The following is a 57671-nucleotide window of genomic DNA, read 5'->3' as shown; positions in this document are numbered from 1 at the left end:
CAGGCGCGCAGCGGCCGCTGCGGAGGAGGGGATCTCAGCCGCCCCGGTCCCGGCCCGTTTGAGCACCGGCTCGGACAGCGCCAGAACGAGCAGCAGCTGGGAACGGGTCATCGGGGTCACCCCGATGGTGGTCTGTCCCGAGGACTGACGCACGCCGTCGATCCCGGAGAAACGGTCCTCCCCGGAGGTGATGAGGTTGATCTCGTAGGTGGTCGGGCCGGCGGAGAAGGTGAGGATGACCCTCGGGAAGACCAGCGGCATGCGGGCACCCGGGGCCAGCCGCGACTGGACCAGGCCCTCGCCGTCAGTCAGGGTGGCCGACAATCGCGACCCCTCGTTGGCGATCCACCAGAGGTTCTCGGAGTGGGCGAAGACCAGGAAGCGGCGGTGGAGGTAGGGGTTGTCGTCAATGTCGAGGTCTCCGCCTCGGCCGATGACGAAGGTGTCGGCCGGGGCGACCCGGTAGATCTCTCCGGAGAAGTCCAAGACGAGCTCATCGGGCTGCTCCGGGTTGACCTCTGGCATCTCCGTCCACGTCAGGTCGCTCATGAATTCTCCTTCCACAGGCCCGGTTCATGATCGGCGCCCGGGTCCAGTCTCGCTGAGAACCCGGATCCGCACCGGCGAAGCACTACCGCACGGACCGTGACCTCAGCCACTACGGAACCTCAGCCATGACGGCGGATCGATGCGGAGCGTCACCCCGTCACCGACATCCATCAGGTCCCCCATGAACACCGGCGTCGGCATTCCCGACCCCAGGAGGACCGGCGTCGCACCGGGGCGCGCCAGGACCGTGCCGTTGGAGGAGCCGAGGTCCTGGGCCAGGATGCTCCACCCCGAGGTCGTGAGCATGAGGTGGGAGCGCGACACCATGTGCTGCGGGCTGGGCACCGCGACCAGGGCCACGATGTGCGGATCACCCCCGGTCTGCACCTGAGGGGCGCGTCCGACGACGACGTCGCCGGCGACCTCGACGGCGGCACCGGTCGACAGGGTCAGTGTGGCCAGGGCCGGCCGACGCACGTAGGAGAACACTCCCGTCAGAGGCTGGGAGCAGATCAGGCACTCCCGGATCTCAGGAGGGTTGGCATGCCCCTGGGGGCAGACCGCGGCCCGCACGGGGGGCGCCGCGATGAGGGCCGCCTCGGAGGCGGAGACGACCTCCGTGTTGGGCAGTGCCTCCAGAGGCTGGGGCGCCTGCACGGGCTGGGGCTGCTTGCTCTTGGAGTTGTCCGGCGCGGTGGGGGTGTTGGCCGTCGGGCGGCCGCCCGAGCTCGCCGAGGGGGCCGTGGGGGCGCGGTGGGCGCCCCGGCGCCGACGCCCCGACCCGGGCTCAGGCTCGGGGTAGTCCGGGAACGTGCTCATGTCACCGGTGTCAGGGTCCTCCACGGCAGCCTCAGTGGCCTCCGAGTGCTGCTGCGGAGGCTCGAGGGAGTCGTCGGGATCCTCCCAGACACCCGTCTCCAGCAGCTCGGGAGCCGAGTCCGCGGAGCTGTCGGCCTGTGCAGGAGACGGCGTTCCCAGCGGGTCCGGGGCCGCCTCCTGGGGCGACTGGGTGACCAGGGTGACCGGCTTGAGCAGCGTGGTCTCGTCGCCGGGCTCCGCCGGGACGATGCCGGTGGAGCCCGACGCCACGGGCCTCAGGTCCGCCCGCCGTAGCGGTGCGACCTGCGAGGTGCCCACCGCCTGCGGGGATTCTGCGCTCGGGGCCGACGGCGCCGCCGGCCCCACCGTCGGCAGGTAGGTGCCGCCCAGGGCCTGAAGGACCCGGAGCCCCGTCTCCACGGAGACGGCACAGGAGTCGGAGCCGGAGGCCGGGTTGATGACCGCGACCCCGTCAACGCCGTCGGCCCGCAGCGCTCCGTCCGCCAGGCGCGTCAGTCCCTCGGGCAGTGGGACACGCTCGCCCGGCAGCGGGGTGGAGGGGATGGAGGGAATCGGAGAGACCGTCACTGCGCCCCCTGAGTGCCTGTACCGTCGGGGACGGCCACGGGAACCGCCGGCAGAGAGGTCGGGACCTGGAGGCAGTCGACGACGACGGCGGTGGTGTTGTCATGCCCTCCGCCTTCAAGGGAGGCGGCCACGAGGAGCTCGGCCGTGCGCTGCGCCGTTCGGCCGGCGGCCAGCACGGTGGCGAGGGCCTCGTCGTCGAGCTCGTCACTGAGGCCGTCGGAGCAGATGAGGAGCCGGTCCCCGGCGGCCACCGGAACGCTGTAGAGGTCCGGGACGGCGGAGTCGGCGATGCCTCCGCCCAGCGCCCGGGTGACGACATTGCGGCGGGAGTCGCGGCGCGCCTGCTCGGGGGTGAGCTCACCGGTCTCGATGAGGATCTGGACCCGGGAGTGGTCGCGGGTGACCTGGGAGAGCATGTCGTCGCGCAGCAGGTAGACCCGGGCGTCCCCGATGTTGAAGATGATCCAGGTCGGACGCGTCACGCCCTGCTCGTCCGCCATCCAGGCCAGGATGACGCCGGCGATCGTCGCGCCGGGCAGGTAGGCGGCGTGGGACGGGATGGCGACGATCGCCTCCTGCGCGGCCATCACCGCGCGGACCACCGTGTCGACGTCGGTGACGATCGTCCCGGCCAGTGCGTAGAGGGAGTCGAGGGCCACCTGCGTGGCCATCCGGCCGGCGGCGTGCCCGCCCATGCCGTCGACGACGACGAAGGCCGGAGCGACGGCGAGGTAGCCGTCCTCGTTGATCGTCCGCAGACGCCCCACATCAGTGGCCGCACCGACAACGACCTCCGAGGCCCTGACGCCGTCCTCACCGCGGATCACGATGGCATCGGCGTCAGCACGAACGTGCTCGGTCATCGTCTCCCTTTCCCCTGCGTCGCGTGCACGCCCCTAGTAAACCCCAGCACCCGGTCCGGAACCACCGCACCACCGCCCGGATTTCACCATGTGGGAGCCCACACCGAGCCGAAGGCGGACAGCGCCGGCTCTCGATCCGACGGCCGAGCGGGCCTCCACCGCTGCCGTCGTCTGCGACGAGCCGCCGTCGACCGACACTGACAAGATGCGGCCGTGACCCGTCAGGCAGTCGGAACGACGGTGTCCTCAGGTAGTCTTCCAGAGTGGCCGGCCGACCGACCCGTATGCCGCTGACGCGGTGCTGCGTTCCCTGACTCGGCACCACGGGCGGCCCGACACCCGATCCACGACGGCCCCAGGTGCCGGTCATAACCTGGACCGACGTCGTTTTCCCGACCCTCGAAGGACCCAGCATGTCTCAGGCCAAGGACGAGCTTGTCGCGCGAGCGCAGGATCCCAATGCAGAGTTGGAGACCCTCCACCAGCTGGCACAGAACTATCCCGGCCTGCGCCCCTACATCGCCGCCAACCCACGCACCTATCCCGCCCTCCTGGAGTGGCTGGGAACCTTGGGTGACCCCGCGGTCGACGCGGCCCTGGCCTCTCGCGGCAGCCAACCCCAGTCGGCCCTGTCAGCGCAGTCGTCGCAGTCCGCGCCGCACCTGGCAGTGGTCTCTCCTCCCGGCGCCCAGCCGAGCGCGCCGTCGGCCAGGTCCTCCGAGGCCCCCACTCAGGTGACCCTGCCCCGTTCACTCCAGTCCGGCAGTGCGGCCTCCGGGTCCTCGGCGCTCTCCGCCACCAGCTCGAGGAGCGCCGCGAGCGCACCGAGCGCCTTCAACGCAGCCGGTGCGAACACACAGGTCGACGGCTTCCTCGCCGCGGGTGACCCGACCGTCTCCGACTCCACGTTCCGTCCTGCCCAGGCGATTGCGCCCCAGTCGCCGGCCCGGCCGGTTCAGCCCGCCCTGCAGCAGACCTTCCAGCAGTCCGCGAACGCCTCCCAGACGCAGAACATGGTCACGCCCGTTCCCGTGCAGCAGTCCCCCGCGGTGACCGGCGACGACGGCGTCTTCGGCGTCGGCACCGAGGACGACGACTCCCAGCCCCCCTCCTCCTTCCTGACCTCCAACCGCATCCTGCTGATCCTGGCGCTCCTGGTGGCCACTGTCCTGGTCTTCCTGGCGACCTGGTACCTCTCCGGCGGCAGTGGTAAGAGCTCAGCCCCCGACTCGGGCAACGAGGCCCCGGCCGACGGCGGACAGGCCGCGGCTCAGGACAGTGCCCCCCAGTCCGCCAACTCCCAGGCCTCGGCCACCCCGAGCGCCTCGGCGACACCCACGCTCAAGGCGCCCGCACCCAAGGACGCTCAGGAGCTGCCCGCCTTCGACGCCCCCAGCGGCAACATCAGCTGCACCCTGGGCGATAAGGACGTCACCTGCGTCATCAACGAGCACGCAGCGACCGCTTCCTGTCCGTCCTCGAAGCCGCTGACGGTCACGATCGGCACCGACGGGAAGCCCAACCAGAGCTGCGGTTCGACCTTCACCCCCAAGGGTGTCAGCCTCAGCTACGGCTCCGCCGCCAAGAACCCCACCTTCGCCTGCAAGTCGACCGACTCCGGCATGCAGTGCTGGAACCAGGTCAACGGCCAGGGCTTCATTCTCAGCCGCCAGAAGGTCGTCTCCACCACCAACGGCGGCAACTGACCGGTCTCACCCGACGTCGGAGCCCCGCCCGGCGGGGCTCCGACGTGTTCTCTCACCTTCACCTTTTTTCACCTTATTCCAACAGCACACGGCTTCCGACATGGCCACCTCCTACCGAACGATTCTGACTCACCCCGGTGCCCGCTCCTTCACGACTGCCGGGCTCATCGCCCGTTTCCCCATGTCCATGGTGGGGATCGCCACGATCCTGGCGGTCGAGGAGCTCTACGGCTCCTACACGGCGGCGGGCCTGGTCAGTGCTGCGAACTTCGTGGCCATGGCCGTCGGGGCGCCGATCCTCGCCCGGTGCGTCGACCGCTACGGCCAGTCACGGGTCATGCTGCCCGCGGTCCTCGTGTCGTCCTTGAGCCTGGTGGGGCTGGCCGCCGCTGCCTCCATGCACGCGCACCTGGGACTCCTGGCCGCTCTGTCGGCCCTGGCCGGAGGACTGGCCGGTTCCATGGGCTCACTGGTGCGCGCTCGCTGGACGGCGATGCTCACCCGCCCCGAGGAGGTTCACGCGGCCTTCTCCCTGGAGGCCGCCCTGGACGAGGTGGCCTTCATTCTCGGCCCGGTGCTGGCCACGGCCCTGTGCACGACGCCGCTCCTGCCGGTGACCTCGGGCTGGGTGAGCTGCGTGGCGATGCAGCTGTTCGGGGGACTGTGGTTCCTCAGCCAGCGCGCCACCGAGCCCGCACCGCACCCGGCTCGGTCGCAGCGCACCGCTGAGGCTGAGGATGCCGAGCAGTCCAGGAAGGGCACGACGCACCCTCCGGTGATGCGCTACGGCGCCATGGTGGCCATCGCCATCGTCTTCCTCATCCTGGGGGCCATGTTCGGGGCCAACGACGTCGCCGCAGTCGCCTTCGCCACCGAGGCCGGGCACAAGTCCGCCTCGGGTCTCGTCCTGGCGGTCTGGGGCGTGGGGTCCTTCGCCGCGGCGCTTCTCTACGGCTCGCGCACGTGGGGGTGGCCGCTGTGGAAGCAGCTCATGGCCGGGCTGGTGGGGCTCGCGGTGGGTGCCTCGACCTTCGGTTTCGCACCGAGCCTGGTGGTGCTGTCCGTCCTGGCGCTCTTGACGGGTCTGGCCATCGCCCCCACCCTGACCAGCGGCAACAACATCGTGCAGGTGACGGTGGCTCCCTCCCAGCTGACCGAGGGCCTGGCCTGGGTGAGCACCGCGCTCAACACCGGGGTCTCGGTCGGCTCCCTGCTGGCGGGGCAGGCCACGGACGCCGGTGGCTCGCGCGCCGGGTACCTGGCGGTGGCAGGCTTCGCCTGGGGCGCCGTCGTGGTTGGTGCCCTGGGGCTACCCGCGCTCAGACGAGCACGAACCACCAGCTCTCTGGGCGGCCACTGAGGCACCTCGGCGGGCGCCTCAGTTCCCGGCATCCCCGGTGGCTCTTCTACACTCAGCACGATGCCCATCGCAGGAAACCCACAAAACACCCTCCTTCCCTCCCAGGCGGGCACCGGCTCCACGGACCGCCCGGACCGCGAGAGCGGGACGTCCGCCGCCCGTTCCCCACGCCTGCTCGCGGCGGCGCGCGCCGCCGCCTCAGCGCCCTCAGTCACCATTCTGGGGTGGCTGACTCTTCTGGTACCCGCCTACTGGTCCCTGGTGGACGACACCGGCCAGTGGCTCTTCAAGCTGGACTCCTTCGTCTACTACGAGGCCGTCCGTCAGTGGCTCGACGGTGGGGACCTCTACAGCTGGTACGCCAACCCGCCCCAGCACCTGTGGCCCTTCACCTACACGCCCCTGGCGGCCTGGATGATCGCGCCCCTGACCTGGATGTCGTACCAGTCGGCCACCGTGCTGCTCATGGTGGCCACGCCGCTGTGCGCCGCCGTGACCACCTACGCGGTTCTCAGGCGGCTGGGGATGAGGACCCGGGCGGCGCACGCCCTGGCGCCGTGGCTGGCGCTCGCCGGGGTGATCGCGCTGGAACCCTTCCCCAAGACCATGGAGTACGCGCAGGTCAACGCCATTCTCATGGCGCTGGTGGCCGTTGACCTGCTCCTGGTTCCCGCGCACTCGCGCTGGCGCGGGGCGCTCAGCGGCCTGGCCGCGGCGATCAAGCTGACGCCGGCGGTCGCGATCCTGGTGCTCCTGGCGCGCCGGGAGTGGCGGGCGGCGGCCACCATGGCGGGCAGCGCCGTCGGGCTGACGCTCCTGGCCGGCCTGGCGGCCCCCGCCGAGTCCTGGGAGTTCTTCACCTCGGCCATGTGGGATCCGGGACGCGCCGGTTTCGCCGACTACTCGGGCAATCAGAACCTTAAGGGCGCGATCGCCCGGGGGCTGCCGGAGTCCGCCTGGAACGTCGCCTGGGCGGTCTGCTCCCTGCTCGCCGTGGTGGCGGCCTGGCTCCTGTGCCGCCGGCTGGACCGGCTGCGGGGAGCCGATGACGCGGCCGGAGGAGCCGAGCAGGACGATGGCCTGGTCCTGGCCCTTCAGGTCAGCGTGGTCATGGTGCTCGGTCTGCTCGTCTCCCCCATCTCCTGGTCGCACCACTGGGTGTGGTGCCTGCCCGTGCTCATGTCGGTCGCGGCGGCGACCTGGCGCTGGCGCTCGACCGCGCTCGGCATCGCCGGCGCCGCCGGCGTGCTCGTCTTCATCCTGGCGATGCAGTGGTGGTTCCCCGAGCAGAACCATGTGGAGCAGAACTGGCCCACCTGGGCCAAGGCCGTCGGCTCGAGCTACACCTGGTGGGCGCTGGCCTGCGGGGCCGTCCTGTGGTGGGTGAGCGGCCGGCGTCTGAAAACCCTGCACCGCTGAGAGGCGGTTGCGGTCGTACCTCAGGTCGCGCGTTCGAGGGGTAGAGGGTACGAACGCGAGACCCACCCTACGAACGCACGATCTACCCTACGAACGCAACGATTGAAACCACTGAGTCGTCTAGGATCCAGGGGTGTCCCTCTCCGATATCGCCCGCGCCGTCGAGGACCAGTTCCATCGCGACTCCGTCCCCGTCCTCAAGCGCCAGGGCTGGCGTCCCCGCGTCATTCCCTACGACGGCTACGGCACCAGCGCGCCGGCTCAGCCGGACCCGACGGCGCAGCAGCACCAGGTCAAGGCAGGGCAGCACAGCAGGAGCAGCAGGAGCGGAGCCCACCGGCGTCCCACCTCAGCGTCCCGTGGGGCCTCCCCCAGCTCCTCCTCCCGGCCCGCCCCCATGGCCCGGGTCCTGGCCCGCATGGTGATGCGCCCCCAGGACGCCCCGGCCGAGGGGCCACTGTTCCGCTCCCTGCCCGATGCTCTTCCCATCACCGCTGCCCAGGCCCGCAGCTTCGCCATGACGGGGCTGCTCGACGCCCAGCGCGGCTGGCGCCTGTTCATCGAGGTGCCGGTGGCCTTTCTGCCCGTGACGGTCCGCGTGGGCCGCGCCAGTGTGCGCACCCGGGCCGACCGCAGCGGCTACATCGACGTCGTCGTGCGCGATCACGGCCTGGAGCCCGGCTGGCACGAGGCCAGGATCGAGGCGATGGGGGCGCAGGCGGTTGCCGCCAAGGTCCTCATCATCCCCGAGGGACCTCGGCTGGGCATCATCTCGGACATTGACGACACCGCCATGGTCACGCACGTCCCCCGCGTGCTCGTGGCCGCCTGGAACCAGCTCGTCAAGTACTCCTCGGCGCGCGAGCCCGTCCCCGGGATGGCCGAGCTCTACTCGCGCATCCAGGCGGCCCACCCGGGCACCCCGATGATGTACCTGTCCACCGGCGCCTGGAACGTGGTCCCCACCCTGCGCTCCTTCTTCGCCCGCCACGGCTTCCCCTCGGGCCCCGCGCTCATGACCGACTGGGGGCCGACCAACACCGGCTGGTTCCGCTCGGGCATCGAGCACAAGCGCACAGAGCTGCGCCGGCTCATGATCGACCTGCCCCAGATCACCTGGATCCTCTTCGGCGACGACGGCCAGCACGACCCGCACATCTACGGCGAGGCCGCCCGTCACCACGCCGACCGGATCGCCGCCGTCGCCATCCGCCGCCTGACCGCCACCCAGCAGATGCTCGCCGGGGGGCTGACCGCGCACCCGATGGGCATCGGGCCCGAGGCACGAGCCCTGGCCGAGGCCGACGTGCCCGTCGTCGTGGGCGCTGACGGCTACGAGCTGGCCCGGCTCCTGCCCCGCGAGCTGCTGGAGGCATCGCCGCGCCGTTGACGGCCTCACGGCGACCACCACTGAGGGCGGAGGCGATTCTCAGCTGAGCCCCCTCCATGCGGCATGTCTCACGCAGGCTCCTCCACCTGCGTCGATCCCCGGCAGCATGCGGCTGAGCCGGTAGTCCTGTCTCTTCACAGGGACCCCACAGGCCCGCCCTACGAGGCCGACAGGCCCCAGCAGTTACCTGGGTTCACCGGGGGCAGACGCCCCCGTTCCCGTCCCCGTCGAACAGGAGGAATCACATGTCCCCCTTCTCCACGAGCTCCTCAGACCCCACCGGCACCACCGGCCCCACAGAGTCCGCGGGCTCCACCGCCTCGACCGCGGCGTCGCTGCGACGCCACGCGATCCTGGCAGACCTCAACGTGCTGCAGGTGGCCACCCTCATGGGCACCGGGCTGCTGGTCACACTCGGTGTGATTCTGGGCGGACGCTCGTACATCACCACCGTCACACCTGACGGCCTGGTCGGCTCCCAGCCGAGCGCCCACGGCACCAGCACCCAGGCCCCCACCTCGGAGGGCTCAGCTCCGGCCATCGGCGACTCCCCGGAAACAACCGTGTGACTCCGGGGAGGATCCCCGTGAGTCCGCAGCGGCCGCGCGCGTGACGCTGTGGGCGATCACGCGGCCACCAACCACCCTTCACGCAGGTCGCCCCGGCCCACGGCCGGTATGGTGATGGCGCATCAAGCAGTGCTTCCCTCAAGCTCAGGAGACGATATGGCCGGCAAGATCCCCTTCATCCTCGGACTCAGCGCAGGATACGTGCTCGGGACCCGCGCGGGGCGCGCCCAGTACGAGCGCATCAAGACCGCAGCCTCCAAGGTCGCCGAGCAGCCCTTCGTGCGCACCCGGGTCGACGCCGCCTCCAGCCACGTCAAGCAGGCCGTGCGCACCCAGGGCGAGGCCGTCACCGAGAAGGTCGCCGACGCCGTCAAGGAGCGGCTCTTCGGGGCGCCGTCGAGTAAGGGCAACGGCCAGTCCCAGCCCGTCGACGCCGGTCAGGCCAGCGTGCGTCCGGTCGGCGAGAACGCCTGAGGCCGGCTGAGGCCCCCGACGGCCCCTAGCCCTGCTCGGGCCGCTCCAGGGAGGCGCTCTCCTCTGTCGTCGCCCCGCCACGGCCGCGCCAGGAGGGGGCCTTGAGCGGCCCCATCATGAGCGATCGGCGCCAGCCGACCAGCGCGCCGGTCGTCTCACGCCGCCCGGCCCGACGCCGCTCCCTGTCGGCGATGACCGGCAGCTGCCAGGAGCGCCAGTAGGCGAGTACGCACAGTCCCGCACCGACCACGGTGGACACGAGCATGGCGTGCGCGTCGGCCACCCCCGCCTTGACGGCCACGACCTGGGTGCCGGCGGCGATGAGCGCCGGGATCGCGTAGAGCTTGTTGCCGCCGAAGACGGCCGGGGTCTCCCCCACTGCGACGTCGCGGATCATGGAGCCACCGATCGCCGTGAGGCAGCCCAGCAGGAGCGCCGGCATGACTCCAAGCCCGTAGGTGAGGGCCTTCGAGGCCCCGGTGGCGGCCCAGCAGCCCAGGATGACGGCGTCGGCCACCACGAGCAGGCGCCGGGTGGGACGCGAGGTCAGCGGCACGAACCAGGCGACCGTCGCCCCCAGGCAGGCCGTGTAGAGGTAGTAGGGGTCGGTCAGGGCGAAGGGTGGACCGGCCTGGATCATGACGTCACGCAGGATGCCGCCGGCGGTGGCCGTGAGCATGGCCAGGACGACGAAGCCCACGAGATCGAAGTTCTTGCGCCGGGCGATGAGCCCGCCCAGGATCCCGTTGAGCAGGACCCCGCACAGGTCCAGCAGCCGGAAGGTGTCGGTGAGGGACGCCGGCATGTGAAGCGTGAGGGAAGAGACGTCCAGCACCCCGGTTGCCCGCCTTTCGCTTCTGCCATGATTGCGTCCCGCCGTCGACCCCGGTGCCGGCCCGGCAGCCCGCTGTTACCAGGCACCTTAGCCCACGGCGGAGCACACGCCTGGCATCCTGCCGTCGCGGATCGCGCGTTGCGGCAATACGAAACCTCAGGTGGTCAGGGCGCACCGGCCCACGCCATGATCGGGACGTGTCCTCCCGCTACTCGCCCCCCAAGGACCTGAGCCGCTACGCGTGGCTGTCCATCGGTGCCGCTCTCGTCACGATCGCGCTCAAGGGAGGCGCGGCCTGGCTGACCGGCTCAGTGGGTCTGCTCTCCGACGCCGCCGAGTCCGTGGTCAACCTCGTCGCCGCCGTCATCGCCCTCATCGTGCTGAGGATCGCGGCCAGACCCGCCGACGCCGACCACCAGTTCGGGCACTCCAAGGCCGAGTACTTCTCGGCCGTCGTCGAGGGCGTCATGATCTTCGTGGCCGCCGCCTTCATCATCATCTCCGCCGTCGGGCGCCTCATCGACCCGCAGATGCCCGAGCAGCTGGGAGCGGGCCTGGCGGTCTCGGTCATCGCCTCGCTCCTCAACGGCGCGGTGGCGTGGGTGCTTTACCGGGCCGGACGCCGCGAGCGCTCCATGACCCTGGTGGCCGATGCCAAGCACCTGGCCACCGACGTCGTCACCTCCGCCGCGGTCCTGGTCGGGGTGGCGCTGGTGGCCGTCTTCGACTCGGCCGTGCTCGACGCCGTCGTCGCCCTGGGGGCCGGGCTCAACATCATGTGGACCGGATTCACGCTCATCCGCGACTCGGTGGGCGGCCTCATGGACATCGCCCCGTCCTCCGAGGTGCTCCAGAGCGTGGAGGAGGTTCTGGCGCGCCACCGCCGAGTGGGCATGATCGACTTCCACGCGGTGCGGGTGCGCGAGGCCGGCAACCGGCGGTTCATGGAGCTGCACGTGCTGGTTCCCGCGGTCTGGAGCGTCAAGAAGGGGCACGACTTCACCGAGCAGGTCATCGACGAGCTCATCGAGGCCGACACCAGCCTGCGCATCTCGGCGCACCTGGAACCCATCGAGGACCCCAAGTCCTACGAGGACCTGGAGGACATCTAGGACAGAGGACATCTGAGGACATCTGACGTCAACTCGGTTTTCATCACCGTGAGGACATGTCAGACTCGGCCCCATGAATGCAATGAGGCTCACCGGCTCAGCACCGTCGCTGCGCCAGCACACGACCACCGCTCCCGCCCCCGCCTGGCGTCACCCCGACCACGTCGTTCTGGAGACCTGCGTCGAGGACGTCGAGGGCGTGAGGATCTCCGCGCGGGCCGGGGCCGACCGGGCCGAGCTGGGCGCGAACCTCACCGCCGCCGGCACCACTCCCTCGATCGGTACCGTCGAGGCCGCCATCTTCGCCGCCGCCGAGCAGGTCGAGCAGCGCCGTGCCCAGGCTGGCGCCCACTGGGCGGACAAGCCCGAGGCCGCCGCCCCCTTCGGCCTGCGGATCCTCATCCGCCCCCGGGGCGGGTCCTTCGTCTACGACGCCGATGAGGGCCGGGCCATGATCGCCGACGTGCGGCGCATCGCCACCCTGGCCCTGGAGATGGCCGAGTTCACCCGCCCCCAGGCCACGGGCGGGGGCCGCGCCACGCTGCCGCCGGCCGTCGACCTGGGCTTCGTCGTCGGCGCCCTGACCGAGGACGGCACCGTCGACCGCGGTCTCGTGCGCCTGCTGGCGGACATGGCCAACGGCGCCCCGATCACCTTCCACCGGGCCTTCGACCACTGCCGCGACACCGTCGAGGCCTACGGGGACCTGGAGGGACTCGGCGTGCGCTACGTCCTGACCAGCGGGGCGGCCCAGACCGCGGCCGACGGCGCCTCGGTGATCGCCGGGCTGGTTGCCAGTGGCGGGCCGACCGTGGTCGCGGCCGGGGCCGTGCGCCCCGACGGCCTGGTCGACCTGGTGGAGTCCACGGGTGTGCGCGAGGTCCACATGCGCTGCCCCCGCGAGGGACTGAGCCCCGACGAGCCCCAGCGCACCGATGAGGCCCTGGTGCGCCGCGCCGTTGAGACGGTTCGAGCGGTGCCGCTTCCCGAGTAGCTCGGCAGCAGCTCTCCCGTCCTCATCTTCCGTCCTCATCTTCCACCCACCCGACGGCAACGATGAGGCCGGGTGCGCACCCCCTTACGATGCGGGGCGCTCACCCGGTCTCGGTCGCCCCGCACCCGCCCTCATGCCCACCTGCGATCCGTTACTCCCGCTCCGGGTTCCGCTCGTCGCCGGAGAATCCTCACGGTTCGTAGATATCTACAGCCCTCACGACGAACGGCGGTCTCGACGCTTCCATCACGCTGGAAGCGCAATCGGGACAACTACCGACGCATCCCCCATGCCCACCCCTATTTTCTGTCTTAGGTTGACCCCATGAACGACGTCCGTATCGATACCCCGCGCGGAATCACCCTGGCCGGCACCCTCCAGCTGCCCGCCGGAGCCGCCCCCATCGATCTGGAGGTTTCCACGACGTCGGAGGATGCCACGCCCCCGCAGGCGCGACCGGAGGGCGTGGTTCTGCTGGCGCACGACTTCCTCACCGACCGTCACGGTCAGGGCGGGCGCCTGGACTGGATCGGTGCCCGCTACCGCGAGGCGGGCCTGGCCACGCTCAACCTGGACTTCTCCGGCCTGGGCGAGTCCGACGACGACGTCATCACGTTGGCGAGCGAGGCCGAGGACCTGCGGGCGGCCTCCAGCTGGTTGGCCGGTCTGGGCTTCACCCGGCAGATGATCCACGCCAACGGGTTCGGGGCGACGGCTGCGCTCCTGGCCCGGCCCGAGCAGGTGCGCACGGCGGTGCTCGTGGGTGCCATCGTGGGGCCGCAGTCGATCCTGTGGGAGGAGATCTTCTCCCCCGAGCAGCTCGATGAGCTCGCCCAGCACGGACTGACGCGCCTGGTGGATGACAACCCCAACTCGCGCGAGTGGAACGTCCTGTCCAAGGAGACACTGGCCGACTTCTCCATGCAGGATCCGGAGCGCACCCTGGCGGACCTGCCCTGGCCGGTGCTCATGGTGCACGGGGTGCTGTCCAACGAGCTGCCCGACACCGCTGAGGCCACCGCCGAGGGCTTCCCGCTGCTGCCCGACTCCAGCCAGATGGTCCACGTCCACGCCGAGACCCTGGACCAGGCCCAGGAGGAGGTCGCCCGTCTGAGCCTGGAGTGGGCCCAGCGCCGCCTGCGCTGAGGTCAGTGACCGGTGGGCCGCTGCGATTGGTCGGATAGCTGGACGACGACTGCCCTGTGGTCAGTACCGGGAATGGTGACGACCCTCCCCTTCTTTCCTTCCCAGACCGTGCCGTCGACCAGGACGTGGTCGATGGTGGCGCCGAGCAGAGTCGTGCCCGTACTGCTGGGCCAGGTGGCCAGCCCGCCGATGCCCGCTTGCTCCCCCGCACTGATGCAGCCACCCAGGTTCCGCAGCGGGGCATGATCGCGGGTGGCGTTGAAGTCCCCGGCCACAATCAGCCCGGCGGACGGACGGCGGCACAGGGAGGCGACGTCGGTCACCGAGCTCCTCCACCACGTCATCGCCCCCGGAAGCGGTGGGTAGGTGTGAGCACCGACGATGACGGGGCCGTCGCCGCTCTCCGGCTCCAGCCTGACCGTGCCGAAGCCGGACCCGGCGGTTTCCTCCACCTGCCTGTATCCGCCCAGCCGGGTGGCGACGAGGACGGTCGTGGAGTACGCCGGGTCGGAGTTCTGGTCGATCCCCTGCTCCGCCAGGTCGGAGGGCATGCTGGTGTCGGAGAAGACGGCGAAGCCCTGAGGCTGCGCACCGCTCTCCTTCTTCTGCTCGGTCAGGGCCTCGGCCAGGCGCCGTCCGTAGCGCTGAGTCGTCTCCGGCAGCACGAGGATGTCGGCCCCCACCGCATCCGCCAGCTCTGCAACCGCCTCGATGTCGGCGCCCTCCCGCTCAGTGTTGAGGCTCAAGACGCTCACGGCACCGGCGTCGACGGGTCGCTGTCGAAGCCCCCTGGTCACCAGAACACCGCCATGAGCCCCCGCCACCAGCAGAAGAACCAGTCCGACCACTGCGGTACGCACACCCGTCCGGCAGGTTCTCAGGCCAGTCCGAGGCAACCGCCCACGCCGACGACGCCGCAGGATCGCGACAGTGAGGAGCAGAAGGCCCAAGAACGCCGCGCCGGCCGCCAGCGGCGAGCGCAACGCAATGAGCTGGGCAAAGGGGAAGACCGTCGTCGGAGGCAGAACGCTCACCAACGCCAGGGCGACGACGGCCACGACAGGACCCCACCGAAGAAGCTGTTGACGTCGAGTCATGCCCGCACTCAACCAGATCCCGGTGGCCTTCTGCCAGTTTCCGCAACCGAGGAGCTCAGCACGGTCGGCGTCCCGGGCGAGCGGACCCGCGTCCGTGGGGGACAATGGGCCACCTATGGAACAGGGCGAGCACCTCAAGCGGAACCAGGGCGACGATCACGCCGGTGGGCACCACGACCAGCAGGACAGCGACCTCGGCGCACGCAGCACCGAGAGCGCTCAGGCCTCCCCCGACGGGCCGGACGCGAAGATCGCCGGACCCGCACAGGGCGGCGCACCTGACCAGCGGAGGGGGAAGTCCCCGCGCGGTGACGGCCGCAATGCTCGGGGCCGGCGCCCGGGCCGGGCCGGGGGCCGGCGTCCCAGCGCCTGGAAGGGCTACTCCCCCGAGCAGCTCGCCGCCCGCGCCGCCGCCGTTCCGGCGATCGTCTACCCCGAGGAGCTGCCGGTCAGCGCCCGCCGCGAGGAGATCGCCGCCGCCATCAGTGAGCACCAGGTCGTCATCGTCGCCGGTGAGACCGGCAGCGGCAAGACCACCCAGCTGCCCAAGATCTGCCTGGAGCTGGGCCGGGGCATCACCGGGATGATCGGCCACACCCAGCCGCGGCGCATCGCCGCGCGCAGCGTGGCCGAGCGCATCGCCTCCGAGCTGGGCACCCCGATCGGGCCGGGCGGCGTCGTCGGCTACCAGGTGCGCTTCACCGAGGAGGTCGGGGACAACACCCTGGTCAAGCTCATGACCGACGGCATCCTGCTGGCGGAGATCCAGTCCGACCCCCAGCTGCGCCGCTATGACACGATCATCGTGGACGAGGCCCACGAGCGCAGCCTCAACATCGACTTCATCCTGGGCTACCTGGCGCGCCTGCTGCCCCAGCGCCCCGACCTCAAGGTCATCATCACCTCGGCCACCATCGACTCCGAGCGCTTCGCCGAGCACTTCGGCCGCGAGCAGATCGGCGACCGGGGGCGGCCCCTCGGCGAGACGGCCACGGTGCCCGCCCCGGTCATCGAGGTCTCCGGGCGCACCTACCCCGTTGAGGTGCGCTACCGCCCCCTGGCTCCAGACGACGCACCGCCCGCCTCCGACGACGCCGGCAGCGAGCCGGCTGACAGCACCTCCGCCTCCCGGCCCGGTCCGGCGGGACCCGGCGAGCTGAGCGAGGCCGAGCTGGAGGCCCTGACCTCCCCCGACCCGGCGGTGCGCGCCGCGGCGCGGGCCCGCCGCGAGGCCATCCGCTCCGGCGGCTCCGCCGCGCTCACGCCCCGCAACCAGGGGACTCGTGGCAAGGGCCGAGGCCGGGCCGGCTCCGCGGCCGCCGAGTCCGGGGAGCCCAAGGACCAGGTGACCGGGATCCTCGACGCCGTCGACGAGCTCCTGGGCGAGCCCAGCGGAGACATCCTCATCTTCCTGGCCGGTGAGCGCGATATCCGAGACACCGAGGCGGCCCTCATCGACCACCTGGGGGCGCGCTACACGCCCGACGGCCGCTCGCGCACGCCGGGTGCCATCGAGGTCGTCCCCCTGTACTCGCGCCTGAGCGCCGCCGAGCAGCACCGGGTCTTCGAGACCCACCAGGTGCGCCGCATCGTCCTGGCCACGAACGTGGCCGAGACCTCCCTGACGGTTCCGGGGATCCGCTACGTCATCGACCCTGGCCTGGCGCGCATCTCCCGCTACTCCAACCGCACCAAGGTCCAGCGCCTGCCGATCGAGCCGGTCAGCCGGGCCAGCGCCAACCAGCGGGCGGGCCGCTGCGGGCGCGTGGCCGACGGCATCGCCATCCGCCTGTACTCGCAGGCCGACTTCGAGGCGCGTCCGGAGTACACCGAGCCGGAGATCCTGCGCACCTCGCTGGCCAGCGTCATCCTGCAGATGGCGGCCCTGGGACTGGGGGCGGTGGAGGACTTCCCCTTCCTGGACGCCCCCGACTCCCGCCAGGTCCGCTCCGGCCTGCAGCTGCTCACGGAGATCGGCGCGATTGAGCCGGCCGGGGCCTCCTCCGCCCGGTCCGACGACGCCCCCGACCGGGGCCGAGGCGGGCCGCGCCTGACGCAGATCGGGCGCCGCCTGGCGCGCCTGCCCATCGACCCGCGCCTGGGGCGCATGCTCCTGGAGGCCGGAGAGCTGGGCTGCGTCGGGGAGGTCATGGTCATCGTGGCGGCCCTGTCCATCCAGGACGTGCGCGAGCGCCCGGCGGACAAGCAGGAGGCCTCCGACGCCCTGCACCGGCGCTTCGCGGACCCGACGAGCGACTTCCTGACCTACCTGAACCTGTGGCGCTACCTGCGCACGCAGAGCCGCGAGCTGTCCGGCTCGGCCTTCCGGCGCATGTGCCGCGCCGAGTTCCTGCACTACCTGCGGGTGCGCGAGTGGCAGGACGTCCACGCCCAGCTGCGTCAGCTGGCCCGACCGCTGGGTCTGGACGCGACCCCGGTCGAGCTGCCGACGGCCCGCTCGATCCGGGCGGCCACCGAGGCCCTGGAGCCGGGCAGCCATGCCGCCCAGATCGCCAACGGGGGCGTGGCGGCCGCCGTCGTGGCCCTGGGGCGCAGCGCGGACACGCCCGACGCCGACGCGATCCACCGCTCGCTGCTGGTGGGGCTGCTGTCCAATGTGGGCAACTGGGACGAGCGTCGTCGGGAGTATGCCGGCGCGCGCGGGACCCGCTTCACGATCTGGCCGGGCTCGGGCCTGCGCCGCAAGACCTACGACTGGGTGATGACCGCCGAGCTGGTGGAGACCTCCCGGCTCTTCGCCCGCACGGTGGCCAAGGTGGACTCCCGGTGGATCGAGCAGGTGGCGGACCGGGCGGGCCTGACCCGCCATGTCTTCGGCGAGCCCTACTGGTCGACCCGCCAGGGGGCGGCCATGGTTCACGAGAAGGTGCTGCTCTACGGGATGACGCTGGCGGCGGACCGGCCGGCGACATTGGCGAGCGTGGGGACGGACTCGGCCCGCCAGGTGGCCCGGGAGATGTTCATCCGCTCGGGCCTGGTCGAGGGTGGTTGGCACGCCCGCCACGGTTTCGTGGAGCGCAACCGGGAGCTCATCGAGGAGCTTCAGGACGTGGAGCGGCGTCGGCGCGAGCACGGCCTGCTGGCCGACGACGCCGCCCTGTTCGACTTCTACGACGACCGCATCCCCGAGGAGGTGACCTCCGCGGCGGCCTTCGACGCCTGGTGGAAGGAGCAGCGGCGCACCACCCCGGACCTGCTGGACTTCACGCGCGAGCTGCTGCTGCCCGGTGGGGGCGACGCGAGCGGTTTCCCGGACACGTGGGTGCAGGGGGACCTGACCCTGGGCCTGGACTACGTGTTCGAGCCGGGCCACCCCGAGGACGGGGTCAGCGTCCAGGTGCCGGTGGAGGTGCTGGGGCGCCTGACCCCGGAGGGCTTCGACTGGCTGGTGCCGGGGATGCGGGCCGAGCTGTGCGTGGCCACGATCCGGGCGCTGCCCAAGCGGGTGCGCCGTCAGCTGGTGCCCGCCCCGGACGTGGGCGCCCAGATGTGGGCGCAGATCGCCCAGGAGTTCCCGACGCCGCCGGGGGCGAGCTGCCCGGAGGCGCCCTTCGAGGAGGCTTTCAGCCGGGTGGTGCTCCGGCTCAAGGGCGTGGAGATCACGGAGGAGGACTGGGCTGAGGCGGCCGAGCGCCTGCCGGATCACCTGGCGATGGGCTTCGCGGCCCTGGATGCCCGGGGCCGGGTCATCGGCCGCGGCCGGGACCTGGTCTCGCTCCAGCAGCGACTGTCGGGAAAGACGGAGGCCGCTGTGCGCTCGGCGGTGCGCGGCGCGCTGGCTCAGGCGATGGCCGATGCCCAGGAGCGCCAGGGCACGCAGGGCGGGAGGTCCGGCCGCAAGGGCCGCAGGAAGAAGGGCGGCCGGCCGGATGCCACTCAGCGTCCCGATGGCGCCGCCAGGAGCGCAGGAGCCGCAGGAGGCTCAGGGGCCGGTACTGGAGCCGGCCTGGAGGAGCGCCAGGGCCTGACCGACTGGCCCCGTGGCGTGCCGGGCCTGGGCGACCCGGATGCCTCGACGATCCCGGCCTCGGTGGAGTCGGCGGGCCGGGCGGGCCTGGTGGTGCGCGGCTACCCGTCACTGGTGGCGGCCTCCGCCAGGAGCGCGGACCTGAGGATCCTTCCCGACGCCACCACCCAGCTGGGTGCGCACAGCAGCGGGGTGACGGCGCTGGCCCTGGCGCGCACGGCCTTGCCGACGGCCCGGGTGACGAGCCGGTGGAGCGCCCAGGAGTCGCTCATCCTGGCGGCCGGCCCCTACCGGACGACGGAGGCTCTCGTGGAGGACGTGCAGGCGGCCGCCGCACGGATCGTGGCCGGACGCTGGGCGGCGTCGGCCTCCGGCTGTCCGTTGGCGGAGGTACGCCGGCGGGAGGTCTTCGAGGCCCTGGTCGGCGTCATGCGCGACGAGCTCGAGGACGAGGTCTACCGGGTGGCCCAGCACGCGGCCGCGGCGCTCAAAGCGGCCCGGGAGGTGGACCGCGTGGTGGGTGAGCACACCTCCCTGACCCTGCTGGGCACGCTCCAGGAGGTGCGCGAGCACGCGGCCGCCCTGGTTCCGGAGGGCTTCATCACCGCCACTCCGCCGGAACACCTGGCGCATCTGGAGCGCTACCTGAGGGCGCTGGCGATACGGGTGGAGAAGGCGGCCTCATCATCGTCGGCAGCCTCCCAGGACGCGGCCCTGGCCTTCCAGGTCACCCAGGCCCAGGAGGTGGTGGACAAGGCCCGCGCCAAGGCGGCCTCCCTGCCGGCCGACCCGCAGCACGAGGCCCTCCTGGAGGAGGCCCGCTGGATGGTGGAGGAGCTGCGGGTGAGCCTGTTCGCCCAGACGCTGGGCACGAGCCGCAAGGTGAGCCTCCAGCGCATCACCAGGCTCTGCGCCCAGGTCAGCTGACCGCCCCGCGTCCTTCCCCGGAGGCACCCGGCGCCCCGAGGGCCGAGGGGTGACTCATCATCCCCGCAGACGACCCCTCCTCCCTCAGGGGGAGGAGACCGGTCCGCTGCATTCAGCCAGCGAGACGATCACACCGGGGCCCAGCACCCCTAGCCTGGAATCATTCAGGAAGAACGCAGGCCACGAGCATCCCGAGGACTGACACACCATGACCACCACCATCGACGCCGCGGACGGCCCAGCCGTGGCCGTCAACCGTTTCGAGGCCCTCCAGAAGACCGCCCCCGACTCCCAGCCGTCCGGTACCGGGCGGCAGCGGGCCCTGGAGGCCGCGATCTGGCCCAGTCGGCCCCGCGTGGCCGGTCGGCAGTCCTTCGCCGGCGCGGTGCGCGCCGAGTGGATCAAGCTGCGCACCCTGACCTCCACCTGGGTCACGTCGGCCATCACGATCGTCATCACGGTCCTGTTCGGGGCGGGCCTGGCCATGGGCTACGCCGGCTCCCCCGAGCGGGCGGACGAAGCCAAGACCATGCTCGCCTCGGGCTCGGTGATGGGCATGATCGTCGTCGCCGTCCTGGGGGCCCTGGTGGTCACCGGTGAGTACGCCTCGGGGCAGATCCGCTCCTCAGTGATGGCCGTTCCTCGCCGCGGACGTCTCTTCGTGGCGAAGGCGCTCGTCGTATCGGGCTTCTCCTTCGTCCTCGGGGTCGTCTGCGTGGCGCTGTCCTACGCGATCTCCTACCCGTTCATGAAGGGCCACGCCGGTTCTCTCACCGATGCCCACTACCTGGGGCTCTTCTGGGGCACCGGCTTGTCCTTCGCCGTCGTCGCGCTCATGGCCCTGGGGCTGGGCTACCTCACCCGCTCGACGGCGGGGGCCATCACCGTGGTGGTCTCGCTGCTGTTCGTCGCCCCCATTCCCTTCGGACTCATGGCCGGACGCTGGCAGTGGGCGGTCAAGGTTGTGGGCCTCCTGCCGGACACCGTGTCGACCGCCGTCTCGGACCCCTTCAGCCTGGCGCACCACTGGGGACGGGCCGGAACCGAGACCTTCCTCCAGCACTGGCAGGCCATCGCCGTCTTCGCGGCCTGGGCCCTCATCCCGCTGGTGATCGCCGGAGTCATCTTCACCCGCCGCGACGCCTGAGCCACCGGCTCACGCGCCCCATCAGACCCTTTCTCCGGTTCCACACAGTCGGTCCCCGCACCCCAGTGGTGCGGGGACCGACGACGTGAGGACACGTTGATCTGCTCGGCTCAGCGCCGAGACTGGTCGTCCCGGTACATGCGCATCCAGGAGCGCCTGGGCCGGCACAGGCGAAGCCCGGCCGCCTCTACAGCACGGCGGACATGAGGCGGCAGACGTTGTCCACGTAGCGGTTGTACCAGGGCTCGGTGGCCCACAGCTCGGGGGTCAGCTCGGTGCAGGTGGCCCGGTAGTCGGCGTCGTTGATGCGCAGCAGGTCGTCGAGGTCCCCGCCGAAGGCCAGCAGCATGACCTCGTAGTTGAGGGCGAAGGAGCGGAAGTCCATGTTGGAGGACCCGATGACCCCGACCTCGTCGTCGACCGTCATGTACTTCGAGTGCAGGACGGTCGGCGAGGGGTAGAGGTAGATCCGCACCCCCGCCGCCAGGAGCGCCGAGTAGTAGGAGCGTTGGGCGTGGCTGACAATGAATTGGTCGGACTCCTTGCCCACGAACAGCTCGACCTCCACCCCCCGGTAGGCGGCCGACGTCATCGCCGCCAGCAGCGCCTCATCGGGGATGAAGTAGGGGCTGGTGATGGACACGTGCCGCTTGGCCCCGTGGATGAGGGCCAGGAACATCCGCAGGTTCGGCTCGGTGGGGTATCCGGGCCCGGAGGGAATGAGCTGCATGGCATTGACGACGGCGCCCGGACGCCCGGGCCTCGGGGCCGGCGTGCCCACCGGGATGCCCGGCAGCCCCGCCATCTCCGGCAGGGTCTCGGTCGGCGTCCCCAGCGCCAGGTCGAAGGCCTCGAGCTGCTCTCCGGCCTCGAAGAACCAGTCCATGGCGAAGACGGCCTGGGCCTCCAGGACGATCTCGCCGGTGACCTCCACGGACAGGTCCTCCCAGCGGCGCCCGGCCCGCACGTTGCGCCGGGTCCGGTAGGTGGGGTCGATGATGTTGTGGCTGCCGATGAAGCCCTTCTCGCCGTCGATGACCAAGATCTTGCGGTGGTTGCGCAGGTCCGGGCGGCGCCAGCGGCGTTTGAGCGGCAGCAGCGGCATCATGAGGCGCCAGCGGATGCCGGCGTCGGTCATGCGTTGGCAGAACTGCTTCCAGCCGGGGTACTTGCGGCTGCCCAGGTGGTCCAGGAGGAGACGCACTGTGACCCCGCGGGCCACTGCGCGCTCCAGGGAGGTGAAGAAGACGTCGGTGACCTCGTCCCAGCTCATGATGTAGAACTCGACGTGGACGTGGTCGGTGGCGGCGTCGACGGCGCGGGCCATGGCCTCATAGGTGCTGCGGGGGTCGGCGTGGACGGCCACCACCTCGCCGCTGACGCAAGGCAGGCCGGTGAGTCGGCGGTTCATGCGCAGCGCCCCGGCCAGGTAGGTCGAGGGCCGGGCGCCCTTGGGCAGGTCGGGCATGGAGCGGGTGTAGTCGAGGGTGATCTCGTTGACGGTGTGCTGCTGGCGACGACGAGTGCCGTGCACCCACGGGCTGCCGATGAGCAGGTAGAGCGGGAGGCCCACCAGGGGCAGCAGGAAGATGAGCAGCAGCCAGGCGGTCGACGACGAGGGGCGGCGGTTCTCCGGAACCGTGCCCAGCGCGGCGATCTTGATGAGGTACTCGATGACGACCCAGGTGGTGGCCAATACCGGCGGCAGCGTCATGCTCGCATCATGTCATGCCCGCCGGCCAGTCCCCACAAAAGTGCCTGGGCGCGGACCGGATGGTCCTGCGCCCAGGTACTGCGAAGGCCCGCCCCGGTTGAACCACCGGGTCGGGCCCTTCGCAACGAGGGCGCTTACCGGTTCCCATTCGGCAGCGGATCCTCCTTCACCGAAACGTCCGAGCACATTCCCTTGGCTGTGGCCCAGACTCAGTGGTGGCCGGTCAGTGGTACTCCCCAGTACCTCACGGTCGCCACCGTTCGGCGGTAACTATGACTCTGCCGATGCTGTCTGAGAGAAGGCTGGAAATCGCGCATCTAAATGATGACGCTTGATGACGATATGGTCACGGCCTTCCGAGCGTGATGACACCTTCGCTCAGAACCCTTGGAATACAGCGGAATTCGCTCTGCGCTGGGCACCGTCAGTCCGACGTCGGACTTCCAAAGAGGGTCTTGAAGTAGCCGTAGAAGTTCCAGTTCCCCCACGAGGTGCACTGGTCCCCACCGTGCGCGGCGGCCTCATTGGGCTGGAAGGGCGTGTAGTTGTACAGGCCGGCAGTCGCCTGGTTCGCCACCGTGAGCTCGCCGCTGCCGCACTGCGCGTCGGGCGAGTAGGCGACTCGGGTCGGTCGCTGCGCCACCACGTCGTAGCTGCCCGGGTTGAGACGATAGCGATGGAACTGGGCGGCCGCCCCGTAGAGCTGGGAGGGGAAGCCGGACCACTGGGGGTCGCAGCTCCCGTGGTCGGGGCAGGCGTAACCGGCTGCGGCCTCGTAGTCGCGAGCGCTCAGGTTCGCGCCGGAGGCGGTGAGCAGCCCCTGCTCCTTGTGAATGAGGACGAGGAGCACCTGAGGATTGATGTCGCAGGCCTGGGAGACCTCCCAGACAACGTCGGCCGCGCTGACTCCGGAGGCGGCCTTGAGTCCTCCGGGACAGAAGGTGCTGGCCTGGCGGGCCTGCACGGAGAAAGTGGCGGCGGCCAGGCACTCGGTGCCGTCACTGCCCGGCTGGCAGCCGGCGTTGACCCTGGTGAGGAAGGCGGAGATCTCCTCGCGCGTCATGGCCTGGGAGTCGTAGAAGACCTCATCATCGATGATGCGGGCGGCATTGAAGCCACTGGTGTCGGGCACCAGGGGCGCCGGAGCCGAACCTGTCCCGCCCTGAGAGGGCCGCCCCCACCCGAGAGCCATTCCGTTGAGCGAGGAGCCGGTCGCCCGCAGCACGATGAAGCCCACCAGGAGCGTGACCAGGAAGGCAGCGAGGACGACACCGATCGGACTCCTCAGGAGGGAGTGAACGGAACCGCCCTTGCGTCGTCGTCTCCGCCTGATGCCGACGCGGAGGAGGCCGAAGCGCTCACCGCCCCCTCGACGCCCTCTCCCCCGCGCGGGACGGTGACTCGCATCATCCCGCCGAGCACGGTCGGCGCCACGCTGCACGGTCGGTCGGGCGCTGCGCGGAGCTCGTGCAGTCTGAGGCGAGCCGGATCCAGTGGTGCTTCGTTGGGGCCGCGGACGCCGGCCGGAGGGATGATGGGACATCGGCGCCATCGTGTCACATCACGGCAGTTTGTACGGCCCGAAGCAGCTCGGAGTTCCCGAGACAATCGGTCAGTCATGAGCCGGCAGGAGGCGATGCGCCCCACAGCACCGTCGTCAGCCGTATGAGGGCATCGACGCATACCGTGGGGCCGTGAATCTTCCCGATGTCCTGAGCCTGGCGCGCTCTCTCATGGAGCAGGCGGACGTCGGCGACTGGGATCTGGCCTTCGACCGGGCACGCCGGCGGGCCGGCCAAACAGATCATGCACGACGTCGGCTCACGCTCAGCCGCCATCTCATGAGCCTGTACGACGAGACTCAGGTCCGCGAGACGATCCTGCATGAGATCGCCCATGCTCGCGTGGGGCCGCACCACGGGCACGATGCCGTCTGGGCGGCGGAGGCGACCCGGCTGGGGGCGACGGGCCGGCGACTCATTGACACCCAGGCTCCGAGGCTACGGGGACGCTGGGTGGGCAGGTGCCCGGCAGGTCATGAGGTGGACCGCATGCGCCGCCCGGCCTCGCCCGTCTCCTGCTCGCGCTGCGCCCCTCGATTCAGCCTGGAGCACCTCCTGTCCTGGAGCCTAGACGGAGATCCCGTCCCCCACGATCAGATCAGCGAGCGCTACGGTCGCATCCTGAGACTGGCCCGAGGCCGGCAGCCGGAAACGACCACAGAGCATTCCAGGACACTACGGTCCTGACCACTACCCTCACCCACCGCACCCAAGGACAATGAGAAGTAGCCCATGATCGTCGCCACCGCCCCCATCGCTGAGGGATATCCCGTGGCGTCGACATCGACTGCAAGACGCTGGGCTCGGACAACGGCATGCTCATGGTGACGGCGTCAGGCAGCGCTGTGCGCTTGTCCCCCATATCTTGAGCGATCATGAGCGCCTTGCGTCACCCGGAAAACTCTTGACTCAATGGAGCAACCCGACCGCGAGTTTCCCAGTTTTTTCTCAGGATTCTGCCCCTCGTCTTCACAGGGTGAGGGCGTTACATAGTGGTCACCGCCGGACAGGGACGGTCTCGAGGGTTGGGGAGCCCAATGACGGATCGATCCTCTGAGATGGGGTCGGGTCATAGGGAGCCTGGCATCATCGTTCTGGCGAAGGAGGAACCGCCTCCTCGGGTGCATGGGACCCCGGGTTGCAGGTGGGACCTCGCGAGGCTTGGGCCCGCGGTTCGGATTTCCGAACCGCGGGCCGAGTCCTTTCCCAGCCCCGGTGATTTGGAGCGCATCCCGGGACCGCGGATGACGAAACGCGTCAGGATAGGAACATGACCGACTCAGCCGACTCAGCCGACTCAGCACAGCCCGCCTTCTCCCGCCTCTCCACCGCTCGCGTGAGCACGGACCGACCCTCCCGCTACGGCAAGCAGCTGGCCGCTCACATGGGCCGCAAGATCACCAGCTCGTGGGACGAGACCGCGCAGACCGGCTCCCTGACCTTCGACCGCGAGGGAGCAGCCACCGGGGTCGTCAGGCTCTCCTGTCACGACGGCGTCCTCCAACTCGACCTGGCCGCAGAGGACGAGCACCTTGAGCGCCTCGAGCAGGTCACCGGGATCCACCTGGCGCGCTTCGGCGCCAAGGAGGGCATTGTCGTGAGCTGGATCCGTCAGGACGGCCCGGGTACCACCCAGGGTCCACTGGCTGCGGAGGATCTTGAGCGCATGCGTGCCAAGCGCGAGGCCCGCCAGGCCTCGTCCTGATGAAGCATCTCAGTGCTGTCTCCTCGCTCCTGAAGCTCTCGCTCCGGCAGGCGCGCAGAGCGGGTCCAGTCGTCCTAGAGGCGACAGCGAGCCTGCCCCGAGCTCCTGCCCGAACGAGCGTCTCAGAAGCCATGACACTCACACGCCTCAGAAGTGAGGAGACGAGACAGTACCCTTACCCCCGAACGCGTGCCCTCAGGTACGGCCGCGACGTCGGTCTACGCGGCCGGCTCCTCGTCGGAGACAGGGTCGCCCACGCGCAGCATGAGGAGCAGCCCGGTTGTCAGCACGGCGACGATCCCGAGGATCCCCCAGTAGTTCGCGCCCGGCCCGACGACGCGCGTCCCCAGGTAGATAGAGATGCCGTACATCGCGGGCGCCATGAAGGAGACCGCGCGCCCGGTCGTCGCATAGAGGCCGAAGATCTCTCCCTCCTGCCCCTCGGGGATGAGGCGGGCCAGGAAGGACCGTGCGGCGGACTGGGCCGGCCCCACGCAGGAGGACAGGAGCAGGCCCAGCACCCAGAAGGCCACAGTGCCGGCGGTGTGCAGGAAGAACACGAGCAGTCCGGCCACCACCAGGATGATGAGGCTGGCCATGATGACGTTGCGTGGCCCGAAGCGGTCGTCGAGCCGTCCGGCCCAGATGGTGGCGATGCCGGCGACGATGTTGGCCACGATGGCGAAGATGATGACGTCACCCGACGAGAAGCCGAAGGTGTTCTGGGCGATGATGCCGCCGTAGGTGAAGACCCCGGCCAGACCGTCCCTGAAGACGGCGGCTGCCAGCAGGAACCACAGCAGTCGGGGCTGGGTGTGATGGAGCTGGAGCAGAGTGCGCCACAACAGCTTGTAGGAGGTCAGGATCGACTCCTTGCGCCCGCCGTGATGGGAGGCGGCCTCCTCCGGCTCAGCCTCCATGGCGGCCCGGTCTCGTCCCGGCTCAGCAGCCGCCATTCCCTCGCCGACCTCAGCGACGTTCTCAGAGCGAGGGCGCCCGAGCCTGCGGGAGCGGTTGATGAGGACGGGGAGGGCGGACACGCCGAACCAGGCCGCCGCCACCAGCATGGCGACGCGTACCCCCATGCCACTGCCGGCGGGGAAGGAGATGAGGGGGCTCGGCCCCACGAGGGTGACGTAGAGGATGAGCAGCAGGACGATGCCGCCGAGGTAGCCCATCCCCCACCCCAAGCCGCTGACGGCACCGATGCGGTCCTTGGAGGCCAGATGGTTGAGGATGGCGTTGTAGTTGACTGAGGCCAGCTCGAAGAAGATGTTGCCGACTCCCAGCAGGACGATGCCGAGCCACAGGTAGCCGGGCGCGGGTCGCACCAGGAACAGGGCCGCCGAGACCGCCACCACCACCGCGGTGTAGCCCCCGAGCCAGAAGAGGGTTCGCCCGCCTCTGTCCGAACGCTGCCCGGTCACCGGCGCCAGCAGGGCGATGAACAGACCGGCGATGGCCAGCCCGATGGACAGCGCCGACTCGTTGTCCGCCTTGGCCCCGAAGGAGTCGCTGACCAGGTAGACGGTGAAGACGAAGGTGGTGATGACCGCGTTGAAGGCGGCCGACCCCCAGTCCCACAGACCCCAGGCGATGACGGGCCAGGACAGGAGCCGGGTGCGGGAGCCGGCCTGCGTCGGAGCAGTCGCTGTCGTGCTCATGGGAGAGACGATAGAACCATCCGGGTCGGTGACGGTACCGAAAGAGGAACGGACCTGATCGTCAGTTCTCCCCACTACTCCCCTCGGCAGGGCACCTCCCCTGAGTGGGCTGCTGTTCCAGGAGCAGCTCGGCCAGGGCCAGGTCCGTCGGCGTGGTCACCTTCATGGCGCGCTCGTCACCGGCAACGACGACGACGCTGCCGCCACAGGCCTCAACGAGGCCGGCGTCGTCGGAGGCGGCGAGCGCCTCGTCTCCAGCCCGCTCCGCCCCGGCACGATGGGCGGCAACGAGTACGGAAGCGGAGAAGCCCTGCGGGGTCTGGACCGCCCGGAGGCGGTCACGCCGGGGGGTGCCGGCGACGGGCTCGGGCTCCCCCGCCCGGCGGGCCTCGACCTCCTTGACGGTGTCGGTCACGGGCAGGGCCGGGACCACGGCCTCGTGTCCGGCTCGCACGGCCGCGATCACCCGCTGCGTGACCTCCGGTGGTGTCAGCGCCCGCGCGGCGTCGTGGACGACGACGACGTCGGCCTGTGGCACGGCGGCCAGGGCTGCTGTGAGCCCCAGGGCCACGGAGGCCTGCCTGGAGCGGGGCGATCCGGCGACGACCTCGATCCCGCCCCACCGGCCCGCCTCATCCTGGGCTGATCCGTCCGGCAGGCCCTCGAGCTCGGCGCGGAAGCGGTCGACCTCCTCAGCGGGGGCCGTGACGACGATGTGGCTGACAGCGCCCGAGGCGATGAGTCCGGCCGCCGCCCGCCGCAGGAGGCTGATGCCGCCCACCGGGACGAGGGCCTTGGGGACCCCGGCCCCCAGGCGGGAACCGGAGCCCGCCGCAGTGAGAACGGCGACCGCCCCACCCGGAGCGGACTCGGGTGGGGCGGGTGATGGAAGTGAAGGGCTGGTGCTCACGAGCAGGACGCTACCGCGTGCCCGACGGCCTGAGCACGAGAGCTGCACAACCTAGGAAGCGAGGACCTCGTCCAGGCGGGACTCGGCCTCCTCCTCAGGAGTCTTCTGGGCCAGGGCCAGCTCGGAGACGAGAATCTGGCGGGCCTTGGCGAGCATGCGCTTCTCGCCGGCGGACAGGCCGCGGTCCGTGTCACGACGGGAGAGGTCCCGCACGACCTCGGCGACCTTGATGACATCCCCGGAGGCGATTTTCTCCTGATTGGCCTTGAAACGTCGCGACCAGTTCGTGGGCTCCTCGGTCAGCGGTGCTCGCAGCACCTCGAAGACCTTTTCCAAACCGGTCTCATCAACCACGTCACGGACACCGATGAGCTCAACGCTTTCGGCGGGAACCAAGATGGTCAGGTCACCCTGGGCCACCTCGAGCTGCAGATACGTCTTCTCCTCACCGCGTACCTTGCGCTGACGGATATCAATGATCCGGGCGGCCCCGTGGTGCGGGTAGACGACAGTCTCACCGACTTCATAGGTCATAAGGATGACTCTCCAGACTGGTTTGTGGACCTCTAGTTTATCAGGTCATTCCGCGCAAAGATCGGGGACGTATCTCACAGCGGTCACGGCGGGTGAGGCCCGGGACCGGGGTCGAAAACTGCGGTGTCACCCGCAATGCCGATCAGTACTCCGGGCCCCTGTCCAGGCGATAGCCGAGCCCCCTGACCGTGGTGATGAGAACCGGTTTGGAGGCGTCCGCCTCAATCCTGCCCCGGAGTCGTTTGACGTGGACGTCCAGAGTTTTCGTGTCGCCCCCGTATTCGGGCCCCCACAGGCGTTCAATGATCTGGCTGCGAGTAAGCACGCGGCCGGGGTTGCGCAGAAACAGCTCCAGAAGCTCGAACTCCCGCAGCGGTATGGCGACCACCTCGCCGTCGACCCTGACCTCGTGGCGCTCCACGTCCATCCGCACCGGACCGGCGACCAGCACCGGTTCGAGCTCCGGACCGGTGTCACGGCTACGGCGCAGAACCGCCTTGAGGCGCGCCAGGAGCTCCCGGTAGGAGTAGGGCTTGGTGACGTAGTCGTCGGCCCCGATCTCCAGGCCGACGATCTTGTCCAGCTCCGTGTCCTTGGCGGTGAGCATGATGACCGGCACGGAGGAGGAGCGCCTGATCCGGGTGCACACCTCGGTCCCGTCCAACCTGGGGAGCATGAGGTCCAGCAGGACCAGGTCGATGGGGCCGACGCCGCCGGGGCGCCGGGAGGCCTCGAAGATCTCGACGGCGCGCTGACCGTCCTCGGCCTCGACCACCTCGAAGCCGTCTCGCCGCAGGCCGAGGGCGAGGGGGTCGCGGAAGTTCTCCTCGTCCTCGACCAGGAGGATCCGGCTCGGGCCAATCGCCGACGTCATCGACGACGGGGCCGGCGCACCGGAGGACGCGAGCGGTCCGGCACCCACCCCTGTGCCCGAGGCTGCGGAGCGCTCCGCTGGGCTCATGATCCGCTCCCGGGGGTGGGGACGGCGTCGGCGGGCTCGCCCTCGACATCACCCTCGACCGGCTCACCCTCGGGCAGGCGCGGCAGCACGAGGGTGAAGGTGGAGCCGCGCCCGGGGGCGGACCACAGCTCGACGGTGCCGCCGTGGTCGGCGGCCACGTGCTTGACGATGCTCAGTCCCAGGCCGGTGCCGCCGGTGGCCCGCGAGCGGGCCTTGTCGACGCGGTAGAAGCGCTCGAAGACGCGCTCCTGCTCCTCCTTGGGGATGCCGATGCCCTGGTCGACCACGGCGATGCGCACGATGTCGGAGTGCTCCGGATCCAGCGAGACGCCGACCGAGACTCTGGTGCGCGGCTCGGAGTAGCGGATGGCGTTGTCCAGCAGGTTGCGCACGGCGGTGGTGATGAGGGCGGCGTCGCCGCGCACCCGTAGCCCCTTGGTTCCCCCGGCCACGAGGGCTATCTGGCGGCCGTCGGCCTCGACACGCACCCGGTCCACGGCCTCGGCGACGACGTCGTCGATCTCAACGACCTCGGGCTCGGCCAGGGCGTCGCCCTCCTGGAGTCGGGTGAGCTCGATGATCTCCTGGACCAGGACGCCCAGGCGGCGGGCCTCCTTGCGCATGCGCCCGGAGTAGTCGCGCACGAAGTCGGGGTCGTCGGCGCCGGCCTCAACGGTCTCGGCGAGCAGCTGGATCGCGCCGACCGGGGTCTTGAGCTCGTGGGAGACGTTGGCGACGAAGTCGCGGCGCATGGCCTCCACCCGGCGGGCGGCGGTGTGGTCCTCGATGAGGATGAGGACGCGTCCCCGGCCGATGCCTGCCACGCGCACCTGCAGGTGGAACTGGCCCGCACCCGGCACCCGCCCCCGGGCCACAGTGACGGCGGCGTCCTGCGCCCGGCCCGAGGCCCGCACGCGGCTCACCATCGCCACCACGGTCGGCTCGACGACGGCGTCGTCGCGCACGATGTTGAAGGTGTAGGCCGATGCCGAGGCGCGCAGGACCTCGTCGTCGTCATCGAGGACGACGACTGTCGAGCGCAGTGCCGCCAGCACCGGGACGGCCGTATCGGTCCCGGCCAGGCCGGCCAGGTCGGCGGCGCTCGTGGCCGCCCTGCGCTCACGCCGGGACAGCGCGATTCCGATGACCACCCCCAGGCACAGGAGGCCGGCGGCGGCGATGAGGAGAACGGTGAAGGTCAGGCCCACGTCTCCAGGGTAGTTGAGTCCCCACAGCGCCTACCGGCCGACCCCCGCCCTGGGCGTGCCGCTTGCGGCGGCGTCGCGGGGCTGCTGTGCTTAGGGACAACATCCTTGGCGGCGGCCTCGGCGGGATCGCCGAGCAGCGCCGTCGAGCCACATCACCGACCGGCCCGATCCATCGGCCCCCGCCCGGAACAGGAGCAGCCTCATGCGCGCCATCTTCAACCAGGAGCTCAAGCAGCTGGGCTCCGACCTCGAGTCCATGGCCAACCAGGTCGCCACCGCGATCGAGCGGGCCGCGGAGTCCCTGCGCCAGGGGGACATCGTCATTGCCGAGCAGGTGATCGACGCCGACGAGCGCATCAACGACCTCCAGCGCGACATCGACGACCTGTGCGTCATGCTGCTGGCCCGTCAGCAGCCGGTGGCCGGGGACCTGCGCAACGTCCTGTCCGCGCTGCGCATGGCCCAGACCCTGGAGCGCCAGGGCGACCTGGCTCGCCACGTGGCGGCCATCGCCCGCGGCCGTTACCCCGAGCCGCCGCTGCCCGAGCCGGTCCTGGGCCTCATCCTGGAGATGGCGGACCTGGCGGTGCGCGCGGGCAAGGACGTCGCCCGCCTCATCTCGACGCGGGACCTGGAGCTGGCCTCCGTCATTCAGACCAACGACGCCGAGCTCGACGCCCTGCACCGCCGCTCCTTCCAGATGATCCTGGACCCGGCTCACGACCTGAGCCGCCAGCAGGTCATCGACGCCGTCCTCATGGGCCGGTTCCTGGAGCGCTTCGGCGACCACTCGACGTCGGTGGCCAGCCGCGTGGCCTACCTCGTCTCGGGCGCCTCCATGCCGGAGACGCACGACGCCGAGGACGCCGACGCGCTCCACTGAGCACCCGAGTCTGACGAGACGGGCGGCGTCGGACCTTCCTTCAGGTTCGACGCCGCCCGCGTCATTCAGGGTGCGGCAGGCCGCCAGGGCTCACTTGCCCTGGTTGGCCACGGCCGCGATCTTGGCCTCGGCCTCGGGGTCGAGGTAGCGGCCACCCTTCTTGAGCGGCTTGAGGGTCTCCTCATCGAGCTCGTAGACCAGCGGGATCCCGGTGGGGATGTTGACGCCGGCGATGTCGTCGTCGGAGATGTCGTCGAGGTGCTTGACGATGGCGCGCAGCGAGTTGCCGTGGGCGGCGATCATGACGGTCTTGCCGGTCTTGATCTCGGGAACGATAGTGCCCTCCCAGTAGGGCAGCAGGCGCTCAAGGACGTCCTTGAGGCACTCGGTGGCGGGGATGGGCTCACCGGCGTAACGGGGGTCGGTGTCCTGGGAGAACTCGGAGCCGGGCTCGATGGCCGGCGGCGGTACGTCGTAGGAGCGGCGCCACTGCATGAACTGCTCCTCCCCGTACTCGTCACGGATCTCCTTCTTGTTCTTGCCCTGCAGGGCACCGTAGTGACGCTCGTTGAGGCGCCAGTCGCGCTCCACCGGGATCCAGTGGCGGTCGGCGGCGTCCAGGGAGAGGTTGGCGGTCATGATGGCGCGGCGCAGCATCGAGGTGAAGAGCTTCTCGGGGAGGACACCGGCCTCCTTGAGGAGCTCACCGCCGTGGACGGCCTCAGCGCGGCCCTTGTCTGACAGCGGGACATCGACCCAGCCGGTGAAGAGGTTCTTCGCGTTCCATTCGCTCTCGCCGTGGCGGAGCAGTACGAGGGTGTAAGCCATGGACCTATCCTGCCAGGATCGCAGGCACGGCGCGAGGCCGTGGAAGCCGGTTGCAGCGGGTGAGAGTGCAGCGTCGGCCCCGCTCCTGAGCCCGATGAGCTCGGGCACTACCCACCGGATTCATCACGCGGACCATCACGGGTGCTGGCGTATCGGCTCGGCGGCACTACACACAGCGACACCGCCTCCTCACGAGGTGAATTCACGTATTGAAAACACCATGGCTCTGGTGATGCGTCTGAGCGCATAACCAGAGCCGTGGTGCGAGGTGGCAATCAGCTCGAGAATGAATCGATGCGGGGTGCCGGCTCACATGATCCCGACGCCCACGTGTTCCCTCAGTTGCCGGGGTTGACCTCGTAGTAGGCCTTGCGCACCTCAGCGGAGACGCGACCGCGGTCAGAAACCTCAAGGCCCTGCTCACGGGCCCACTCGCGAATCTTCTGAGTGTCAGAAGGACCGCTGGAACGACGACGACCGGAACTACGACGGCCACCGGTGCGACGCGCCTTTCCGACCCATTCCTCAAGGGACTCACGAAGAGCGGCGGCGTGCTCGTCGTTCAGGTCGATCTCGTAGGAGACGCCATCAAGGGCGAAGGTGACGGTCTGATTGGCCTCGGACCCGTCGACATCGTCGACGAGGATGACCTGAGTCTTCTGTGCCATGATTCCTCATTCTGACTGGAGGGAGCGGGCTTGAAGGATGTATCCCGCTGCGGACAACGTTAGATTAAACAATAGTCGCCCTCAATGCAACACAACTTTTCGCCACCCGCATTACCGACCGCCCCACGCCCTAATCACACGGCGACGCACACCGCCATACCACCCCAGATGTCTTGATGACTGAGAAGAAAACTGTGAAAGCACTGATGTCCGCTTTGGAGATCCCCACGAGGTCCGGCCGAATAATCCGGCCGCAGCGCCCCCTCCCCAGCGTCCGGCTAGAGGTATCCACCGACCAGCCAATCCGAGACAGCGAACCTCCCAGATGACTCTCAGATAGCAGCGGGGGATTCTCTCAGCCGGAGGAGAATGCTCGCGTCACCGCGGTTCTTACCCCGAGAACGCACCACATGAAGCCAGGAGAATCCACACCCACCTAAGCCGCCCCCCGTCCCTCATCGCTCAACGAGGAACGATTTCAGCCGCATGGTCATCCCGGAAAGTGCGCGAGCGGGGCATCCGCCGACACCTCTGAATGTGCCGGAAGGCACACCGGTAGGGTCACAGCTGAGGCGCCCGGTACACAAAAGCCCCGGGAGGCATGACCTCCCGGGGTCGAACGAGCCGCCTGTGGGAATCGAACCCACGACCTATTCATTACGAGTGAATCGCTCTGCCGACTGAGCTAAGGCGGCGCTGGCGTAAGCAGCAGAGCCGAACATACCGGCCCTACGGCCACCACCGCAATCCAGCACCACAACGGAGGTCGTGTTCCTCGACACAGTCATCCGCCCTCCTTGGCGTGTCAGAACCGCGACCGATGACGGGACCCCCTTCTATGCCTCAGAACTCCCCGGTTCTCCCTGGCTCAGCACTGGAACATGACGGCGGCAGGGCTCATCCTGGACAGAAGTACGGCTGAGCCCAGGAGCCGCCCTGCATCATCCGAACCGACCGGTCCCGGTATTCTCCGCACGTCACATTCAACAGGTCTCCCTCTCCGTAAGGATCTCCATGAGCGACTCTCCGTCCAGTCACTCCCCCACCTCTCCATCACCGCACACGAGTGCTTCATCCTCACCCTCCAACACTTCCCAGCAGGACCAGATCCGCGACCGCGGCGACGCCGGTTACAACAAGTCTCTGAAGAACCGGCATCTGCAGATGATCGCCATTGGCGGCTCCATCGGCACGGGCCTTTTCATGGGTGCCGGCGGCCGGCTCAAGGACGGCGGGGCGGGGCTGATGTTCGCCTATGCCGTCTGTGGAGTCTTCGCCTTCCTCATGGTGCGTGCACTGGGCGAGCTCGCCATCCGCAGACCCTCCTCCGGCGCATTCGTCTCCTACGCCCGTGAGTTCCTCGGCGAGAGGGGCGCCTACATCACCGGCTGGTTCTTCTTCCTGGACTGGTCGGTCACCGTCATGGCCGACATCACGGCTGTGGCCCGCTACCTCCACTACTGGGAGGATCTTCGGATCGTGCCCAAGTGGGTCTTCGCACTCGTGGCCCTCATCCTGGTCTTCATTCTCAACATGCTCAACGTCAAGATGTTCGGGGAGGCCGAGTTCTGGTTCGCGCTCATCAAGGTGACAGCCATTGTGTCCTTCATGGTGGCGGCCATCGTCGCCATTGTTCTCGGGCTTCATACCGGAACAGACTCTGATGGAGGGGCGATCACCGCAGGGGCTCATAATATCCTCGGAAACGGAGGCTTCTTCCCCGAGGGATTCCCGATCGTCTTCACCCTGACCCTCGGCGTCGTCTTCGCCTTCGGCGGCACGGAGATGGTGGGCGTGGCCGCAGGTGAGGCCACGGAGGCCGAGAAGATCCTGCCCAAGGCGATCAACTCGATGATTCTGCGTATCTTCGTCTTCTATGTCGGCTCGGTCATGCTGCTGGCGCTCGTCCTGCCCTACACCTCCTACTCGAAGGACCAGTCGCCCTTCGTCACCTTCTTCTCCGGGATCGGTGTGCCCTATGCCGGCGACATCATTCAGGTCGTCATCCTCACCGCAGCGCTGTCCTCCCTCAACGCCGGCCTCTACGCCACCGGACGCACTCTGCGCTCCATGGCCGTCGCCGGTGAGGCCCCTCAGGTAGCGGCCAGGCTCAACAAGCACCAGGTTCCCGCCTGGGGCATCATCATCACCTCCGCCCTGGGACTGCTCGGCGTCGTCCTCAACGCCCTCGTGGAGGAGGACGCCTTCGAGATCGTCATGAACCTGGCCGGAATCGGCATCGCCGGGACCTGGGGAGCCATCCTCATCACCCACCTCGCCTTCCTGCGCCGGGTGCAGGAGGGTAAGGAGGTGCGGCCGGCCTACCGGATGCCGGGCGCCCCCTGGACCAACTACGCGGCCCTGGCCTTCTTCACCGTCGTCGTCGCCTCGAACGTGGCCGACCCGGCCGGACGCTGGACCCTGATCCTGTTCGTCATTGTCATCGTCATGATGGTGGCGGGCTGGTACGCGGTGCGAGGGCGCATCCGGGGCGACCTGCTCGACGAGGTCCTCGCCGACGAGGTGGACGGGTCCGCGTCCACCTCAACGCACGAGGCCTGACCGGCAGGAGGCTGAGCCCATGCACGTCCACATCACCTACACCGGAGGCACCATCGGAATGGTGGACTCCCCTCACGGCCTCGTGCCGGGTGCGGACCTGGAGGGGTGGCTCGACTCGCAGCTGGCGGGCACGCCCCTGGCTCGCTCGGTGTCCGTGACCTCGCTGGAGCCGCTCATCGACTCCTCGAACGCCACCCCGCTGTCCTGGCAGGCGATCGTGGACGACCTGCGCGCCCACGCCGCGGCCGACCCGCAGACCGCCTTCGTCATCCTGCACGGGACCGACACGATGGCCTACACCAGTGCCGCCCTGTCCTACGCGCTGACGGACCTGCGCGTTCCCGTCGTCGTCACCGGTTCCCAGCTCCCGCTCGGAGTGCTGGGAACCGACGCCGCAGCGAACGTCACCGGTGCGCTCCAGGCCGCCACCTCCGGACACCTCGACGGGGTGGCGCTGTTCTTCGGTTATCGGCTCCTGGCCGGAAACCGGGCGACGAAGTCCTCCTCCTGGGCCTTCACCGGTTTCGACTCCCCCAACGCGGCCCCTCTGGCCACTGCCGGCGGCCCGTGGCAGTGGGCGCAGACCGCGTGGGCGGGAGCCGGATGGGAGGACGCCGCCCCCTACGCCCGCCACGACATCGTCGTGGTCGACCTGGTCCCGGGCATCACCGCGGACCGCCTGGAGGCGCTGCTGACGCCGTTGCCCGAGGCCGCGATCCTGCGGGCCTTCGGAGTCGGCAACGTGCCGTCCCAGGAGCCGGGGCTGACCGGCGTCGTCGAACGGGTGATCGCCGCCGGGACGGCCGTCATCGTCACCTCCCAGTGCCACGAGTCCGAGGTCCTCCTGGGGCACTACGAGGCCGGGGACGCACTGGCCCGCAGTGGCGCCGTCGGCAGCCGCGACATGACCCTGGAGGCCGCCTACGCCAAGGTGCAGTTCCTGCTCTCGCAGGGACTGGCCGGCGATGACCTGACCCACTGGATGGGACGGTCCATCGCCGGCGAGCTGAGCCAGTGACTCGGACGAGCAGGAGCCCGGCAGCACCGGCACCTCCACCGCCCCGCTGAAGAATCGGCCCCGGACGACGTGAACGTCGTCCGGGGCCGATCTCATGGTCGACAGGAGCCGGGCGTACCGGGCGCGCCCGCATTGGTCAGCAGGTGAGTCCCTTGTCCGGCATCGTCCCGTTGAGCAGGTAGGTGTCCACGGCCTTCTTGACGCAGTCGTTGGAGCGTCCGTAGGCGGTGTGCCCGTCGCCCTCCCACGTGAGGAGCTGTCCGGACTCGAGCTGCTCGGCCAGCGCCTGGGACCAGGCGTAGGGCGTGGCCGGGTCACCGGTGGTGCCCACCACGAGGATCGGTGCGGCACCGGAGGCCGTGATCTTCTCGCGCTTGCGGCTCGACGTGTGTCCCCAGCCCTGGCAGTAGGCGTCGGGGTAGAGCAGCTGGGAGCCGAAGGTGGGCGAGGTCTCCTTGATGGCCTTGGCGTTCTTCTCCCAGGACGCGTTGTCCCCCTGGACCGGGTAGTCCAGACAGTTGACCGCCATGAGGGCCTCGGCGCCGTTATTGGAGTACGTGCCGTCGCTCTCGCGGGAGGAGACGAGGTCGGCGAGCTTCAGCAGCGCGCTTCCGTCCGGCTTCCCCTCCTTGCCCATCGCCTGGGACAACCCCAGGGTGAGGGAGGGCCACGCCTGGGTCTGGTACATCGATCCCAGTACCCCGTAGACGGCCAGGTCGTAGGTCAACGGCCGCTTGCTGTCGGAGGTCGGAACCGGCGCCGCCTTCGTGGACTCGAGGAACTCGCGGACCTGGGAGACGCCGGAGTCGACGTCCCCGCTCAGGGGACAGCCCAGCTTGGAGCTCTGACAGCTCTCCACATAGGCCCGCAGCGAGGCCTCGAAGCCCTTGGCCTGCCCCAGGGCCAGCTCCTCGGCGCTCAGGGAGGGATCGACGGCGCCATCGAGAACCAGCCGCCCCGTGTTGGCCGGGAAGAGCTCGGCGTAAGTGGCCCCCAGGTAGGTGCCGTAGGAGTAGCCCAGGTAGGTGAGTGCCTGCTGGCCGTCGACCGCACGCAGGATGTCGAGGTCCCTGGCGACACTAATGGTGTCGATGTGGTCCAGGAGCCCCGAGGTGCTGGTCTTCGACGTGCAGGCCTCACCCATCTTCTGAGCCCGTTCCTCGGTGGCCGATGCCGAGGGGGTCGCCGGGTCGTTCGCTCCGGCTCGTTCGGCGTCGAGCTCGGCGTCGGTCAGGCAGTCGACCGCCGTGGAGGCGCCCACGCCCCGCGGGTCGAAGCCGACGACGTCATAGGAGCTGGTGAGCTTCTTGGAGAAGTAGGAGCCGGCCTCGTCGACCAGGTCGATGCCCGACCCTCCTGGCCCGCCCGGGTTGACGAACAGCGACCCGATCGAGTCGCCGCCGGCGGCCCGCTTCTTCACCGCGATCTTGATCGTCTGGCCACCGGGGTTGTCGTAGTCCAGCGGCACCTTGACCTTGGCGCAAGTGAAGCCGGTGTCCTGCCCCGACGTCGCCTCAGCCATCCCCTTCTTGGCACAGGCGTACCAGGAGACCTTCTGGCTGTAGAAGTTCTCCAGCCCGGCCGGGACCGCTGCCGAGGCCGACGCCGTGGCCGGTGAGGCCTTGATGTCGGTTTCGCCCTGGCAGGCGGTCAGGCCCCCGCATGCCAGAAGCGCAGCGAGCGCCACGAACAGAGGCTTGATACGAGGCCGAGGAGAAGTCGCAGTAGTCACGAGCCGAACCCTATGCTGCCGGACCATCAGGAGCCTCCTCCTGGAGACGGAGTGGGAACAAGCTCCCATTGAGGCGCCCGGGCCGTGGGCGGGTCGGCGTCACTGACCGCTCTTGCAGGTCAGGCCCGGCTCGGGCACGGTCCCGCTGGTGAGGTAGGCGTCGACGGCGTCGTGGATGCAGGGACCCGAGCGTCCGTAGGCGGTGTGCCCGTCGCCCTCCCAGGTGAGGAGCTGTCCGGACTCGAGCTGCTCGGCCAGCGCCTGAGCCCAGGCGTAGGGCGTGGCCGGGTCACCGGTGGTGCCCACCACCAGAATGGGGGCCGCCCCCTTGGCGTGAATGGGTGCGGGCTCGCGGGTCCCGCTGTGCCCCCAGGCCTGACAGCGCGCATCCTGGTTGCTCAAGGAGGCGCCGAAGGTTGGCGAGCTCTGGAGGTTCTGCCGGTACTCCTTCTCCCAGCTGGTCACGTCGCCCTGGACGGGGATGTCCTGGCAGTTGACGGCGTAGAAGGTCGGTGTGCTGCTTCCGGCCGTCGCCCTCCCGTAGAGCACCTGGACGTAGGAGCCGTCCTTCTGGGTGATGGCCTGGTCGAGCGCGTAGGTGAGGAGGGGCCAGTACTCGGAGGAGTACAGGAAGCGGCGGACAACGCTGCGGATCGTGCGGCCGTCCACGGTGACATTCGGGTCCGCGGTCTTCAGCGGCGTCTGGTCGGCCGAGGTGATGAGAGCCCGGATCTGCTGCACCCCGGCATCGGCGTCACCCGTCAGCGGACATCCTTGGCCCTCCTGGACGGCCTGACCGGACTGGCACTGCTCGACGTAGGTGCGCAGCGAGGTCTCGAAGCCCTTGGCCTGCCCGGTGGCCCGGCCACCCAGCGACAGGGTGGGGTCGACGGCGCCGTCGAGGACCATGCGACCGGTGTTGGCGGGGAACAGCTCGGCGTAGATGGCCCCCAGGTAGGTGCCGTAGGAGAAGCCCAGGTAGTTGAGCTTCTGGTCCCCGGACAGCGCCCGCAGAACATCGAGGTCCCGGGCCACCGAGACGGTGTCCACATGGTCGAGCAGCCCGGCCGGCTTGGTGTGGGCGGCGCAGTTGGCCTCCTCCTGCTTGAAGTCCTTGGTGATCTCGTCGATCAGGGTCGGGAAGCTGATGTTGCCCTCCGCACCGCCTTCGGCGGCTGGATCCTGGGCGTCCCGGAAGGGGGTGGGGTCGTCTCCAACGGCGTCGGCGATGAGGGAACCGGGCAGGGGATCGTCGACTCCCATGCCCCCCTGGGCGGCTCCGGCGGGCTGCTGACCTGCGCCGTCGTCGCAGGTGATGGCGGTGGAGGAGCCGACGCCGCGGGGGTCGAAGCCGATGATGTCGTAGGCCTGGTTGACGGTGGGCGAGAACTGGGTCTCGTTGTTCTCCACCATGTCCACCCCGGAGTAGCCGGGACCGCCGGGATTGGCGAAGAGGGTGCCCTGGCGCGTCGAGCCGGTGGCCAGGTGCTTCTTCATCGCGATCTCAATGGTCTGCCCATCCGGATGGGAGTAGTCCAACGGCACTGTGACCTTGGCGCACTGAAAACCGGTTCTGTCAGCCGACTTCTCCATCCCACCGGTGGCTGCGCAGTCATACCACTCGACCTTCTGACCGTAGAAGGACTCCAGCCCCTGGGGGACCGCCGCCTTGGCAACCGGTGCCGGACCCGCGGCAGGCACCGCAGCCGCAGGAACCACGGCCCCCGCCCCCAGGCACACACCCGCCACAGCAGCCAGCGCCCCAGCAGACACCCGACGGCGCCTTGAAGCGACTCGTCGCGGACCGGAGAATTCATTCACACCATTTTTCATGAACGTTATATTACAAACAGTAAACGGAACATGCCCGCGTCATGTGCAGGCATCTGAGGGACGAAAAAGAACCGTGGTTGGGGCGCTTGACTCCAGCGTCCCAACCACGGTGACGAGTACCCACGACGCTCCTTGACGATCCTCAGTGGAGAGCCGGTAGGAGAGCGGCGGTTCCTCGAGGGCTCACTCCGTGCCGTGGCACGTCAGCCCCTTCTTGGGCATGGTGCCGGTGAGCAGGTAGGTGTCGACCGCCTTGGTGACGCAGGGGCCGCTCCCGGAGCTGGCGTAAGCCGTATGCCCGTTGCCCTCCCAGGTGAGGAGCTGGCCGGAGTCCAGCTGATCGGCCAGGGCCACGGCATCCTCGTACGGAGTGGCCGGGTCGCCGGTCGTCCCGATCACGAGGATCGGTGCGGACCCCTTGGCGTGGAGCGCCTTGGACGGCTGGGTGCCGGTGTGCCCCCAGGCCTGGCATCCCAGTTCGACTCCATCGAAAGTGGATGCGAACCGAGGTGAGATCTTCTGCAGCTCCTCACTCTGCGCCTTCCAGGTGGCCATGTCGCCCTCGACCCGGTAGTCCAGGCAGTTGACGCTGATCAACGCACCGGTGTTGGCCAGGGGCTGAGCGTCAAGCTGGTCCGCGATAGACCTGAAGGCCCAGGCGTTATTCTCGTTGACGACCTCCCCAAATGCCTCATTCAGGGTGTCCCACGCGGTTTCCGGAGAATAGAGCATGACCGATACGACCTGCTTCATGTCATCGCCCGTCACCGGACGGGTCGCGTCCGAGGAGGGCACGGGCGACTGGTCAGCCGAGGTGAAGATGTCCCCGATCTGCTGGACGCCCGCGTCGACGTCACCGGACAGGGGGCAGCTCTGCCCCGACTGGCACCAGGCGACATAGTTGCGCAGCGCCCGCTCGAAGCCCCGAGCCTGCCCCTTAATGAGCTCGGTGAAGCTGAGACTGGGGTCCTGGGCGCCGTCGAGGAACATGCGGCCGGTGTTGGCGGGGAAGAGCTCGGCGTAGTGAGCACCCAGGTAGGTGCCGTAGGAGAAGCCCGCGTAGTTGAGCTTCTGGTCCCCGGACAGCGCCCGCAGCACGTCGAGATCCCGAGCCACCGAGACGGTGTCCACATGGTCGAGCAGCTCAGTCGGCTTGGTGTTCGCCGCGCAACTGGCCTCGAACTGCTTGAACTGTGCGGAGATGACGGCGGCACGCTGCTCGAACGTCATGCCGCCTTCTCCGGCATTGACCGGAGTACCTTCCGACGCCGCCTCCAGCTCGGTGTCGGAGGTGCAGTTCACGGCGGTGGAGGAGCCGACACCGCGGGGGTCGAAGCCGATGATGTCGTAGGCCTTCTGCACGCCGGCGAAGGTCGAGGTCACCGACTCACCGATGTCGTTCACCCCGGATTCACCGGGGCCGCCTGGGTTCATGAAGAGGGTGCCCTGGCGCGTCGAGCCGGCGGCCAGGTGCTTCTTCATCGCGATCTCAATGGTCTGCCCATCCGGCTGGGAGTAGTCCAACGGCACTGTGACCTTGGCGCACTGAAAACCGGTCTTGTCAGCCGACTTCTCCACCCCGGCAGTGGCCACGCAGTCGTACCACTCGACCTTCTGACCGTAGAAGGACTCCAGCCCCTGGGGAACCGCCGCCTTCGTCGCAGCCGGGGCCGGACCCGAGGCGGGCGCCGCAGCAGCGGGAACCACACCGGCCCCCACCCCCAGGCACGCACCCGTCACAACCGCCAGCACCCCAGCAGACACCCGACGACGCCGCATACCTCCGGACCGCCTCCCCTTGTCCACGGCCGGGGACAGGAGCTGATCCCGCGGATCATGCTTCGCTTTCTTCACTTTCGTCTCCATGACTGGGATCGTATGAATCGACCAGCCGGTGTGTGATCCCTCTCAGTGATGAGATGGATGACCGCGCTCTCCCCCATGAGCCCTATTGCCCGGCGAGCTCCCGGAAGGCACCAGCCCCCAGAAGACGACCCAGGCCCAGATCCGATCGAGCTCGTCCTCCATGAGGTAGTGAGCCCTGGCCTCGGTGATCGCACGGGCGGTCATTCCTCCCAGCTCCACCGTGCCTGCACTGCTGCGTACGGTCACGTGCACGCTCGGGCCTGCGCTGCGGATGCGGCGAGCGGATCGGGCGTCCCGGGCGATACCGAAGTCGTCACGGGAGTCGGGCCAGGCGATGACTCGCTCCTGCGGGCTCGACCTGCGGATGATCGGCTCAAACTGTGCGGCGCGACCGCCGCTTTCGACCCCGGACTGCGTCACGGTCATGTCACGACTCTTTCATACCTGGCCCTGGCCGTCCTGGTTTGAGGGGTGCGTCGGCAGGGAATCCGGGGGCGCGACGTCCGAGCGGGGGCAGTCCGCTCCTGCGGGCGGCGGGCACCTCCCCGCATGAGCGCAGCGCGCCCGACGGCCTCGGGTGCCCCGAGCCCTGCAACGGCGGCCTCACGGCCCGCTACAGGACGGATGGGGAATGGCGCTCACCTTCCTCCGGCCTGGGGGCGCAGCTGAACCATGAGGGCCTCGACGGCCAGCAGGGGGGCTGCGTTGGAGCGCAGGCGGCTGCGACACTCCTCGATGGCGGCGATGCGGGCCAAGGACTGCTCGGGACTCGTCGTGCGGGCGGCCTGGTCGACGGCGTCGGACAGGTCAAGGTTGACGCGCTCGACGTCGCTGCCCATCTGGGTGGTGAGGACGTCGCGGTAGAAGGACAGCAGGTCGATCATGGCCCGGTCCAGCACGTCGGTGCGGGCGCGCTTGGCGCGGCGCTTCTGGTCCTCCTCGAGCTGGCGGATCTGGGCGCGCAGGGCCGCCGGGATCTTCCCGTCGCTCTCCAGGCCGAGGGCACGGGTGAGCTCGGCCTTCTCACGGGCGTCGCGCTCGGCGGTGGCCTCCTTGGCCTCGGACTCGGCGGCATCGACCAGGGAGGCGGCGGCCAGGACGGCGTCACCGACGCTGCGCAGCGAGACCGGGGCGAGCAGGAGGCGACGGCGTCGGTCCCAGGCGTCGGCGTCAGTGGCCAGGTGGCGGGCGAGCCCGATATGCGACTGGCTGGCGCGGGCGGCCCTGGCGGCCAGCTCGGGGTCGGCGCCGTCGCGACGCACGAGGAGCTCGGCGACGGCGTCGGCCGGTGGGATCCGCAGCGTCACCAGGCGGCAGCGGGAGCGGATGGTGGGCAGGACGTCGTCGGCGCTGGGGGTGCACAGCAGCCAGACGGTCTGGGGCGGGGGCTCCTCGATGGACTTGAGCAGGACGTTGGTGGTGCGCTCGGCCATGCGGTCGGCGTCCTCAACGAGAATGACGCGCCAGCGACCGGTCCAGGGTCGGCGCTGGGCCTCGCCGATGAGGGTCTTGACCTCCTCCATGGTGATGATGAGCTTCTCGGTGGTCAGGCGCACGACGTCGGGGTGGGATCCGGCCATGACGTCGCGGCAGGGCTTGCACTGCCCGCAGCCGGGCACGGGACCGGTGCACTGCAGGGCGGCGGCGAAGGCTCGGGCGGCATTCGAGCGGCCCGACCCGGGCGGTCCGGTCACCAGCCAGGCGTGGGTCATGGCGAGCCCGACCGGCGACGTCGCTCCTGAGCCCGCTCCCCCTCCTCGCAGGCTGTCCGCGCCTCGCGCCGCCTCGGGGGCGAGACCGGCGTCGGCCTGCGCCTCTCGCTGCTCAGTGACCTGGCGGGCGGCCCGGGCTGCGGCGGTGAAGGCGGCCACGGCGCTCTCCTGACCGACAACGTCCTCCCACACGCTCATGAGCGCGCCTCCTCATCCGGTCCTGCGGCACTGCGGCGGGCGGCGGCCTCCACGAAGGCCTCCAGGCCGAGGAGCACGCCCTGGTGGCCGCCGTGGGCGAGGTGCACGCCGTGGCGGCGCACGACGGTGACAACGGCCTCGATGACGTCGTCGGCCACCTGGTCGACGGGCCGGTCGGCGCCGACGACGACGAAGCGTTCGGGCTCGGCCTGGGCCAGGGTGAGGAACTGCCGGCGCAGGGAGGTGCGGAAGGTGTCCCCCTCCTGCTCGAGGCGGTCCTTGGCGCCGCGGCCGGTGGTGCGCCGCTCGGCCAGGGCGGGGTCGCCGTCGAGCAGGATGGTCAGGTCCGGCAGGAGGCCCTCGGTGGCCCACAGGGACAGGTCACGGACTTCCTGGGGGCCGAGCGAGCGGGCCGCGCCCTGGTAGGCGACCGAGGAGTCGAGGTAGCGGTCGGCCAGGACGACGGCGCCGCGCTCGAGGGCGGGCCGCACGCGGGTGGCGATGTGGTGGGCGCGGTCGGCGGCGTACAGGAGGGCCTCGGCGCGCGGGGCGACGTGCCCGCCGTGCAGGAGGAGGCGGCGGATCTCGACGCCGAGCTCCGTGCCGCCCGGCTCGCGGGTGAGGATGTGGTCGACATCCGCTGCGGCCAGGAGGTCGGCGAGGATGCGGATCTGCGTTGTCTTGCCGACGCCGTCTCCTCCCTCGAAGGAGATGAACAGACCGGGGCCGGACGTGGGCGGAACGGGGGCGCCGGGAGCAGCGGGCGGGGCAGCGGTGGTCACGGGCCCAGGGTAACGGTCCATGGGGAAGGCCCTGGGAGCGTTGACCGGTCGCCGGCGAGCGCACTGGGCGAGGCGACGCCCTTTCCGTGAGGCGACATCGTTACCGGCCACCGCCACTGGTGCTCTGAGGCGACCCTCTCAGTGGTCCTGGCGCCCGTACCAGCGGAGGGCCACCGCCAGGGAGGCGCCCAGGAGGGCGGGGCAGGCCAGGGCAGCCAGCACCGCGGGCACCGGCTCGCGCAGTACCTCAGTCGCGGGTCCTGCCAGCAGCGGAGTGCCGCCGTAGAGGGCGCCGGCTCCCATCCCCAGGCACAGCCCCCACATCCACAGGGCCCGCTCGGGGGCCAGGCACAGGAACAGGGGCATCCCGAGGGCCACGGACAGGCAGATGACGACCAGGCCGGCCACGAGGCCGCCCCAGTCACCGGTGAGAGCGGCCACCGGCACGCAGACCAGACAGGACAGGAGCGCCAGGGCGAGTCCTTCGATCCAGCGGGCACCGACCAGCTCGCTGCGTCGCAGCGGCAGCGCTCCGTGGAGGCGCACCATGAGGTGAGCCGCCTCGACGGCACTCTGGGCGTACTGGGCGCACACCCCCAGGGCGATGCTTGCCAGCAATACCGCCTGAAGCCTGCCGGCGAGGACGTCCATGGCGATGAACAGCGCGAACGACAGGGGCAGGAGGAGTAGCGGACCACGACGGCGCAGCACGATGAGGTCGAGTCGCAGCACCGCCCCCACCCTGGCGCGCGCCATCTCGCCGCCGCCTCCGGGACGGGCCGGCCCAGTCGGCGCGCCCCGGCCGATGCACCGCCCTCTCACCGGCACAGCCCCCATCATCATGACGCTCACTGGTCCTGCTTGAGGTAGAGGCGGTGGCTCAGGACCCACAGGCCGATGAGGGCGACGGCCCCCAGCGCCAGGAGCACGCCGCGTCCCGTCGTCGTCCCCAGAGCGAGGTCCTGGATCGGTCCGAAGCCGAGCACCAGCACACCCAGCGCCACCAGGACCACGATCGCGATCAGCCAGATGAGCAGGCCGCGCCCACGCCCGAAGCGCAGGAATACGGGGATTCCCAGGGCCTGGCCCGTGATGAGGACGAGGGGGAGGACGAGCAGATCACCCGGGGTCACGCCCACAGGGAGACCCACGACGGCGTAGAGGGCCGAGGCGGCCAGGAGGAACAGCACCGCGACCGCCCAGTAGGAATTGACGACGTCGGCCCGGGAGACGGGCAGAGAGGCCAGCAGACGGTTGATGCCGGAGCGGTCGGCCATGACCCCTGAAAGGCCCCCGACCAGGGCGGTCCCCGCGAGGAATCCTCTGACCGGGGCGATACTGCCGATGATGAGGCCGTAGGAACCAAAAATGAGAAGAAGGCCGAGGAGGGAGGGCACAGGGCCCCGCAGGACCAGGAGATGGAGCCGCACCAGGGAGAGCACCCGACCGACCCGTCCGGGCCCGGCCGCGGCGCCCGTTGTCATCGGGTCGGCCGGTGCCTCGGCCACTGCGGCCGCCTCGGGGTGCTCGCGTCGATCCGTGGTCATGAGGTCATTCACGGCCCGCCTCCTTGGCGATGTGCACGGCGAGGTCCTCGATGGTGGGGGCCTCGACGACGATACGGTCGGCCAGTGCCTCGGCGGCGTCGGCCGGCATCATGGCCTCCCAGCCCAGCTGGGTGCTGCGCAGCCCGAGGCTGGCCTGGCGCACGGCGTCGGTCAGGTGCTCGGGGGTGCCGCGCACGAGTCGGAAGGAGCCGATGATCTCCTCGACGGTGCCGTTGGCCACGACCCTGCCTCGGCTGAGGATGACCAGGTAGTCGGCCAACCGATCGAGGTCGGAGGTGATGTGGGTGGAGAACAGGATGGTACGGCCCTCCTCCACCATGAACTGGGCCAGCATGTCCACCATCTCAGTGCGGGCCAGAGGATCCAGCCCACCGGTGGGCTCATCGAGGATGAGCAGCTCGGGATCGTGGGCCAGGGCCACCGCCATCTGCAGGCGCATGCCCATGCCCCGGCTGAGCTCCTTGACCCTCTTGGCGGGGGTGAGGCCCGCGGCCTGGAGCTCGGCGTCGTAGCGCTCCTGGGACCAGGCGGGGTAGAAGCGCCCGATGCCACGGCCCAGGTCCTTCAGGCGCCATTCGGGGTTGTAGGGCGGGGCATCGAAGACGACGCCGATGCGCTCATGGCCCATGGTGGTGGCTGAGCCGGCATCCGGGTGGATCATGCCCAGGGCGGCCTTGATGGTGGTGGTCTTCCCCGCACCGTTGGCCCCGACGAAGCCTGTCACGTATCCGGCGGGGACGGAGAAGGTGACGTCGTTGAGGCTGAAGTCCGGGTAGTGCTTGGTCAGGTGGGAGATCTCGACGGGGTTCACTGCTTGTCCTTGGAGGTGGTGGAGGTGGTGATGATGGTCTGAAGCATGGTGTGGAGCTCCTCGTCGCTGAGCTGAGCCAGGCGCGCGCGCTCCACGGCCCGGTCAAGGTGCTCCTCGACCTCCCGCAGCACCTGCTCGCGCACCAGCTCGGAGTCCCGGGGCAGGACGAAGTAGCCCTTGCCAGGGACGTTGGCCAGGAAGCCGTCAGTGACGAGGTCGGAATAGGCGCGGGTAGTGGTGATGACGCTGACACGCAGATCCCGGGCCAGAGCCCGGATCGAGGGCAGCATCTCGTCCGCCTCCACCTGGCCTGTCAGGATCGCATCCCTGACCTGCTGGGCGATCTGCTCGTAGATGGGAACTCCCGCCGTGTTGGACAGGACGACCGAGAGCGGCATGGCAACTCCTTCTGTACATACACACTATAGACAGTAGGTGCACGGTGGAGTCAAGCACTTCTCCACCTTCAGCTGCGCCGGCACCCTTGGCCGGACGGCTCAGAAGGCCGGGACGAAGACCTCGACACGGCGGTTGAGGCGGCGACCGCCGGGACTGTCGGATCCGTCAGGGTTCTCGTTGGGGGGCTACCGGCCTGGTCTCGCCGTAGCCGACGGATTCGATCGAGGCGGTGACGCCGTTGGAGGTAAGCGCCTCGGTGACCGCCTTGGCCCGCTGCTCGGAGAGGGTCTGATTGGAGACGTCGTCGGAGACGGAGTCGGTGCGCCCCTGGATCTGGACCTTAGGGCCTTGGAGTCCTTGAGGACGGCGGCCAGGTTGGTGACCGAGGTTGATCCTGAGCTCGTGGTCATCGAGCCGTGGCCGCCGAGGACCGTGGAGCCGGAGACGAGCGACCCACTCGCGTCGCGACGGGCGGGCCTGACGGTGACGCCGGGCTGGGAGGTGATGGAGCGCGTGAGGTCCGGGGTGAAGACGCCGGTGGACTGGGTGAGCAGGCTGAGGTCGGTCAGCGAGATCATGGGGATCGATGGGATCTGTCCGGGCTCGTATGTGATGTGCGGGGTATAGTCAGTTCACTACGACCTTCCGGTTGATTCCGGCTATCACCGATTGGAGTGTGCTCGTGGGACAGCGTGGTTCTCATCGTCGATTCACAGGTGTCGCTGGCACCGCGCTACTCGCAGGATGCCTGGTGCTGGCCGGGTGCTCGTCAAGCAGCCCGAAGGGCGGCAGCACCACCGTGCCGCCACTGAACACCGCAGCCAGTGGCGCCAGCACATCCACCGGTGCGACGGCGTCGGCCGGGGCCTCGGCATCGCCGGGCGCGAGCAGCGCCGCCGGCACAGGCCCCGTGACCCCGGAGTCGATGTCCGACCCGGACCTGGGGTACACGGTCGTCTCCATCCCCGCGAACCTCGACCCCACCCAGACCGAGGTCCTGCGCGCCTACTTCGCCTACGAAAGGGCGACCTGGCGCCTATGGTTCAGAAACGAGGGCCTCGACACCATGGACACCGTCGCGACAGGCCAGCTGTTGACGGAAATTAAACATAACGCCGCTAAGACGAACGGCCAACTATCACGACCTCCAGTGAGAATATCGGTGAGTGAGGTGAGCGCCTCCGAAGACGGAAATGGTTACGCTATCGCAGCATGTCTTGATAAGACACAGATGACCACTGTTGACGCCCAAGGGAACGACAACACCAACCCCAAAATCCAAATCTACAAACCAATCATTGCATTTATGACACAGGGGACCGACGGCACGTGGAGAGCTAGCCAAGAAGATAGCGGTACTCCCAACACCTGTTCGGTGAACTAGTGAGAGGACTTCCGATGCGCAGGCAAGCTCTAGCAATGGGATCCGCATTTCTGCTACTGATATCCGGTCTAGCAGCAGCACCAACTGCACACGCCGAGAAGGACGGCAGCGCGACAGGAGGCAGTCAGGTGGCCGCCTCCTCGACCCAGAGTGCGGGCGGCGGGGAGATCTCTGTCAGCATCACCGAGCAGTACACAACAGCCTCATCCGGAGGCGGTGGAGGCGAAACGGTCTCGTCGTCGACGTCCATAAGCGTCAAGCCCTCCTGCTACTACGAGAAGCAAGAAGATCAATCGCAGGTAGGCAGAGACGCTTGGGATCTCCAGGACCAAGGCACGAAGAACAAAGAGGACGAAGTCGAAAAGGTATATTCTGGCTACAAGCGATCAAAGGAAGACATGCAACCGGGAACCTGGTGGCGAGTAAAATGCAATGAGGATGCCTTTGAGAACCTGGCGGCCATGCAAGCAGCTCGCAACCGCATGACCCCCAATGGAGCAACCTATCTGTGGATCCCGGACAGCGAAAACGGTGGGAAGCCGCCGGCGCCCTATATCTCCGGGCGCGCGCTCGCGACTGCGGCGTGGAAGGCGGTGAAGATTCCGCAACCGACCATTGAGACCAACCCCAAGGTCGGTTCTCAGGGCGCCACCCTGGTCGGGATGGACACCTGGGTGTGGGCCACGGGCAACACCTCGCGCTCGGTGACCGTCACCGCTTCCGCAGGGGCCACGTCGGCGACAGTCACGGCAGCCTCGGCCGGTCTCCAGCTCTCCGCCCCCGACGGGAAGCCCTCATGTCAGGGTTTCGGGGTCGCCTGGCACTCGGGAATGCCTGAGGGGTCGAGCCCCTGCACCATCTCCTTCAACCGCAGCTCGGCGCACCTGGGCGGCACGACCCCGCTGACGGTGTCCGTGGCCTACTCGGCCACCTACACCGCCACCGACGGCTCCGGCGGCGACCTGCCCGCAGTCACCGCCACCAACACCATCAACCTGCCTGTCGCCGAGGTCCAGACCCTCACCACCAACAGCAAGAACCCCCGCCAGAACTGAATCCACCCACGCAGCAGGGACGACATCGCGGGCACGCCCCACCACGCGCAGCAGACACGACGCTTTCGCCTATGGCACCTCCGTGCGCCTCAGAGTTGGCCCGTTAGCAACTGGTGGAATGGCAGGGATCATTTCCCGAACCAAAGCCTTCATCCCTTCGAGCGACTTCGGTCCATACGTGTGTCCTGAAAAGTGGTTGTACACGAGCTCCACCTGAAGTGCATGGTTATCCGGGTACAGCCAGGCGACAGAGATCCCATCGTCATGCGCCCACATGTAGCCTCGTCCTTCGATATCATCAAGGACCAGCCGATCGTGCCCCTCAGCTTCGATATCACTGAACAAGTGCCCACTATCCACACTCAGGAGACCACCTGGAGCATATGCGATAAGTAGCGAAGACGGGTTATCGTCACCGCTCTCGTGCCCAGTGATCGTACAGTAGAAAGCACTCTCTTGCGGTACCTTGGTCGGGTCAGTGGAATCATTACTGTGACGGTACACATACTCTTCAGAATGGAAGGACAGCCCCTCTAGCAGCAATCGATTCGAGACCACTTCACATAGGGTGTCATCTGCAGAAAACACAGCGCTATCAGAAGGAGTACTGGAGTCCCCTCCCCCCTTGCTATCACCCCGGACGCATGAGGTGACCCCCGAGAACAGGAAGACAGCGGCAACTGCACAACTCAAGCCCATGAACGAACGTCGCATACGCCCCACCTTTGAATCTACCTCAATAGCATCCACTAACCAAACCACTTAGTTTGTTCTCGGAGCCGCAGCGGCCTTACCTCCTGCAACTTGATGTTCAGCATCAACCTGGCCATCGGCAACAGATGACTCCACTCCGTTCAAGGGCCTCAAGTTATTGTCACCCGCAACTCCGTTATTCTTCCACTCTAACATTTCTGCTACCTGCTCATTGCTAAGAGAGTTCGCATCAATCGACGGACGCCCATTGGCGTCCTCACGATACCATCCCGTTTTATTATGCTCAGGCGATGGCTTCACGCCTTCCCCTGAAGCCATCTCATGATTAAGAACAATTGCGTACCCTTGAGCTTTGCGACGGTTGTAAGAGTTCTCGGCCGAATTAGTTGTATCAACCTCGGGGGAACCCAGCTGTTTCAATATAAAATCAGTTGTCATCGGTTGCGTGATGTTCGATGCGATAGAGTACGCAGCTGGAGCCCCTGTTCCTGCACTTGCCGCACTGATCATCAAACCGATCGCAGTGTTCGCAACGGCCATCGAAGTACCAACAGTTTTATTTCGCTGTTCTTCTATCTTAGCTGCATCAGCCTTATTCTTTTTGATGTCATCATCAAAACGCATGTTAGAAAGCTGCTCCAAGTATGCCGTCGTTGCTGCACTCTGCTGATACTTGTTTTTAAAGTCTTCCTCTCCAGATCCATTCTTAGCGGCGCTAGCGGCAGCCTCAATTCGTTCTCCGTGATATTTTCCAGCAGCAACAGACACTGTCGCCATGGCATCCGAATTGTTCCCGAACCTGTATACAAGAGTCGAAATATCTTTGGCGTCAACTCCCCATTTGTTAAGACCCGGCCCATCCCCGGACCCTGAGTATGAACTGCCGGAACTCGCTGCCGCCAGCTCTTCAGGAGAGTTGGCAACAACGGTAGCCACATTCTTCTGCATCGCTTCCGAAAACTTCTCTTTAGGCCATTTATCGCTAGCGAAATACTTCATCCCTTTTGCGGCTGCATACGTTGCCCGTGCATCGTTTTCAGCGTTGGGGTGATCAGCGTCGGGATTCCTGAACGATGAGGCTTGAGCAAGTGCGGCCGAAAAATTTTCGATCGGACGTGCGCCTTTTCGCTTGGAAAACTTCGGAACCGGAATGGCGTCCCAGTCACGAGAGGTGAGCTTTTCCCATCGATGCTGAGTGTCCTTGTCTGGATTCCAATTTCCATCCTTATCGACTGACCCTTTTCCACTAAGATAAGCCAGAGAAAGGTCTTTATCCTTGGCCATGAGCTCCATAACACCAGCAAGCGGATCTGTTGAATACTCGGTAGACAAGTATGTAGATCCGGAAGAAATGGTCTTTGGATCGACTTCCTCAAGGACGTCCGCTGCATTAAGAATAAAATCGGAACCAAACTTAGTCCCAGTCGTTGTCACAAGCGCGTTGAACGCTGCTGCATCATTCGGAGATTTTGAAGCATAGATCTCTGCTCCGAATTCTTTTCCTAACTGCTCCCCGCCAACACTGGGCTGCGAGGCCCCGCCCAGGAGGTGTCCGAGGGTGTCTGTCATGCGTTGGATTTTGTTGGGGTCTCTCGCGAACGTCTGATTAGCGTTGTTGACCAGGTTGAGGTAGGCTCGTGCACCTCCGACAGACTTAACAAATGAGGCTCCGTACGCAGGGACATCTTGATGCTTTTCTATTTCCGCTCTGAGTTTCTCGGCTTTCTCCGCGTCACCAGAGTTTACCGCCGTTTGAAGTTCCTGCGCTTGCTTTTTTGCGCTGGCGGCGGCTTGCGTATTGTATGTCCTAACGTTAGAAGCGGTATCCATGCTGGCCCAATAGGCCGCAGTGTCGGTTGTTCCCTCAGGAGGGTCAGGCAGGTAGTAAGAGTAAGTTCCATCGGGATTCTTGTTATCAATCCCGTTAGAATTGAGGTTCACGACCTCTGTCCTACGAGCATTCAGCTCAGTGGCCAAACCAATGATGGCGGAAGCGCATCCGTCCAGTGTCGATGATGACCCATCTCCCCCCAATGAATCAGGTTGAGTTGAGGACCCATCGGGAGAAGAAGGGCCCGCGCTTCCGGAATTACCGCCAGAAGCGCCAGGAGTCCCACCGTGAGCGCGCGCAGCCTCCTCCACCGTGCCTACGGGGTGAGAGTTATTCTCACTAGATTTGTAGATCTTAGACCTTTGAGAGGCAACAAACGCGCCATACTCATTCAGGCGACTCTCCTGGGTCTTAGCTTTTTCGGGATCAATTTTGAAGAATGCCATGATTCACAATATTCCGTAATTCAGTTTTTCAGTGGACACCAATTGCAGTGGACTAGAATATTTTCCAGTTCGCTTCTGTTGAATGCTCGTTCGGATCAACCTTTTTCCCCGGATCCAGCTCCTGCTGTGACGCCGCAGAACCAAGGTCATTAATGATCGTAGCCATAACTCCAGAATCAGAATCAACAGAGTTGACGGCCGCGGTCATCTTTGCAGACAATGTCTCCGCCACCGGAGAGTCCCATATCCCATCAAGCCCCGATTTCAAGGTCTCAACAGAGCCCCCTGATGCCGGCGACCATCCACGAAGATTGGTTTGCGAGGTCCTCGCCGTAGAAAGAATATTATTAATGGCAATCAACTTCTTATTGTCGACCTTCCCATCATCTGACTTGCCATCTTTCGAATCGGCAGGAGGGGGATTCTCGCTCATCGAGGCTCCTTGGGTTCGCTACGATCATCCATTCTCAAGTCACTTTACCGCAACCCCCACAGATCCGCCCGCGTATGCTGAGGCTCGGATCCAGCTCAGGAGGCCGCCGGCGGCCCCGCCACGGGCAGGCTCAGCCAGACCCGGGTCCCCACGCCCTCACGGGAGGCCATGCGCACACTGCCGCCGTGGCGGCGCACGATCGTGGAGACCAGCGCGAGCCCCAGCCCCGAGCCCGGCAGGCCCCTGGCGTTACCGGCACGGGCCAGCTCACTCCACACCGCTGGCAGGTCCGCCTGCGGCACCCCGATCCCGGTGTCGGCCACCTCGATGGTGACGAGGCCGGACTCCTCCCGACCGCGCACCTCCACGGTCCCGCCGGGCTGGGTGTACTTCGAGGCGTTGGAGATGACGTTGTAAACGGCCGAGTACAGCAGATCGCCGTCGCCGCGCACATGCGACAACGGCCACGGCACCTGCGGCAGATCCAGACGGATCTTGGGGCCGCCGCCACGCGCCGCCCCCTCCTCGCCGACCGCCTGGGCGGCGTCGTAGACGGTCTCGGCGATATCGACGTCCTCCAGTGAGAGCGCAGCCGTCTCCAGGTCGGCCAGCTTGCGCAGGTCCGTCACCAAACGCCCCATGCGGCGGGCCTGGGCGTCGACGACGTCGACCCGGGCCTGCAGCTCGTGGGGTGGGGCCTGCGGCAGGTCGGCGACGGCGGCCCGCACCGCCGTCAGCGGGTTCTTCAGCTCGTGGTCCAGCCGGCGCAGGAACTGCTGGTGACGGGACCACGCCTCCTCCTGGGCCTGAACTCGCCCCTGCTGCTCCGCCTGGTGCAGCCTGCGGCGGATCACGGTCGCGGCCAGGGCGAGCAGCAGCAGAACGATCCCGATCTCCGCCACCACCAGCGGCACCGCCGTCGAGACAACCAGCGGGGCCAGCCCAAGGACCGCGTAGGAGACCACCGCCGCGACGGCCACGACCAACACCGCCAGCGCCCATCCGATCCAGGCGGCTCGCCGGGGCTTCTCGGTGGTGGGGTCCAGAGGTGTCAGGGCGGCTTCGGCAGCGGCCCCGGCCAAGGGCTCGACGGGTTGAGCAGCGGCCACCGGCTGCCGCTTGTCCGCCGGCTGGCCCGCCAACGGGTGGCTGGGCGGTTGCACAGCCTGCGCTGCCTGCACTGCGGGCCGGGTGACCGGCATGGTGCGCGGCCCACCCATGTCCACCGCCGGCTCCAGGTACCTGGTGCGCCCGTCCTGCGCGGGCGCCGCGCGCGGCGGGACCGAGGGCGGCAGCTGCGGCGGCATCGGCGGTCGGCTCATGCCCGGACCTCGGCCCGGAAGCGGTAACCGACGGAGGGGACCGTCTCGATGTAGGTAGGGTGGGCGGCGTCGTCGCCCAGGGCCTGGCGGATCTCACGGACACGGTGGTCGACGGCGCGCGTTGAGGTGGCGAAGTCGATGCCCCACAAGGAGGCCAGCAGCTCCTCGCGCGCGTGGAGCTCGCCGGGATGGCTCATGAGGTAGTCCAGGAGCATCGTGGCCTTCGGGGTGAGCGTCACCTCGCGCCCCGCCAGGGTCACTCGCCGCGAGGTCCGCTCCAGGACGAGTTCCCCAGCCATGAGCCGGGGGGCGGAGGTCAGTGGCTGGGCCACACCACGGGTGCGGCGCAGCACCGCGCGGATCCGGGAGGCGAGCTCGGCGGGGTCGAAGGGCTTGGACAGGTAGTCGTCGGCGCCGTCGTCCAGGGCCGAGACCCGCTCGTAGGAGGCGTCCACCTGGGTGAGCAGGATGATGGGGGTCCAGGCCCCAGCGGCCCGGACCCGCCGCACCAGCTCCCGCCCGTCCATCCTGGGCATGAGGACGTCGGAGACGATGATGTCCACCTGGTAGGACGCCAGGAGGTCCAGGGCCTCCGCCCCGTCCGAGGCGAGCAGGACCCGGTACCCGCCGCGCTCCAGGTAAGGACCCAGGGAGCGGCGGATGGGGGCCTCGTCATCGACGAGCAGGACAGTGGCGGAGGGAACCGGTGCGGCAGTCTGAGTCACGGCAGTCTCACTGGTTGAGCTTCCCGATGGTGTTGCCCGATCCCAGGTCCTGGTGCTCGGGGTCGTCGCCCAGCCAGCGGACGGTGACGCCCGAGCCCTGGATGGTGAGGTGGTCGATGTCGCGGGCGTAGACGGTGACGTTGGAGCCCTGAACGGTGAGGGTGTCGACGTCCTCGGCGGCGATCTTGACGTCGGAGCCCTGGACCGTCAGGGAGTTGAGGTCACCCACCAGGTTGAAAGTGCCTGTGGAGTCCTGAACGACGTAGTCGCCAGAGACCTCGGTGCGCTGCCCCTTGCTCTGGATGTCCTTCCAGGTGGGATCCGTGATGGGGGCGTCGTCGCCATCCTTGTCATCGTCGTGGTCGCCGGTCTTGTTGGTGGAGGCTGCGGTGGCCTGAGCCGAGCCACCGGAGGAGGGCTGGGAGCTGGTCGTCGCGGCCCCCTGGGTAGAGGTCTTGGTCGAGCCCTTGGAGTCAGCGCTCTGAGAGTCCTTCTGCTCGGACTGGGCGGCGGCCGGGGATGCGGAGTCACCGGAGCCGGAACCGTTGACGGACAAGGAGCAGGCCCCCAGGCTCAAGGACAGGGCCATGGCCGCGGTAACGGCGAGAACGATCGTAGGCAGTCGCATGATGGGTTCCTCTCAGGAATCAAGCGGGGAGTTGTACAAAAAATACAATACCGGCCGGTTGTCCCCTCCTCGTCGCAGTGCTGTCGCAGAACTGCGACACGGGCCGCAGGGAGGATCACGGACCACTGCGCCCGGACGTTCGGGAGTGCTCTGCGCCGGCGGGGACCCTTGTGTGCGGCCGGGGACATCCGACGCCGTCGGGGACAGGAATCCGGTCCCCGGCCGCGTGGACCGTCCCCGGCCGGAGGAAGACGCACCCCGGCACCTGGAATGCCCCCAGCCAAGACCGACGGCGGCGGCCAGCGGCTCGCACCAACGCCAGAGGCTTACACCGCCACCGCGGCCTCTCAGTCCTCCTTCGAGGCGGCCGCCTTGCTCGCCGCCGTCTTGGCGGTGGTCTTCTTGGTGGCGGTGGCCTTCTTCGCCGTCGTCTTCTTGGCCGCGCTCTTGCGCGTGGTGGTCTTGCGCGTGGTGCGCTTCTTGGCCGGGCCCTTGGCGCGCTTCTCCGCGAGCAGCTCGAAGGCCCGCTCAGCGGTGATGGTGGCCGGGTCCTCGCTGCGGGGCACGGTGACGTTGGTCTGCCCGTCGGTGATGTAGGGGCCGAAACGACCGTCCTTAATGACCACCGGCTTGTCAGTGGCCGGGTCCTTCCCCAGCTCTCGCAGCGGCCCGCGAGCGGCCGCCTGCCCTCGACGCCGCTTGGGCTGGGCGAAGATCTCCAGGGCCTGCTCCAGGGTCACGGTGAAGATCTGCTCCTCGGTCTCCAGGGAGCGCGAGTCCGTGCCCTTCTTGAGGTAGGGCCCGTAGCGGCCGTTCTGGGCGGTGATGTCCTCCCCCGACTCCGGGTCCTGCCCGACGACGCGCGGCAGGCTCAGCAGGTCCAGGGCCTGCTCCAGGGTCACGGTGGACAGGTCCATGGAGCGCAGGAGACTGGCGGTGCGGGGCTTGGGCTTGGCGGTCTTCTTCGCCTTCTTCGTCTTCGTGGACTTCGCCGTCTTCGCAGTCTTCGTCACCGCTTGCCCGGCCTCAGTG

At 68.4% G+C, this 57671-nt stretch carries 49 protein-coding genes and 1 tRNA gene (2 of these 50 cut by a window edge); 17 read left to right on the top strand and 33 right to left on the bottom strand.

The annotated features are described in order from the left end of the window. From FBF36_RS01745 to FBF36_RS01735, 3 genes are all read right to left on the bottom strand, one after another. Positions 1-549: the 5' portion of a hypothetical protein gene (locus tag FBF36_RS01745; protein ID WP_075375854.1), read on the bottom strand. It extends 285 nt beyond the left edge of the window; only the first 549 of its 834 coding nucleotides appear in the window; the start codon lies at positions 547-549; the stop codon falls past the left edge of the window. A 102-nt stretch (positions 550-651) separates the two neighbouring features. Continuing rightward, complete coding sequence (locus FBF36_RS01740) at positions 652-1956, bottom strand: hypothetical protein (RefSeq protein ID WP_009396804.1); 1305 nt, start codon at positions 1954-1956, stop codon at positions 652-654. Continuing rightward, positions 1953-2819 (bottom strand): PP2C family protein-serine/threonine phosphatase, encoded by an 867-nt coding sequence (locus FBF36_RS01735; protein WP_009396806.1) that lies wholly within the window; start codon positions 2817-2819, stop codon positions 1953-1955. The genes FBF36_RS01740 and FBF36_RS01735 overlap by 4 nt, the downstream gene beginning before the upstream one ends. Positions 2820-3232: 413 nt before the next feature. On the opposite strand from FBF36_RS01735, the gene FBF36_RS01730 reads away from it, so the two are divergent. The 6 genes from FBF36_RS01730 (at position 3233) to FBF36_RS01705 (ending at position 9737) form a co-directional block, all read left to right on the top strand. Then, positions 3233-4525: a hypothetical protein gene (locus tag FBF36_RS01730; protein WP_138137079.1), complete on the top strand. Its 1293-nt coding sequence runs from the start codon at positions 3233-3235 to the stop codon at positions 4523-4525. A gap of 100 nt (positions 4526-4625) precedes the next feature. After that, positions 4626-5885: an MFS transporter gene (locus tag FBF36_RS01725; RefSeq protein ID WP_009396812.1), complete on the top strand. Its 1260-nt coding sequence runs from the start codon at positions 4626-4628 to the stop codon at positions 5883-5885. 60 nt (positions 5886-5945) lie between these two features. Next, positions 5946-7304: a glycosyltransferase 87 family protein gene (locus FBF36_RS01720; RefSeq protein WP_138137077.1), complete on the top strand. Its 1359-nt coding sequence runs from the start codon at positions 5946-5948 to the stop codon at positions 7302-7304. A gap of 133 nt (positions 7305-7437) precedes the next feature. Further along, the gene (locus FBF36_RS01715) at positions 7438-8694 is read left to right on the top strand and encodes an App1 family protein (protein ID WP_009393351.1); all 1257 of its coding nucleotides are present in this window, start codon (positions 7438-7440) and stop codon (positions 8692-8694) included. 245 nt (positions 8695-8939) lie between these two features. Continuing rightward, positions 8940-9263 carry a hypothetical protein gene (locus tag FBF36_RS01710; RefSeq protein ID WP_009393353.1) on the top strand — a complete coding sequence of 108 codons (324 nt, stop codon included), beginning with the start codon at positions 8940-8942 and terminating at the stop codon, positions 9261-9263. Between the two features lie 156 nt (positions 9264-9419). Beyond that, the gene (locus FBF36_RS01705) at positions 9420-9737 is read left to right on the top strand and encodes a hypothetical protein (RefSeq protein ID WP_009733933.1); all 318 of its coding nucleotides are present in this window, start codon (positions 9420-9422) and stop codon (positions 9735-9737) included. A gap of 25 nt (positions 9738-9762) precedes the next feature. Here the strand turns inward: FBF36_RS01705 and FBF36_RS01700 are convergent, their stop codons facing one another. Next, positions 9763-10542, bottom strand: coding sequence for a trimeric intracellular cation channel family protein (locus FBF36_RS01700; RefSeq protein ID WP_034490948.1), 780 nt, complete (start codon positions 10540-10542; stop codon positions 9763-9765). A gap of 227 nt (positions 10543-10769) precedes the next feature. Between FBF36_RS01700 and FBF36_RS01695 the strand changes: the two genes are divergently transcribed. The 3 genes from FBF36_RS01695 (at position 10770) to FBF36_RS01685 (ending at position 13824) form a co-directional block, all read left to right on the top strand. Continuing rightward, the gene (locus tag FBF36_RS01695) at positions 10770-11684 is read left to right on the top strand and encodes a cation diffusion facilitator family transporter (RefSeq protein WP_009733935.1); all 915 of its coding nucleotides are present in this window, start codon (positions 10770-10772) and stop codon (positions 11682-11684) included. 82 nt (positions 11685-11766) lie between these two features. Next, complete coding sequence (locus FBF36_RS01690) at positions 11767-12678, top strand: copper homeostasis protein CutC (RefSeq protein WP_178387559.1); 912 nt, start codon at positions 11767-11769, stop codon at positions 12676-12678. Between the two features lie 324 nt (positions 12679-13002). Beyond that, positions 13003-13824, top strand: a complete 822-nt coding sequence (locus FBF36_RS01685; protein WP_009393974.1) for an alpha/beta fold hydrolase — start codon at positions 13003-13005, stop codon at positions 13822-13824. A 2-nt stretch (positions 13825-13826) separates the two neighbouring features. Here the strand turns inward: FBF36_RS01685 and FBF36_RS01680 are convergent, their stop codons facing one another. Continuing rightward, positions 13827-14921 carry an endonuclease/exonuclease/phosphatase family protein gene (locus FBF36_RS01680; protein WP_225792427.1) on the bottom strand — a complete coding sequence of 365 codons (1095 nt, stop codon included), beginning with the start codon at positions 14919-14921 and terminating at the stop codon, positions 13827-13829. Between the two features lie 115 nt (positions 14922-15036). On the opposite strand from FBF36_RS01680, the gene FBF36_RS01675 reads away from it, so the two are divergent. Both FBF36_RS01675 and FBF36_RS01670 read left to right on the top strand, forming a co-directional pair. Continuing rightward, a complete protein-coding gene (locus tag FBF36_RS01675) occupies positions 15037-19836 on the top strand; it encodes a DUF3418 domain-containing protein (RefSeq protein ID WP_138137075.1) in 4800 nt (1599 codons plus the stop codon). A gap of 208 nt (positions 19837-20044) precedes the next feature. After that, complete coding sequence (locus FBF36_RS01670; RefSeq protein WP_138137073.1) at positions 20045-20983, top strand: ABC transporter permease subunit; 939 nt, start codon at positions 20045-20047, stop codon at positions 20981-20983. A 187-nt stretch (positions 20984-21170) separates the two neighbouring features. Here the strand turns inward: FBF36_RS01670 and FBF36_RS01665 are convergent, their stop codons facing one another. Together FBF36_RS01665 and FBF36_RS01655 are read right to left on the bottom strand one after the other, a co-directional pair. Continuing rightward, complete coding sequence (locus FBF36_RS01665) at positions 21171-22697, bottom strand: phospholipase D-like domain-containing protein (protein ID WP_009395361.1); 1527 nt, start codon at positions 22695-22697, stop codon at positions 21171-21173. Between the two features lie 424 nt (positions 22698-23121). Continuing rightward, a complete protein-coding gene (locus FBF36_RS01655; RefSeq protein WP_034491888.1) occupies positions 23122-23922 on the bottom strand; it encodes a hypothetical protein in 801 nt (266 codons plus the stop codon). A gap of 469 nt (positions 23923-24391) precedes the next feature. Here FBF36_RS01655 and FBF36_RS01650 point away from each other — a divergent pair, with 469 nt between their 5' ends. Together FBF36_RS01650 and FBF36_RS01645 are read left to right on the top strand one after the other, a co-directional pair. Then, entirely contained in the window at positions 24392-24946 is a 555-nt protein-coding gene (locus tag FBF36_RS01650; protein ID WP_009395351.1) for a SprT-like domain-containing protein, read from the top strand. Positions 24947-25529: 583 nt separating this feature from the next. Next, positions 25530-25964: a DUF2218 domain-containing protein gene (locus tag FBF36_RS01645; protein ID WP_009395349.1), complete on the top strand. Its 435-nt coding sequence runs from the start codon at positions 25530-25532 to the stop codon at positions 25962-25964. 218 nt (positions 25965-26182) lie between these two features. On the opposite strand, the gene FBF36_RS01640 is transcribed toward FBF36_RS01645, so the two are convergent. The 5 genes from FBF36_RS01640 to FBF36_RS01620 all read right to left on the bottom strand — a co-directional run bounded on the left by FBF36_RS01640 (position 26183) and on the right by FBF36_RS01620 (position 31241). Further along, positions 26183-27628: an MFS transporter gene (locus tag FBF36_RS01640; RefSeq protein WP_009395347.1), complete on the bottom strand. Its 1446-nt coding sequence runs from the start codon at positions 27626-27628 to the stop codon at positions 26183-26185. A 61-nt stretch (positions 27629-27689) separates the two neighbouring features. Further along, entirely contained in the window at positions 27690-28538 is an 849-nt protein-coding gene (locus FBF36_RS01635) for an IspD/TarI family cytidylyltransferase (protein WP_034491881.1), read from the bottom strand. 51 nt (positions 28539-28589) lie between these two features. Next, a complete protein-coding gene (locus FBF36_RS01630; RefSeq protein WP_003779424.1) occupies positions 28590-29072 on the bottom strand; it encodes a CarD family transcriptional regulator in 483 nt (160 codons plus the stop codon). A 142-nt stretch (positions 29073-29214) separates the two neighbouring features. Continuing rightward, positions 29215-29946 (bottom strand): response regulator transcription factor, encoded by a 732-nt coding sequence (locus tag FBF36_RS01625; RefSeq protein WP_009395341.1) that lies wholly within the window; start codon positions 29944-29946, stop codon positions 29215-29217. Positions 29947-30029: 83 nt separating this feature from the next. Then, positions 30030-31241 (bottom strand): sensor histidine kinase, encoded by a 1212-nt coding sequence (locus FBF36_RS01620; protein ID WP_075375867.1) that lies wholly within the window; start codon positions 31239-31241, stop codon positions 30030-30032. A gap of 202 nt (positions 31242-31443) precedes the next feature. Between FBF36_RS01620 and phoU the strand changes: the two genes are divergently transcribed. Further along, positions 31444-32124: a phosphate signaling complex protein PhoU gene (gene phoU / locus FBF36_RS01615; RefSeq protein ID WP_003787867.1), complete on the top strand. Its 681-nt coding sequence runs from the start codon at positions 31444-31446 to the stop codon at positions 32122-32124. Positions 32125-32214: 90 nt separating this feature from the next. Here phoU and FBF36_RS01610 read toward each other — a convergent pair whose 3' ends face one another. The 3 genes from FBF36_RS01610 to FBF36_RS01600 form a co-directional block, all read right to left on the bottom strand. Beyond that, positions 32215-32952, bottom strand: a complete 738-nt coding sequence (locus FBF36_RS01610) for a phosphoglyceromutase (RefSeq protein ID WP_009746805.1) — start codon at positions 32950-32952, stop codon at positions 32215-32217. 338 nt (positions 32953-33290) lie between these two features. Continuing rightward, positions 33291-33620 carry a histone-like nucleoid-structuring protein Lsr2 gene (locus FBF36_RS01605; RefSeq protein WP_009395062.1) on the bottom strand — a complete coding sequence of 110 codons (330 nt, stop codon included), beginning with the start codon at positions 33618-33620 and terminating at the stop codon, positions 33291-33293. 622 nt (positions 33621-34242) lie between these two features. Beyond that, positions 34243-34315 (bottom strand) — tRNA-Thr (locus FBF36_RS01600). 319 nt (positions 34316-34634) lie between these two features. Between FBF36_RS01600 and FBF36_RS01595 the strand changes: the two genes are divergently transcribed. Further along, entirely contained in the window at positions 34635-36182 is a 1548-nt protein-coding gene (locus tag FBF36_RS01595) for an amino acid permease (protein WP_034491730.1), read from the top strand. A 19-nt stretch (positions 36183-36201) separates the two neighbouring features. Then, positions 36202-37200, top strand: coding sequence for an asparaginase (locus FBF36_RS01590; RefSeq protein ID WP_138137071.1), 999 nt, complete (start codon positions 36202-36204; stop codon positions 37198-37200). Between the two features lie 136 nt (positions 37201-37336). Here FBF36_RS01590 and FBF36_RS01585 read toward each other — a convergent pair whose 3' ends face one another. From FBF36_RS01585 to FBF36_RS13225, 12 genes are all read right to left on the bottom strand, one after another. Continuing rightward, on the bottom strand, positions 37337-38959 hold the full coding sequence (locus tag FBF36_RS01585; RefSeq protein ID WP_192574988.1) for an alpha/beta hydrolase: 1623 nt from the start codon (positions 38957-38959) through the stop codon (positions 37337-37339). Between the two features lie 72 nt (positions 38960-39031). Beyond that, positions 39032-40765: an alpha/beta hydrolase gene (locus FBF36_RS01580; protein WP_138137069.1), complete on the bottom strand. Its 1734-nt coding sequence runs from the start codon at positions 40763-40765 to the stop codon at positions 39032-39034. 183 nt (positions 40766-40948) lie between these two features. Continuing rightward, positions 40949-42631: an alpha/beta hydrolase gene (locus FBF36_RS01575; protein ID WP_138137067.1), complete on the bottom strand. Its 1683-nt coding sequence runs from the start codon at positions 42629-42631 to the stop codon at positions 40949-40951. 42 nt (positions 42632-42673) lie between these two features. After that, a complete protein-coding gene (locus tag FBF36_RS01570; RefSeq protein WP_050792641.1) occupies positions 42674-43057 on the bottom strand; it encodes a hypothetical protein in 384 nt (127 codons plus the stop codon). A 212-nt stretch (positions 43058-43269) separates the two neighbouring features. Beyond that, complete coding sequence (locus tag FBF36_RS01565; RefSeq protein ID WP_138137065.1) at positions 43270-44541, bottom strand: DNA polymerase III subunit delta'; 1272 nt, start codon at positions 44539-44541, stop codon at positions 43270-43272. After that, positions 44538-45323: a dTMP kinase gene (gene tmk / locus FBF36_RS01560; protein ID WP_138137063.1), complete on the bottom strand. Its 786-nt coding sequence runs from the start codon at positions 45321-45323 to the stop codon at positions 44538-44540. Before tmk ends, FBF36_RS01565 begins: the two co-directional genes overlap by 4 nt. 138 nt (positions 45324-45461) lie before the next feature. Continuing rightward, positions 45462-46079, bottom strand: a complete 618-nt coding sequence (locus tag FBF36_RS01555; RefSeq protein ID WP_225792426.1) for a hypothetical protein — start codon at positions 46077-46079, stop codon at positions 45462-45464. 92 nt (positions 46080-46171) lie between these two features. Further along, a complete protein-coding gene (locus tag FBF36_RS01550; RefSeq protein WP_034490916.1) occupies positions 46172-46882 on the bottom strand; it encodes an ABC-2 transporter permease in 711 nt (236 codons plus the stop codon). Continuing rightward, positions 46875-47702, bottom strand: coding sequence for an ABC transporter ATP-binding protein (locus tag FBF36_RS01545; protein ID WP_009393342.1), 828 nt, complete (start codon positions 47700-47702; stop codon positions 46875-46877). The genes FBF36_RS01550 and FBF36_RS01545 overlap by 8 nt, the downstream gene beginning before the upstream one ends. Next, the gene (locus FBF36_RS01540) at positions 47699-48100 is read right to left on the bottom strand and encodes a GntR family transcriptional regulator (protein ID WP_009393341.1); all 402 of its coding nucleotides are present in this window, start codon (positions 48098-48100) and stop codon (positions 47699-47701) included. Before FBF36_RS01540 ends, FBF36_RS01545 begins: the two co-directional genes overlap by 4 nt. Positions 48101-48266: 166 nt before the next feature. Then, positions 48267-48434 carry an OmpA family protein gene (locus FBF36_RS13375; RefSeq protein WP_225792493.1) on the bottom strand — a complete coding sequence of 56 codons (168 nt, stop codon included), beginning with the start codon at positions 48432-48434 and terminating at the stop codon, positions 48267-48269. A 366-nt stretch (positions 48435-48800) separates the two neighbouring features. After that, a complete protein-coding gene (locus FBF36_RS13225) occupies positions 48801-49064 on the bottom strand; it encodes a hypothetical protein (RefSeq protein ID WP_192574987.1) in 264 nt (87 codons plus the stop codon). 435 nt (positions 49065-49499) lie between these two features. Between FBF36_RS13225 and FBF36_RS13765 the strand changes: the two genes are divergently transcribed. Then, entirely contained in the window at positions 49500-50540 is a 1041-nt protein-coding gene (locus FBF36_RS13765; RefSeq protein WP_034490910.1) for a hypothetical protein, read from the top strand. Between the two features lie 762 nt (positions 50541-51302). Here FBF36_RS13765 and FBF36_RS01520 read toward each other — a convergent pair. The 6 genes from FBF36_RS01520 to topA form a co-directional block, all read right to left on the bottom strand. Next, complete coding sequence (locus FBF36_RS01520) at positions 51303-53531, bottom strand: DUF6571 family protein (RefSeq protein WP_009393335.1); 2229 nt, start codon at positions 53529-53531, stop codon at positions 51303-51305. Positions 53532-53583: 52 nt separating this feature from the next. Beyond that, positions 53584-53964 (bottom strand): hypothetical protein, encoded by a 381-nt coding sequence (locus tag FBF36_RS01515; RefSeq protein WP_138137061.1) that lies wholly within the window; start codon positions 53962-53964, stop codon positions 53584-53586. A gap of 95 nt (positions 53965-54059) precedes the next feature. Next, complete coding sequence (locus FBF36_RS01510) at positions 54060-55286, bottom strand: ATP-binding protein (RefSeq protein WP_225792425.1); 1227 nt, start codon at positions 55284-55286, stop codon at positions 54060-54062. Beyond that, positions 55283-56011 (bottom strand): response regulator transcription factor, encoded by a 729-nt coding sequence (locus FBF36_RS01505; RefSeq protein WP_009397300.1) that lies wholly within the window; start codon positions 56009-56011, stop codon positions 55283-55285. Before FBF36_RS01505 ends, FBF36_RS01510 begins: the two co-directional genes overlap by 4 nt. A 7-nt stretch (positions 56012-56018) precedes the next feature. Beyond that, positions 56019-56639, bottom strand: coding sequence for a DUF3060 domain-containing protein (locus FBF36_RS01500; protein WP_009397299.1), 621 nt, complete (start codon positions 56637-56639; stop codon positions 56019-56021). Between the two features lie 347 nt (positions 56640-56986). Then, positions 56987-57671: the end of a type I DNA topoisomerase gene (gene topA, locus FBF36_RS01495; RefSeq protein ID WP_009397298.1), read on the bottom strand. 2282 nt of this gene lie beyond the right edge of the window; 685 of the gene's 2967 nt are visible here — the last part of the coding sequence; its start codon lies beyond the right edge, outside the window — the gene reads right to left on this strand; it ends in the stop codon at positions 56987-56989.

The organism is Actinomyces sp. oral taxon 171 str. F0337, assembly GCF_005696555.1.
Classification (GTDB): domain Bacteria; phylum Actinomycetota; class Actinomycetes; order Actinomycetales; family Actinomycetaceae; genus Actinomyces; species Actinomyces oris_E.
This window is presented reverse-complemented; position numbering and strand designations above follow the sequence as displayed.

Bases quoted from the DNA above. Each gene is read 5' to 3' on its own strand.
- FBF36_RS01735 (WP_009396806.1), bottom strand. From the start codon at position 2,819: ATGACCGAGCACGTTCGTGCTGACGCCGATGCCATCGTGATCCGCGGT.
- FBF36_RS01730 (WP_138137079.1), top strand. From the start codon at position 3,233: ATGTCTCAGGCCAAGGACGAGCTTGTCGCGCGAGCGCAGGATCCCAAT.
- FBF36_RS01725 (WP_009396812.1), top strand. From the start codon at position 4,626: ATGGCCACCTCCTACCGAACGATTCTGACTCACCCCGGTGCCCGCTCC.
- FBF36_RS01720 (WP_138137077.1), top strand. From the start codon at position 5,946: ATGCCCATCGCAGGAAACCCACAAAACACCCTCCTTCCCTCCCAGGCG.
- FBF36_RS01710 (WP_009393353.1), top strand. From the start codon at position 8,940: ATGTCCCCCTTCTCCACGAGCTCCTCAGACCCCACCGGCACCACCGGC.
- FBF36_RS01705 (WP_009733933.1), top strand. From the start codon at position 9,420: ATGGCCGGCAAGATCCCCTTCATCCTCGGACTCAGCGCAGGATACGTG.
- FBF36_RS01700 (WP_034490948.1), bottom strand. From the start codon at position 10,542: ATGCCGGCGTCCCTCACCGACACCTTCCGGCTGCTGGACCTGTGCGGG.
- FBF36_RS01690 (WP_178387559.1), top strand. From the start codon at position 11,767: ATGAGGCTCACCGGCTCAGCACCGTCGCTGCGCCAGCACACGACCACC.
- FBF36_RS01685 (WP_009393974.1), top strand. From the start codon at position 13,003: ATGAACGACGTCCGTATCGATACCCCGCGCGGAATCACCCTGGCCGGC.
- FBF36_RS01680 (WP_225792427.1), bottom strand. From the start codon at position 14,921: ATGACTCGACGTCAACAGCTTCTTCGGTGGGGTCCTGTCGTGGCCGTC.
- FBF36_RS01675 (WP_138137075.1), top strand. From the start codon at position 15,037: ATGGAACAGGGCGAGCACCTCAAGCGGAACCAGGGCGACGATCACGCC.
- FBF36_RS01670 (WP_138137073.1), top strand. From the start codon at position 20,045: ATGACCACCACCATCGACGCCGCGGACGGCCCAGCCGTGGCCGTCAAC.
- FBF36_RS01665 (WP_009395361.1), bottom strand. From the start codon at position 22,697: ATGACGCTGCCGCCGGTATTGGCCACCACCTGGGTCGTCATCGAGTAC.
- FBF36_RS01645 (WP_009395349.1), top strand. From the start codon at position 25,530: ATGACCGACTCAGCCGACTCAGCCGACTCAGCACAGCCCGCCTTCTCC.
- FBF36_RS01640 (WP_009395347.1), bottom strand. From the start codon at position 27,628: ATGAGCACGACAGCGACTGCTCCGACGCAGGCCGGCTCCCGCACCCGG.
- FBF36_RS01630 (WP_003779424.1), bottom strand. From the start codon at position 29,072: ATGACCTATGAAGTCGGTGAGACTGTCGTCTACCCGCACCACGGGGCC.
- FBF36_RS01625 (WP_009395341.1), bottom strand. From the start codon at position 29,946: ATGACGTCGGCGATTGGCCCGAGCCGGATCCTCCTGGTCGAGGACGAG.
- phoU (WP_003787867.1), top strand. From the start codon at position 31,444: ATGCGCGCCATCTTCAACCAGGAGCTCAAGCAGCTGGGCTCCGACCTC.
- FBF36_RS01610 (WP_009746805.1), bottom strand. From the start codon at position 32,952: ATGGCTTACACCCTCGTACTGCTCCGCCACGGCGAGAGCGAATGGAAC.
- FBF36_RS01605 (WP_009395062.1), bottom strand. From the start codon at position 33,620: ATGGCACAGAAGACTCAGGTCATCCTCGTCGACGATGTCGACGGGTCC.
- FBF36_RS01595 (WP_034491730.1), top strand. From the start codon at position 34,635: ATGAGCGACTCTCCGTCCAGTCACTCCCCCACCTCTCCATCACCGCAC.
- FBF36_RS01590 (WP_138137071.1), top strand. From the start codon at position 36,202: ATGCACGTCCACATCACCTACACCGGAGGCACCATCGGAATGGTGGAC.
- FBF36_RS01585 (WP_192574988.1), bottom strand. From the start codon at position 38,959: ATGGTCCGGCAGCATAGGGTTCGGCTCGTGACTACTGCGACTTCTCCT.
- FBF36_RS01580 (WP_138137069.1), bottom strand. From the start codon at position 40,765: ATGAAAAATGGTGTGAATGAATTCTCCGGTCCGCGACGAGTCGCTTCA.
- FBF36_RS01575 (WP_138137067.1), bottom strand. From the start codon at position 42,631: ATGGAGACGAAAGTGAAGAAAGCGAAGCATGATCCGCGGGATCAGCTC.
- FBF36_RS01570 (WP_050792641.1), bottom strand. From the start codon at position 43,057: ATGACCGTGACGCAGTCCGGGGTCGAAAGCGGCGGTCGCGCCGCACAG.
- FBF36_RS01565 (WP_138137065.1), bottom strand. From the start codon at position 44,541: ATGAGCGTGTGGGAGGACGTTGTCGGTCAGGAGAGCGCCGTGGCCGCC.
- FBF36_RS01555 (WP_225792426.1), bottom strand. From the start codon at position 46,079: ATGGCGCGCGCCAGGGTGGGGGCGGTGCTGCGACTCGACCTCATCGTG.
- FBF36_RS01540 (WP_009393341.1), bottom strand. From the start codon at position 48,100: ATGCCGCTCTCGGTCGTCCTGTCCAACACGGCGGGAGTTCCCATCTAC.
- FBF36_RS13225 (WP_192574987.1), bottom strand. From the start codon at position 49,064: ATGGAGACGACCGTGTACCCCAGGTCCGGGTCGGACATCGACTCCGGG.
- FBF36_RS13765 (WP_034490910.1), top strand. From the start codon at position 49,500: ATGCGCAGGCAAGCTCTAGCAATGGGATCCGCATTTCTGCTACTGATA.
- FBF36_RS01520 (WP_009393335.1), bottom strand. From the start codon at position 53,531: ATGGCATTCTTCAAAATTGATCCCGAAAAAGCTAAGACCCAGGAGAGT.
- FBF36_RS01515 (WP_138137061.1), bottom strand. From the start codon at position 53,964: ATGAGCGAGAATCCCCCTCCTGCCGATTCGAAAGATGGCAAGTCAGAT.
- FBF36_RS01510 (WP_225792425.1), bottom strand. From the start codon at position 55,286: ATGAGCCGACCGCCGATGCCGCCGCAGCTGCCGCCCTCGGTCCCGCCG.
- FBF36_RS01500 (WP_009397299.1), bottom strand. From the start codon at position 56,639: ATGCGACTGCCTACGATCGTTCTCGCCGTTACCGCGGCCATGGCCCTG.